The 56,306-nt window shown below is 62.0% G+C and carries 50 protein-coding genes and 1 pseudogene; 24 read left to right on the forward strand and 27 right to left on the reverse strand.

Annotated features, from left to right (window positions below):
• Window positions 1–395: transposase (locus AC1Q6X_RS02580; RefSeq protein ID WP_492494895.1), on the reverse strand; the 395-nt coding region annotated here is incomplete at its 3' end.
• Between the two features lie 133 nt (window positions 396–528).
• On the opposite strand from AC1Q6X_RS02580, the gene AC1Q6X_RS02585 reads away from it, so the two are divergent.
• Together AC1Q6X_RS02585 and fdx are read left to right on the forward strand one after the other, a co-directional pair.
• Entirely contained in the window at window positions 529–927 is a 399-nt protein-coding gene (locus tag AC1Q6X_RS02585; protein ID WP_492494897.1) for a DUF6331 family protein, read from the forward strand.
• A gap of 61 nt (window positions 928–988) precedes the next feature.
• Window positions 989–1,321, forward strand: a complete 333-nt coding sequence (fdx, locus tag AC1Q6X_RS02590) for an ISC system 2Fe-2S type ferredoxin (RefSeq protein ID WP_070218706.1) — start codon at window positions 989–991, stop codon at window positions 1,319–1,321.
• Between the two features lie 33 nt (window positions 1,322–1,354).
• Here the strand turns inward: fdx and AC1Q6X_RS02595 are convergent, their stop codons facing one another.
• Both AC1Q6X_RS02595 and AC1Q6X_RS02600 read right to left on the reverse strand, forming a co-directional pair.
• Window positions 1,355–3,388, reverse strand: coding sequence for a M13 family metallopeptidase (locus AC1Q6X_RS02595; protein ID WP_492494900.1), 2,034 nt, complete (start codon window positions 3,386–3,388; stop codon window positions 1,355–1,357).
• 119 nt (window positions 3,389–3,507) lie between these two features.
• Entirely contained in the window at window positions 3,508–4,233 is a 726-nt protein-coding gene (locus AC1Q6X_RS02600) for a hypothetical protein (RefSeq protein ID WP_492494902.1), read from the reverse strand.
• Window positions 4,234–4,389: 156 nt separating this feature from the next.
• Between AC1Q6X_RS02600 and AC1Q6X_RS02605 the strand changes: the two genes are divergently transcribed.
• Window positions 4,390–4,647: a DUF7661 family protein gene (locus tag AC1Q6X_RS02605; RefSeq protein ID WP_099408367.1), complete on the forward strand. Its 258-nt coding sequence runs from the start codon at window positions 4,390–4,392 to the stop codon at window positions 4,645–4,647.
• Between the two features lie 8 nt (window positions 4,648–4,655).
• Window positions 4,656–5,147, forward strand: coding sequence for a hypothetical protein (locus AC1Q6X_RS02610; protein ID WP_230503416.1), 492 nt, complete (start codon window positions 4,656–4,658; stop codon window positions 5,145–5,147).
• A 20-nt stretch (window positions 5,148–5,167) separates the two neighbouring features.
• On the opposite strand, the gene AC1Q6X_RS02615 is transcribed toward AC1Q6X_RS02610, so the two are convergent.
• From AC1Q6X_RS02615 to AC1Q6X_RS02640, 6 genes are all read right to left on the reverse strand, one after another.
• Complete coding sequence (locus AC1Q6X_RS02615) at window positions 5,168–5,737, reverse strand: DUF1439 domain-containing protein (RefSeq protein ID WP_070218703.1); 570 nt, start codon at window positions 5,735–5,737, stop codon at window positions 5,168–5,170.
• Between the two features lie 216 nt (window positions 5,738–5,953).
• Complete coding sequence (locus AC1Q6X_RS02620) at window positions 5,954–6,892, reverse strand: hypothetical protein (protein WP_230503419.1); 939 nt, start codon at window positions 6,890–6,892, stop codon at window positions 5,954–5,956.
• 35 nt (window positions 6,893–6,927) lie between these two features.
• A complete protein-coding gene (locus AC1Q6X_RS02625) occupies window positions 6,928–7,371 on the reverse strand; it encodes a hemerythrin domain-containing protein (RefSeq protein WP_492494905.1) in 444 nt (147 codons plus the stop codon).
• Between the two features lie 105 nt (window positions 7,372–7,476).
• Entirely contained in the window at window positions 7,477–8,832 is a 1,356-nt protein-coding gene (gene prsR / locus AC1Q6X_RS02630) for a PEP-CTERM-box response regulator transcription factor (protein ID WP_121669356.1), read from the reverse strand.
• Between the two features lie 15 nt (window positions 8,833–8,847).
• Window positions 8,848–10,950 (reverse strand): XrtA/PEP-CTERM system histidine kinase PrsK, encoded by a 2,103-nt coding sequence (gene prsK, locus AC1Q6X_RS02635; RefSeq protein WP_492494907.1) that lies wholly within the window; start codon window positions 10,948–10,950, stop codon window positions 8,848–8,850.
• Entirely contained in the window at window positions 10,947–12,335 is a 1,389-nt protein-coding gene (locus tag AC1Q6X_RS02640; protein WP_492494909.1) for a TIGR03013 family XrtA/PEP-CTERM system glycosyltransferase, read from the reverse strand. The genes prsK and AC1Q6X_RS02640 overlap by 4 nt, the downstream gene beginning before the upstream one ends.
• Window positions 12,336–12,540: 205 nt before the next feature.
• Between AC1Q6X_RS02640 and nadB the strand changes: the two genes are divergently transcribed.
• The 3 genes from nadB to AC1Q6X_RS02655 all read left to right on the forward strand — a co-directional run bounded on the left by nadB (window position 12,541) and on the right by AC1Q6X_RS02655 (window position 15,224).
• The gene (nadB, locus tag AC1Q6X_RS02645; RefSeq protein WP_070218697.1) at window positions 12,541–14,154 is read left to right on the forward strand and encodes an L-aspartate oxidase; all 1,614 of its coding nucleotides are present in this window, start codon (window positions 12,541–12,543) and stop codon (window positions 14,152–14,154) included.
• 139 nt (window positions 14,155–14,293) lie between these two features.
• A complete protein-coding gene (locus tag AC1Q6X_RS02650; protein ID WP_492494911.1) occupies window positions 14,294–14,707 on the forward strand; it encodes a hypothetical protein in 414 nt (137 codons plus the stop codon).
• 151 nt (window positions 14,708–14,858) lie between these two features.
• Entirely contained in the window at window positions 14,859–15,224 is a 366-nt protein-coding gene (locus AC1Q6X_RS02655) for a hypothetical protein (RefSeq protein ID WP_070218695.1), read from the forward strand.
• Between the two features lie 21 nt (window positions 15,225–15,245).
• On the opposite strand, the gene AC1Q6X_RS02660 is transcribed toward AC1Q6X_RS02655, so the two are convergent.
• Genes AC1Q6X_RS02660 through AC1Q6X_RS02680 form a run of 5 tightly spaced genes read right to left on the reverse strand, consistent with a single transcriptional unit; the run spans window position 15,246 to window position 21,722 of the window.
• Window positions 15,246–16,589 carry a toxin-antitoxin system YwqK family antitoxin gene (locus AC1Q6X_RS02660; RefSeq protein ID WP_492494913.1) on the reverse strand — a complete coding sequence of 448 codons (1,344 nt, stop codon included), beginning with the start codon at window positions 16,587–16,589 and terminating at the stop codon, window positions 15,246–15,248.
• Window positions 16,574–17,920, reverse strand: a complete 1,347-nt coding sequence (locus AC1Q6X_RS02665; protein WP_492494915.1) for a toxin-antitoxin system YwqK family antitoxin — start codon at window positions 17,918–17,920, stop codon at window positions 16,574–16,576. The genes AC1Q6X_RS02660 and AC1Q6X_RS02665 overlap by 16 nt, the downstream gene beginning before the upstream one ends.
• 9 nt (window positions 17,921–17,929) lie before the next feature.
• Window positions 17,930–20,269, reverse strand: coding sequence for a hypothetical protein (locus tag AC1Q6X_RS02670; RefSeq protein WP_492494917.1), 2,340 nt, complete (start codon window positions 20,267–20,269; stop codon window positions 17,930–17,932).
• Window positions 20,266–21,024 carry a PP2C family serine/threonine-protein phosphatase gene (locus tag AC1Q6X_RS02675; RefSeq protein ID WP_492494919.1) on the reverse strand — a complete coding sequence of 253 codons (759 nt, stop codon included), beginning with the start codon at window positions 21,022–21,024 and terminating at the stop codon, window positions 20,266–20,268. The genes AC1Q6X_RS02670 and AC1Q6X_RS02675 overlap by 4 nt, the downstream gene beginning before the upstream one ends.
• 14 nt (window positions 21,025–21,038) lie before the next feature.
• Window positions 21,039–21,722: a vWA domain-containing protein gene (locus AC1Q6X_RS02680; RefSeq protein WP_492494921.1), complete on the reverse strand. Its 684-nt coding sequence runs from the start codon at window positions 21,720–21,722 to the stop codon at window positions 21,039–21,041.
• A 207-nt stretch (window positions 21,723–21,929) separates the two neighbouring features.
• Between AC1Q6X_RS02680 and AC1Q6X_RS02685 the strand changes: the two genes are divergently transcribed.
• Window positions 21,930–22,400 carry an RDD family protein gene (locus AC1Q6X_RS02685; RefSeq protein WP_492494923.1) on the forward strand — a complete coding sequence of 157 codons (471 nt, stop codon included), beginning with the start codon at window positions 21,930–21,932 and terminating at the stop codon, window positions 22,398–22,400.
• An 82-nt stretch (window positions 22,401–22,482) separates the two neighbouring features.
• On the opposite strand, the gene AC1Q6X_RS02690 is transcribed toward AC1Q6X_RS02685, so the two are convergent.
• Together AC1Q6X_RS02690 and AC1Q6X_RS02695 are read right to left on the reverse strand one after the other, a co-directional pair.
• A complete protein-coding gene (locus tag AC1Q6X_RS02690) occupies window positions 22,483–22,698 on the reverse strand; it encodes a hypothetical protein (RefSeq protein ID WP_230503447.1) in 216 nt (71 codons plus the stop codon).
• Window positions 22,695–22,961, reverse strand: coding sequence for a hypothetical protein (locus AC1Q6X_RS02695; RefSeq protein ID WP_492494925.1), 267 nt, complete (start codon window positions 22,959–22,961; stop codon window positions 22,695–22,697). Before AC1Q6X_RS02695 ends, AC1Q6X_RS02690 begins: the two co-directional genes overlap by 4 nt.
• Window positions 22,962–23,250: 289 nt before the next feature.
• Between AC1Q6X_RS02695 and AC1Q6X_RS02700 the strand changes: the two genes are divergently transcribed.
• From AC1Q6X_RS02700 to AC1Q6X_RS02715, 4 genes are all read left to right on the forward strand, one after another.
• The gene (locus tag AC1Q6X_RS02700) at window positions 23,251–23,985 is read left to right on the forward strand and encodes a helix-turn-helix transcriptional regulator (RefSeq protein WP_083287099.1); all 735 of its coding nucleotides are present in this window, start codon (window positions 23,251–23,253) and stop codon (window positions 23,983–23,985) included.
• 186 nt (window positions 23,986–24,171) lie between these two features.
• Window positions 24,172–24,621 carry a hypothetical protein gene (locus tag AC1Q6X_RS02705; RefSeq protein ID WP_492494927.1) on the forward strand — a complete coding sequence of 150 codons (450 nt, stop codon included), beginning with the start codon at window positions 24,172–24,174 and terminating at the stop codon, window positions 24,619–24,621.
• A gap of 33 nt (window positions 24,622–24,654) precedes the next feature.
• Window positions 24,655–25,047 (forward strand): hypothetical protein, encoded by a 393-nt coding sequence (locus AC1Q6X_RS02710; protein ID WP_492494929.1) that lies wholly within the window; start codon window positions 24,655–24,657, stop codon window positions 25,045–25,047.
• A gap of 63 nt (window positions 25,048–25,110) precedes the next feature.
• Window positions 25,111–25,638 (forward strand): hypothetical protein, encoded by a 528-nt coding sequence (locus AC1Q6X_RS02715; protein ID WP_492494931.1) that lies wholly within the window; start codon window positions 25,111–25,113, stop codon window positions 25,636–25,638.
• A 26-nt stretch (window positions 25,639–25,664) separates the two neighbouring features.
• Here the strand turns inward: AC1Q6X_RS02715 and AC1Q6X_RS02720 are convergent, their stop codons facing one another.
• Complete coding sequence (locus tag AC1Q6X_RS02720) at window positions 25,665–26,120, reverse strand: tellurite resistance TerB family protein (RefSeq protein ID WP_492494933.1); 456 nt, start codon at window positions 26,118–26,120, stop codon at window positions 25,665–25,667.
• A gap of 319 nt (window positions 26,121–26,439) precedes the next feature.
• Here AC1Q6X_RS02720 and AC1Q6X_RS02725 point away from each other — a divergent pair.
• Window positions 26,440–27,096 (forward strand): annotated as a pseudogene (locus AC1Q6X_RS02725) (lipid II flippase family protein).
• A gap of 159 nt (window positions 27,097–27,255) precedes the next feature.
• Complete coding sequence (locus tag AC1Q6X_RS02730; protein WP_492494935.1) at window positions 27,256–28,320, forward strand: ParA family protein; 1,065 nt, start codon at window positions 27,256–27,258, stop codon at window positions 28,318–28,320.
• A gap of 119 nt (window positions 28,321–28,439) precedes the next feature.
• Here AC1Q6X_RS02730 and purL read toward each other — a convergent pair whose 3' ends face one another.
• Both purL and AC1Q6X_RS02740 read right to left on the reverse strand, forming a co-directional pair.
• Entirely contained in the window at window positions 28,440–32,477 is a 4,038-nt protein-coding gene (gene purL, locus AC1Q6X_RS02735) for a phosphoribosylformylglycinamidine synthase (RefSeq protein WP_492494936.1), read from the reverse strand.
• Between the two features lie 184 nt (window positions 32,478–32,661).
• Window positions 32,662–33,726 (reverse strand): GGDEF domain-containing protein, encoded by a 1,065-nt coding sequence (locus tag AC1Q6X_RS02740; RefSeq protein WP_492494938.1) that lies wholly within the window; start codon window positions 33,724–33,726, stop codon window positions 32,662–32,664.
• 350 nt (window positions 33,727–34,076) lie between these two features.
• Between AC1Q6X_RS02740 and AC1Q6X_RS02745 the strand changes: the two genes are divergently transcribed.
• Window positions 34,077–35,702, forward strand: a complete 1,626-nt coding sequence (locus AC1Q6X_RS02745; protein ID WP_492494940.1) for a response regulator — start codon at window positions 34,077–34,079, stop codon at window positions 35,700–35,702.
• Between the two features lie 159 nt (window positions 35,703–35,861).
• Here the strand turns inward: AC1Q6X_RS02745 and AC1Q6X_RS02750 are convergent, their stop codons facing one another.
• Window positions 35,862–36,614, reverse strand: a complete 753-nt coding sequence (locus tag AC1Q6X_RS02750; protein ID WP_492494942.1) for an SDR family oxidoreductase — start codon at window positions 36,612–36,614, stop codon at window positions 35,862–35,864.
• 111 nt (window positions 36,615–36,725) lie between these two features.
• Between AC1Q6X_RS02750 and AC1Q6X_RS02755 the strand changes: the two genes are divergently transcribed.
• Complete coding sequence (locus AC1Q6X_RS02755) at window positions 36,726–37,649, forward strand: LysR family transcriptional regulator (RefSeq protein ID WP_492494944.1); 924 nt, start codon at window positions 36,726–36,728, stop codon at window positions 37,647–37,649.
• A gap of 79 nt (window positions 37,650–37,728) precedes the next feature.
• Here AC1Q6X_RS02755 and AC1Q6X_RS02760 read toward each other — a convergent pair whose 3' ends face one another.
• Window positions 37,729–38,031, reverse strand: a complete 303-nt coding sequence (locus AC1Q6X_RS02760; RefSeq protein ID WP_070310833.1) for an HNH endonuclease — start codon at window positions 38,029–38,031, stop codon at window positions 37,729–37,731.
• Window positions 38,032–38,484: 453 nt separating this feature from the next.
• On the opposite strand from AC1Q6X_RS02760, the gene AC1Q6X_RS02765 reads away from it, so the two are divergent.
• The 5 genes from AC1Q6X_RS02765 (at window position 38,485) to AC1Q6X_RS02785 (ending at window position 41,278) form a co-directional block, all read left to right on the forward strand.
• Window positions 38,485–38,832 (forward strand): hypothetical protein, encoded by a 348-nt coding sequence (locus tag AC1Q6X_RS02765; RefSeq protein WP_230503471.1) that lies wholly within the window; start codon window positions 38,485–38,487, stop codon window positions 38,830–38,832.
• 728 nt (window positions 38,833–39,560) lie between these two features.
• The gene (locus tag AC1Q6X_RS02770) at window positions 39,561–39,851 is read left to right on the forward strand and encodes a hypothetical protein (protein ID WP_492494947.1); all 291 of its coding nucleotides are present in this window, start codon (window positions 39,561–39,563) and stop codon (window positions 39,849–39,851) included.
• Between the two features lie 185 nt (window positions 39,852–40,036).
• Window positions 40,037–40,459, forward strand: a complete 423-nt coding sequence (locus AC1Q6X_RS02775) for a hypothetical protein (RefSeq protein ID WP_492494949.1) — start codon at window positions 40,037–40,039, stop codon at window positions 40,457–40,459.
• Between the two features lie 140 nt (window positions 40,460–40,599).
• Window positions 40,600–40,794: a hypothetical protein gene (locus AC1Q6X_RS02780; RefSeq protein WP_143450122.1), complete on the forward strand. Its 195-nt coding sequence runs from the start codon at window positions 40,600–40,602 to the stop codon at window positions 40,792–40,794.
• Window positions 40,795–40,921: 127 nt separating this feature from the next.
• On the forward strand, window positions 40,922–41,278 hold the full coding sequence (locus tag AC1Q6X_RS02785; protein WP_492494951.1) for a hypothetical protein: 357 nt from the start codon (window positions 40,922–40,924) through the stop codon (window positions 41,276–41,278).
• 412 nt (window positions 41,279–41,690) lie between these two features.
• On the opposite strand, the gene AC1Q6X_RS02790 is transcribed toward AC1Q6X_RS02785, so the two are convergent.
• From AC1Q6X_RS02790 to AC1Q6X_RS02800, 3 genes are all read right to left on the reverse strand, one after another.
• Window positions 41,691–42,326, reverse strand: a complete 636-nt coding sequence (locus tag AC1Q6X_RS02790) for a TetR/AcrR family transcriptional regulator (RefSeq protein WP_409026406.1) — start codon at window positions 42,324–42,326, stop codon at window positions 41,691–41,693.
• A gap of 11 nt (window positions 42,327–42,337) precedes the next feature.
• Window positions 42,338–44,764, reverse strand: coding sequence for a membrane-bound PQQ-dependent dehydrogenase, glucose/quinate/shikimate family (locus AC1Q6X_RS02795; RefSeq protein ID WP_492494954.1), 2,427 nt, complete (start codon window positions 44,762–44,764; stop codon window positions 42,338–42,340).
• 299 nt (window positions 44,765–45,063) lie between these two features.
• Entirely contained in the window at window positions 45,064–46,110 is a 1,047-nt protein-coding gene (locus tag AC1Q6X_RS02800; RefSeq protein ID WP_492494956.1) for an NAD(P)-dependent alcohol dehydrogenase, read from the reverse strand.
• A gap of 179 nt (window positions 46,111–46,289) precedes the next feature.
• On the opposite strand from AC1Q6X_RS02800, the gene AC1Q6X_RS02805 reads away from it, so the two are divergent.
• Window positions 46,290–47,243 (forward strand): AraC family transcriptional regulator, encoded by a 954-nt coding sequence (locus AC1Q6X_RS02805; RefSeq protein ID WP_492494958.1) that lies wholly within the window; start codon window positions 46,290–46,292, stop codon window positions 47,241–47,243.
• Here the strand turns inward: AC1Q6X_RS02805 and AC1Q6X_RS02810 are convergent.
• Entirely contained in the window at window positions 47,225–50,797 is a 3,573-nt protein-coding gene (locus tag AC1Q6X_RS02810; RefSeq protein WP_492494960.1) for a hydantoinase B/oxoprolinase family protein, read from the reverse strand. The genes AC1Q6X_RS02805 and AC1Q6X_RS02810 overlap by 19 nt on opposite strands.
• A gap of 131 nt (window positions 50,798–50,928) precedes the next feature.
• On the opposite strand from AC1Q6X_RS02810, the gene AC1Q6X_RS02815 reads away from it, so the two are divergent.
• Window positions 50,929–52,482, forward strand: coding sequence for an NAD(P)H-hydrate dehydratase (locus AC1Q6X_RS02815; protein WP_492494962.1), 1,554 nt, complete (start codon window positions 50,929–50,931; stop codon window positions 52,480–52,482).
• A gap of 58 nt (window positions 52,483–52,540) precedes the next feature.
• On the opposite strand, the gene AC1Q6X_RS02820 is transcribed toward AC1Q6X_RS02815, so the two are convergent.
• On the reverse strand, window positions 52,541–53,302 hold the full coding sequence (locus AC1Q6X_RS02820; RefSeq protein WP_409026412.1) for an ABC transporter ATP-binding protein: 762 nt from the start codon (window positions 53,300–53,302) through the stop codon (window positions 52,541–52,543).
• Here AC1Q6X_RS02820 and AC1Q6X_RS02825 point away from each other — a divergent pair.
• Window positions 53,301–53,990, forward strand: a complete 690-nt coding sequence (locus AC1Q6X_RS02825) for an arylesterase (protein ID WP_492494965.1) — start codon at window positions 53,301–53,303, stop codon at window positions 53,988–53,990. The genes AC1Q6X_RS02820 and AC1Q6X_RS02825 overlap by 2 nt on opposite strands.
• A gap of 168 nt (window positions 53,991–54,158) precedes the next feature.
• On the opposite strand, the gene AC1Q6X_RS02830 is transcribed toward AC1Q6X_RS02825, so the two are convergent.
• Window positions 54,159–56,081 (reverse strand): SurA N-terminal domain-containing protein, encoded by a 1,923-nt coding sequence (locus AC1Q6X_RS02830; RefSeq protein WP_492494967.1) that lies wholly within the window; start codon window positions 56,079–56,081, stop codon window positions 54,159–54,161.
• Window positions 56,082–56,306 lie beyond the last annotated feature (225 nt).

Raw genomic sequence — 56,306 nt, forward strand, 5'->3', positions numbered from 1 at the left:
AAAAACCGGTGGCGCCAGCGAAAGGCGGTGTTGCGGTGCACGCCCAGCTGGCTTGCCGCCTTGCGCACGGAAGCCGACTCGAGCAGGCAGTCGGCGTAGTCGAGCCACAAGGTCTTGTGGCGCAAGCGGGCCAGCGGCGTGCCGGTGAGCGCATTGAAGGTGCGCCCGCACGGCACGCAGCGGTAGCGCTGCAGTCCATGCGCATGACCGTGCCGGTGCGCATGGCTGCTGTTGCAGGCGGGACAGTGTAACCGCTGCCGGGCCACGCTTTCGACCAGTGCCACGGCGGCGTTCTGCGATCCTGCCCCGCGCAGCAGAGCAGTGCTCGCCAAACGCTGGCGACGGCTCAGTGCGGCGAACTGGGCGATGAAGGTTTTCCATTCGGCTGGCTGCATGGATGGCTCCCGTTTGTCTGATATGTACAGTCAGACAGCAGGGATACAGGAAGATTCCTGAACTTCCCCTACTTAGCGGGAACAGAGCCTTTTTTTTATAATGCGATGCCACCGACCCGGAGAATGTTGAAAAATGACCGAACGCGACCGCCAGTACGATATCCAGATCGGCGACGACGCCTGGATCGAATTCATCGATCTTGACGGCCGCTATGACCAGGCGATCGACATCGATGCCTTGCTGGGGGAACTGTGGCAGCTGATCTGCCGGCTGGAAACGCATTGCGTGGCCGGCTGCTGCGGCATGGATGCCTACGATTTTACGCGCGCAGCCATCGATACGGTCTTGCTGGAACTGGATCGCGCGCAGCTGCATGCCGCCTGCGCGCAGGCCAGGGCCGCCGTGACGGCGGTGGCCAGCGATGTCTTGACGAGCGCCACGATGAATCACGTTGCGGATAAACGCGTGTTCTTGCAATTGCTCGAGCATCTCGACGCGTGCATCGTCGCGCAGGATCGCGCGGGAGCTTGACCTTGCCAAGGCGGGAAGGCCCAAGGTGATGGTATTGCAAGATAACCGAGGAGAATCCCGCATGCCAAAAATCACCGTCCTGCCCCATCCCGAGCTCGCTCCCGACGGCGCCGTCCTCGACGCGCCCGAGCAAATGAGCATCTGCGACGCCTTGCTGCTTCACAAGATAGACATCGAACATGCCTGCGGCCAGGTGGGCGCCTGCTCCACCTGCCACGTGGTCGTGGTGCAGGGTTTCGACTCGCTCAACGCACTGGGCGACAATGAAGAAGACATGCTCGACCAGGCCTGGGGCTTGCAGCCCCACTCGCGCCTGTCGTGCCAGGCGCGCGTGTCAAACGAAGACCTGACGGTCGAACTGCCCAGGTACACGCTCAACCACGCCAAGGAATAGTCCCTGGCCCGGTTGCGTGACTGCCCTACGGGCTTACCACATGATCACGCGCTGCTCGGGCGGCAGGTACATCGGGTCGCCCGGCTTGATGCCGAACGCCTCATAAAAGCCGGGCTGATTCTTGACCGTGCCCTTGGCGCGGAATTCGCCCGGCGAATGGGGGTCGCTCTTGATCTGGGCGATCGCCGCCTCGGGACGCAGTTTCGCGCGCCATTTCTGCGCAAAGCCGATGTACAGGCGCTGTTCGCCCGTCAAGCCGTCGATGACGGGCGAGGGCTTGCCGCCCAGCGAGCGCTGGTAAGCCTTGTAGGTGATCGACAGGCCGGAATTGTCGCCGATGTTTTCGCCCAGGGTCAGCTCGCCATTGATGTGGTAGCCCGGCACGGGGCTGTAGGCGCCGTACTGCTTGACGAGCCCTGCTGCCAGCGCCTTGAAGGCCGCGCGGTCTTGCGCCGTCCACCAGTTGCGCAGGCGGCCCTTGGCATCGTATTGGCTGCCCGAATCATCGAAGGCATGGCTGATCTCATGGCCGAAGGTGATGCCCAGCAAGCCGTAATTGACGGCGTCTTCCGCTTTCACGTTGAAAAATGGCGGCTGCAAAATGGCGGCCGGGATGGTGATGGCGTTCAGCGCCGGGCTGTAGCTGGCGTTGACGGTTTGCGGCGTCATCGACCATTCGTCGCGGTCGACCGGCTTGCCCAGCTTGGCCAGGTTTTGCTGGCGGCTCCACACGCGCGAGGCGCGCACGTTGGCAATCAGGTCGTTCGGCTGCGTCTGCATGCTGCTGTAGTCGCGCCAGGTATCCGGGTAGGCGATCTTCGGCTTCAGGGCGGCCAGCTTGAGCTGGGCTTCCTTCTTGGTTTCCGGGCCCATCCAGTCGAGCTGCTCGATGCCATCCTTGAACGAGGCGACGAAATTGTCGAACATGGCCATCACGCGGGGCCGGGTTTCCGGCGGCAGATACATGTCCACGTAGCGCTTGCCGACGGCGTCGCTGATGGCGTTATCCGTGAAGCGCAGCGCCAGTTGCCACTGCGGTTCGCTTTGCGGCACGCCGCGCAGCACCGTGCCGTCGAAGGCGAAACGCTCCTTGACGGTGGCGCTGTCCAGGTAGGAAGCATAGCTTTCGATGATGCGCCAGTTCAGGTAGCTCTTCCACGATGCCAGCGGCACGGCGGCCACGGCCTCGGAAAAACCGCTGAGGAAGCTGGGCTGGCGTACCACGGCCGAGCTTTCCTTTTTCGCCAGGCCGGCGGCGGCAAAGTAGGCGTTCCAGTCGAAGGCCGGCGCCAGCGCCGCGAACTTGTCGAAATCGACGCGGTTGTACGACTTGACGGGGTCGCGCATCTGCACGCGTGTCCACTGCACGGCCGCCAGGCGCGTTTCGATGTCGAGGATCTGCGCCGCGTGTTCGGCAGCGGCCTTGTCGCCGCTCATGGCCAGCATGGTCTCGATATGCTTGAGGTACTTGGCGCGCACGGCTTGCAGCTTGGCGTCGTCATCCTTCAGGTAGTAATCGCGGTCGGGCAAGCCCAGGCCGGACTGGCTGATGTTGACCGTGTAGCGCTCGGGGTCTTGCGCATCGGGCGCCACATAGGCGGAAAACGGCGTCTGGATGCCATTGCCTTGCAAATAAGCAAACAGCGCCGGCAAGTCCTTCTTGTCCTTGATGGCGGCGACGCGGGCCAGCTCGGCCTTCAGGGGCTTGAAGCCGGCCGCATCGCGCGCCTTGTCGTTCATGAAACTCGTGTACAGGTCGGCGATCTTGTGCGCCTCGCTGCCGGGCTTGCCCGGGTTCTTGACGGTGGCATCGATCAGGCCGCGCAGCTGGCCTTGCGCGATTTCACGCAATTCGATATACGTGCCCCAGACGGATTTGTCAGCCGGGATCTCCGTATTGCGGGTCCACACGCCGTTGACGTAGCCGTAGAAATCATCCCTGGGACTGACGGCCGGGTCCAGCGTTTTCAGGTCGATGCCGGAGACGGGCGCTTGCTGAGCATACAGCGATGGCGAGGATAAGGCGAACAAAGCGCAGCAGGCGGCGCTGATAAGCGAACGTTTCACGAAGATTCCTTTAATTGTTTTCACTTCATGTTGGAGAACATGCTGTGTCCAGGCATGCGAGGCAGGATTATAGTCGGCCAACCTTCGTGGAAACAATGTCCGTTGAACAATTCCAGTGATCAGCGGCTCAGGAGCTCAAACAGGTCTGCGCCTTGCTTGGCGCCCTCATTGCGCTGCATGTCGGCCAGCGAACCCGGCGTAGGCGCGCCATCGCCGGCCGCGTGATTGAAATAGTTAAAATCGAGCTTGATTTTGTCTTGCAGGCCGCTCGCGTAATTCTCAGGATACTGTGCCTGTTCCAGCTGCGGCAATGCATTGAAATGCGCCAGCGCCGACTTGAAGAAATTGGTCATCTTGCCGGTGGTATTGTATTCCTGCATGGCTTGCGCAACGACCTGGCTGCGCCACGCCTGCTCTTCATCATAGGCCTGCGTATAGGCGGCGCGCCGCTCGTTGACCGTAAATGTCCCGCTGTCGTCGTGCGTGATGGTGGCCAATTGCTCGCGCGACAAGCCCGCAAACGGATTGGGACCCTTGTTATCGATAAACGCGGTCGCGGCCGCGGCCGACCTGGCCGATGCAGCGTCATTCGGTTGCGGCAGCTGCTGTGCGGCGGCCGCCTTGTGTTCGGCGTCCAGCGGATACAGGATGCTGCTGATATTGTCATTGACCCATGCGCCCAGCGATCGATGATCGTGTCCCTCGATAGCGGCGCTGGTCGCCGTCGCGGCCGTCGACAAACGCCCGGCCAGGGTGGAGATCACGACCGCGTCCGCGACGGCGCCGACGCCGGCTGGCGCCTGGGTTGTCTGGGCCTTGTCCGATGCTGCCTTGCCTGATGACACCTTGTTGCCTTCCGAGGCAGACAGTGCCCCGTGTTGGATTCCCGCCGTGCTGATATTGACCATTGTCCGCCCCTGGATCAGTAAATGTTACTATATAAGTAAATATTACTATAGCACAACAAATGTCAAACCTGAGCAAGGGAATGGAGCAGATTGATGCAGGAATACAGATTCAATATTTTCGGCACGCTGATCGCCATCCGGGGCAATCCGGGAGCATGGCGCGCCTTCTACCTGGGTGCGGAAGGCAAGCGCCGCCCTGCCGATTTCATTATTCCGGACGATATTCAAGCAGATGCGCTATGCGAATACCTGGCCGACCTGTTCCATGAAGAAGCGACGCCACGCAATAACACAACGACACAGATATCTTGTATGCCCGCCAGCATCACTCGCACTGAAGGATCGCCGTGAATAGATGGATGGAATACCTGTTCAGGGAACATAGCGAAAAAAAGCTACGCAGATGGGCACAACGGCTGAAGTTTTTCCGTTTTTTCAGGGCACTTGGAGGACATGCCAATGACGGCGACTCATTGGATATCTCCTTTGTCTATAAGGAACTGGCGCAACTCGACACATTTTTGGCGGACCTGGGCGTCGACCTGGTGAAATTTGACGCACTGCCACCGCAGCCCGTGCCGGGCGTCGCTTACCAGGGCGATCTGTTCCTGCAGTTTCCATCACTAATTGATGATACATTGTGGCAACAGCCAGGTCAGTGCACCATCACGGGTATCGAGGTGTTTATCTGGTGCCACGCCGGGGTGGTGAAAATTTCTTTACATGATGGATATGCAGTGTCAGAGCAGAATGTCCGCGACGCGGCAGTCATCGAAAAGCTGCTCGCCCGGGTGGTTCTTGAGCGGATAGATCCGCCTGCCGATAGCCGTCATTACTTTTGCCCGGAATAGCATGCTGATGCAATGCGCCCCTACTTCACCGGCTCGAACGTCACCGTCAAGCCATTGCCCGTGGTCCTGATCTGCGTGGGCACGAATTGCACGCCCGCATAGCGCAATTCGTCGGGCTTGAACGTGTAGATCGGCGTTTCATGCATGAGCTGGTCGGCCACCAGGCTGGCCACCTTGGCGAACTGGCGCTGCTGCGCCTCGTCCATGCCGTCGATGCTCACCTTGTCCACGCTCGCTTCGCTCAGGTAGATGGCGTTGCGCTGCGCGTCGAGCACCAAACGGCCCGACATGGCCAGACTGCCGCGCCAGGTCTGGCGGATGAACGGCGGCATCACGCTGGCGTCCACGCTCAAGGCGACCCGTTCGCGCTCGGGCTGCAAGGAAAGCTGCGGGCGGGTCAGCTTGACGTCCAGCACGGACAGCACCCGTTTATCGATGGGAAAGCGGCGCTCCAGGCCTTGCTGCATCTTGCTGAGCGACACATTCACGTCGCGCGGGCCGATCAGGGTGGAACACGAGGCCAGCACGCTGCACGCAAAGGCGGCGATGGCGGCGGTTTTCAGCAAGGGACGGATGGTGCTCACGTTCATGGATAGTCTCGGTGGAAAGATGGCGTCATCTTACACATGCGCCTGCTTTCACGCAAAAACCGGCGCCCACCTTGCAGCGGGCGCCGGTTTTTCTCATGTTGGCCCGCTTAGCGGACGAACAGGGCGATCAGTATGACGATGGGTAATGGAATACCCAACAACAGCAAGAGGATGGAACGCATGGCAGACTCCTTGATTTATCTAATAGGTAGGGGTTCAGATGGTGACGTGGCGCAGCACGCGCTCATGGTCGCGCTGGCGGCCGCCAAACGTTGCCGCCAGGCTGGCAACGAAAGCGCCGAGCAGCAAGGCGACGAACATCCACAGTGCCGTGTGGGCGCCGGCTTTGCGGGCCGTTTCCGCCGCTTGCTGGGCGGCAGCCTTCGCATCGGCGGCAGCTTTCACGGCACGCGCATAGACGGCGTCGACGCGCGCTTCCGCTTCAGCCTGCGTCACGCCCGTGCGGCTGGCCACGACCTGGCCCAGGTAGGCGCGGTCATCGGCGGCCAGGCTGCCCGTGGACAGGCTTGTGGCGAAGATCTTGCCGATTTCCATGCGCTGGTCGGCGACGGTCGCGCCAGGATTCGCCATCGCTGGCGTGCCGGAGGCGGCTGGCGCTGGGGCCGCGCGCAGCAGCATGTCCGAGAAATAATCGAGCGGATTGGCGCCGCCGCCCTCGCCTTGCCTGGCGCTGGCGGCACCTGCAGCACCTGCGCCCGCCCCTACGGCCGGGCCAACTGCCGCCGCCACGCCGCTGCCCGCATCGATGGCGCCGCTCAGCACGGCGCGCGTGCCGCCGGCCAGCACGGCCACGGTGATCAGGGTGGCCACGGCCCAGGCCAGCAAGCCGTGCGCCGTATCGCGGAAATGCACTTCATCCGTATGAATGGCGCTCCATTTCACGCGCAGACGTCCCGCCATGTAGCCGCCGATGCCGGAGGCGGCCAGTTGCATGAAGGCCAGCCAGGCGATGGTCGACACGCCGATGGCCGTGGCGTTGAACGACCACGGCGATACGGACGACAGGCCCAGGCCCACGCCGAGAATCAGCAGGATGAAGGACAAGGCGGCCGCTGCGGCGGCGCCCGCCAGCACGGCGCCCCAGGACACGCCCGGATTGTTCAGGTCCGATACGGACAATTGTGTAGCTTGCATGAAATACTCCCTTGGTTGTTGATTTTTTATGCCGTTCAGGCGGCGACGCCCGTCAGCTGTTCCTTGCGCGCGGCCATTTCCTTGCCCAGCGCGTCGAGGTCGACGGCCGTATCGCGTACCTTGGGAAACATATCGCCCTCTTCTTCCTGGACGTGGTGCTCGATCTGCTCGGACAGGACCTTGACCTTGGCGTCGTACAGGTCGTCGGCGGGGTCCATCGCGGTAATTTGCGCGATGAGTTCCTTGGCGCTCGCGTGCTCGACGAGGGCTTCATCCATCAGGTCGCCATCGTGGATGGGACGACGCACGGCCGGGTAGAAGATTTCTTCTTCCAGCTGCGTGTGCACGGTCAATTCCTGGCAGATCTGGTCGGCCAGCTTTTTCTTGGTGGCAAATGAGCGGTCGCTCAAGCCTTCATACTGGGCAAACAGGGTTTTCACGGCCTTGTGGTCTTGCATTAATAAACTGATCGCATTCATGACGCCTCCTCGTTGTTGATGAGGCTAGGATGCGCCACGGCGGCGCCTGCGTATGTGCGACGCCTTACACAATCTTGATATTTGATACACATCAGTGCACGGACGCTATTTGATGCCGTGGTGGTTCATCAAGTCGTACAGCGTGGGCCGGCTGACGCCCAGCAGCTCGGCCGCCTTGGCGATATTGCCGTCGGCCCGCGCCAGCGCGCGCACCATGACCTTGTATTCGGCTCCGTCGCGTGCCTGGCGCAGGTTCAGCGATTCGTCCTGGGGCGCCGCCTGGGCGCCGGCGGGCAAACCCAGGTCGTCGGCGGCGATCTGCGGCCCGTCGCTCATGATAACGGCCCGCTTGATGCAGTTTTCCACTTCGCGCACGTTGCCGGGCCAGCCATAGCTTTCGATCAGCTGCAGCGCGCCGGCGCTGAAATGCAGGTTGCCGCGGCCTTCGCTGGCGCAGAATTTGTTCTTGAAATGATGGGCCAGCAAGGCCGCATCGCCAGCCCGCTCGCGCAGCGGCGGAATGCGCAGCACGATTTCGCTAAGGCGGTAAAACAGGTCTTCGCGGAAACGGCCCTGTTCCGCCAGCACCTTTACATCCTGGTGCGTGGCGCAGACGATGCGCACGTCGACGGCGATCTCGGCCCGTCCGCCCACCCGTTCGATGATTCGCTCCTGCAGGAAACGCAACAGTTTCGCCTGCAGCGCCATCGGCATGTCGCCGATTTCATCGAGAAAGAAAGTGCCGCCGTGGGCCAGCTCGATCTTGCCCAGCGTTTGCCGCGCCGCGCCCGTAAACGCCCCCCGCTCATAGCCGAACAGCTCGCTTTCCAGCAGGTTTTCCGGGATGGCCGCGCAATTGATGGCGACAAAACGCTGGGCATGGCGGCTCGACAGCGCGTGCAAGCCCCGCGCGATCAGTTCCTTGCCGCTGCCCGAGTCGCCCAGCAGCATCACGCTGGCCGACGAGGGCGCCACTTTTTCCACGCTGCGGCACAGTTTGAGCATGCCGGGATCGCGGCTGACGATGCCCGCCAGGGGCGAGTCGGCCTGCGTCTGCAGCATGCGGCGGTTTTCCTGCTGCATTGCGTGCAGGTAGAACGCGCGGGCGATGACGAGGCCCAGCATGTCGGCCTCGAACGGTTTCTGGTGGAAATCGTAGGCGCCCAGCGCGATGGCTTTCAAGGCATGCGCGCGCTCCTGGTTGCCCGACAAAATGATGACTTTCGTATCCGGCGCCAGCGCGAGGATTTGCTGCAGCGTAGCCAGGCCTTCCGTGGCGCCGTCCGGGTCGGGCGGCAAGCCCAGGTCCATCGTCACGACGGCCGGCTGGTGGCGCCGCACCAGCGCCAGCGCCGCCTCGCGCTCGCCCGCCAGCAAGACCTCATAACCGTCGAAACTCCAGTGCAGCTGCTTTTGCAGGCCGGGATCGTCTTCGATGACTAGCAACTTTTGCTTGGCCATGCGTATCAGCTCCTGTCAGTGAATAGGGCAACGGAAGTCTGGGGTCAGCGCCGGCGGCTCTGCCCCCAAAGGCGCATGCAGCGGCAGGATCACGCGAAACGTCGTGCCCACCTGCGGTTCGCTGCGCACTTCCAGGCTGCCGCCCACTTCGCGCAGGTATTCGCGGCTTTCGAACACGCCGATGCCCATGCCCGCCGTCTTGGTCGTGTCGAACGGCTTGAACAAGCGTTCGCGGATGAACTGTTCGCTCATGCCCTGCCCCGTATCGTCAAGCTCGACGACTGCCGTATGCTCTTCGCGCCGCAGCCGCACGTCCACCTTGCCATCGCTGGCCGTGGCCTCGATGGCATTCTGGATCAAGTGGCCCAGCACCCGTTCCAGCCGCGCGCGGTTGGCCAGCACCGTCAGTTCGCCATCGACGATTTCCAGCCGGGGCGCCGGCGCCAGGCTCGCCTTGGCGGCCACGGCCTGGCGCAGCAAACCGTCGAGCAGCAGCGGCGCGGGCGCTTCCGGCGCCTCGCCGCGCGCCAGCTTCTGCAGCAGGGTCTTCATTTTCTGCACGGAATGGTCCAAGGTGCCCAGCATGTCTTCCTGGAAAGCGGGATTGGCACGGTGCTTTTCCGCATTGCTCAGTAACAGGGACAGCTGGAACACGAGGTTCTTGAGGTCGTGCACGATGAAAGTCGACATGCGGTTGAACGACTCGAACTGGCGCGCCACCGTCAGCGTATCGAGCGATTCGCGGTGCGCCAGATAGCTGGCGGCCTGGCTGCCGGCAATTTTCAGCACGTCGAGGATTTCCCAGTTCAAGCCGATGTGCGTGCGGGGCCGCGCCAGCGCGACAAAGGCGAACAGCTGGCCATGCAGCATCAGGGGCACCAGCAGCCACACGTCGGGCAGCGCCAGCAGTGCGGGCGGCAACAGCAAGCCGCCGTACTGGCGCGGGTTGTGCTCGCAGTCGGGCACGTCGATCACCCATTGCCGCGCCTCCAGAAACTGACACAGGCTGCCGGACGCCGGCTCGCTCCACGTGCTCGGCGGCCAGTTCCAGCTGGCGGCCGGGGCAAACAGGCCAGGTTCGCGCAGTATCCACAGCGCGCCGGCGCGGCTTTCCACCAGTTTCGCCATGGCCTGTATCGTGCGTTCGCCCAGGGCCGGCCCGTCTTCCGACAAGGCCCGCGTAAACCGCAGCCATTCCTCGCGGTAGTCGAAGATGGCATTGTAAAAATGTTTATTGATAGTCACTTTGAGCTTGGCGCGCAGGCTGCCCGAAAACAGTACGCCCGCCAGCAGCAGGGCCGCGCCGCCCAGGTAAGCCATCTGCATCAAGGAACCCCAGGTGCCGCCGAAATAGCGCAAATAATAGGCGCTGGCCGCCATGGCCAGCAGGTAAATGGCCGAGCCCAGCAAGGCGGCCGAGCGGTACAGCATCTGGCGCGAGACGGACAAGCCCAGCGCCCAGCCCGGATTGCGCGCCGCCGAGACGGCCAGCAGCGGCGCGCACAGGGCGTCGACGATGCCGCGCGCGGCCCAGATGTCATCGTTGACCGCGCGAAACAGCAAGGCGTCGCTGTACAGATAGAAATCGTAGGCAAACAGCCCGCCCACGCCCAGGCACGCAAACTTGATGCCCCAGCGTTTCAAGGGCGGCGTGTTGCGGTACCACTGTTCCACCAGCAACATGCCCAGCACGGCCAGCAGCAAACGACAGACACTGGCGATGATGCGCGCCGGCAAAGGCAGCGCCAGCCAGGAGGAAGCCATGGAGAGCAGCCAGGGCGCCAGCGCCGTGAGAACGATGCCGGCCAGCACGAGGCGCAGGCGGGACCGCGACGGCTCGATCAGCAGCAGCAAAAACACCAGCCAGGCCAGGGTGCGCAGCAATTCGAGCGCGTCGCCGGCCAGCGCGATGCGTTGCCCCAGCAGCACCAGCACCACCGTGCCCGTGGCCCAGACTCCCGTCGCCAGGCACGCGACCAGCAAGGCGCGCACGTTCTGCCGCGCGCGCCAATTGCTGATGAGCAGCAGCGCCAGCACGAAAAAAGCCAGCGATGCCAGACCATGGCTGAGCGCCGCCGCATCGGCCGCCGCCAGCCAGTCCGACTGCGCCCGCATCATCGGCTGCCCTTGCCAAACAGTACTACCTGCACCGTGTCGAGCAGGATCAGCAAGTCGAGGAACAGGCTATTGTTTTTCACATAATACAGATCGTATTGCAGCTTCTTGACGGCATCGTCGACGGAAGCGCCATACTGGTAGCGCACCTGCGCCAGACCCGTGATGCCCGGCTTGATGTTGTGACGAATGTTGTAGTACGGCACCTGCTCCTTCAATTGCTCGACAAAATACGCGCGCTCGGGACGGGGACCCACGAAACTCATTTCGCCGCGAAACACATTGAGCATCTGCGGCAGTTCGTCGATGCGCAGCTTACGGATCAGATTGCCCACGCGCGTGATGCGCGCGTCGTTGGTCAGCGCCCAGATGGGCCTGCCGTCGCGCTCGGCATCGCAGCGCATGCTGCGAAATTTCAGTACCTTGAAAGGCTGGCCATCGCGCCCCACCCGCTCTTGCTGGTAAAACACGGGGCCGCTGTCTTCCAGGCGGATGCACAGGGCCGTCACCAGCATCACGGGAAGCGTGGCCAGGCAGATAACCGCGCTGGCCGCCAGATCGAACAGCCGTTTCGACGCGGCGCGGAAAAAACTCTGGTCGAAACCGCCGCCATAGATCAGATAGCTCGGTTGCAAGGAATCGATGCGGATCTGGCATGCTTCGCGCTCGAAAAACGTGGCCGCGTCGATAACCTTGACGCCGCCCAGCGCGCATTCCAGCAATTGCTTGGCAGGAAACGCGCCATTGCGCCGGTCGCTGACGGACACGACGATTTCATGCGCGGCATGGCGCTGCGCCGTGGCCAGCAGCGACGGTCCGGCCGGCAGCAAGGCCGAGGCCGGCACGCAGCATTGCTCGCCCGCCACATCGATGCAGCCGACCACCGTAAATTGATGGAAGCCAATCTTGCTGGCCGCCAAGTCCATGCATTCGCGCGCCAGCGCCCCGCCGCCCACCAGGATCAGCCGGCCTTCCATCAGCGCCGATTGCGAGGATTTGAATACCACCAGGCGCGCCAGCAGCACGCCAATGGCGCCCAGGCCGAAGATCATCGCACTGCCGCGCCCGAATTGCAGCGCCGGAATGAAGCGTATCAGGACGCTGAGCACGGCAAAACCCAGCGCGAACGAAGGCAGGATGCGCAATAAGGTGTTGCGGATGTCTTCGCGCGAGCGGTGCTGGTACATGCCCAGCGCACTCATGCTCAGGACGATGACCAGCGCAAAGATGGCGGACGACAGGTAAATATCGCCCACGCGCAGCACGCGGCTGCCGTCCGCCAGCCACAGCAAGGACGTCAGGGTGGCCGACAGCAGCAGGAGCAGGATTTCCAGCAACAGCAAGATAAACGCTGTTTTCGAGACATAATGGCTGAAGATGCGGATCATGGTTCCCCCTGCGGCAAAAAGCACCAGGCGGCGCGCAAGGCGGGCCGCTGCTGGTCTTGCCATGATGGCGAACTGTTCCAAGAAGACATTGATGCGCCACAAGCTACGGCCCCAGCGATCTTTCACTGGCAGAATTTATCTCAATACATTACCGAATGAGGGGAAATGGCATATAGTATGCTTCCCCTAAAAGAAGATAAATGTCATGAAATTTGATGTAGCGATTGTCGGCAGTGGCCTGGCGGGTTTATCGGTTGCACTGCATTTAGCTGAGACGCGCACCGTCGCGATCATTTCCAAACGCGCGCTGCTCGATGGCGCCAGCAACTGGGCGCAGGGCGGGATCGCGGCCGTGCTGGACTCCGGCGACAGCCACCAGCAGCACATCGAAGACACCCTGATCGCCGGCGGCGGCTTGTGCGACGAGAGCGCCACGCGCTACATCGTCGAGCACGGCCGCGAAGCGATCGAATGGCTGATCGAGCAAGGCGTGCCATTCACGCGCGACGCCTCGGCCGAGCTGGGTTTCCACCTGACCCGCGAAGGCGGCCACAGCCAGCGCCGCATCATCCACGCGGCCGACGCCACGGGCCACGCCGTGCAAGTGACGCTGGAAGAAAAGGTGCGCGCCCACCCGAACATCAGCCTGTTCGAACACCATTGCGCGATCGACCTGATCACCTCCGACAAGCTGGGCATGAAACCGACCCAGCGCAATGCGCAACCGCATTGCCACGGCCTGTACGTGCAGGATGAGCAAACGGGCAAGGTGCACACGTTTGCCGCCGAGCACACCGTGCTGGCCACGGGCGGCGCCGGCAAGGTGTATTTATATACCACCAATCCGGACACGGCCAGCGGCGACGGCATCGCCATGGCCTGGCGCGCCGGCTGCCGCGTCTCGAACATGGAATTCATCCAGTTCCACCCGACCTGTTTGTACCACCCATATGCGAAGTCGTTCCTGATCACCGAAGCCATCCGCGGCGAAGGCGGCTTGCTGAAACTGCCGCCTGAAGCGGGCGCGGCTGCCGGCCAGCGCTTCATGCTGGCCCACGACGAGCGGGCCGAACTGGCGCCGCGCGACGTGGTGGCGCGCGCCATCGACTTCGAGATCAAGAAGCGGGGCCTCGACTACGTGCACCTCGATATCAGCCACAAACCGGCCGAATTCCTCATCGAACACTTCCCCACCATTTACGCGCGCTGCCTGGAACTGGGCATCGACATCACCAAGCAGCCGATTCCCATCGTGCCCGCCGCCCACTACACGTGCGGCGGAGTCGTGACGGACCTGTCCGGCCGTGCCGACTTGCCGGGCCTGTATGCGGTCGGCGAGACGGCGTGCACGGGCTTGCATGGCGCGAACCGCCTGGCGAGTAATTCCTTGCTGGAATGCATCGTCATCGGCCGCGCCTGCGCGCAGGATATCGAAAGCAAGGAAAAGCTGGGCACGCCCTACCTGCCCGACTGGGATGAAAGCCGCGTCACGGATGCGGATGAAGAGGTGGTGATTTCCCACAACTGGGACGAGCTGCGCCGCTTCATGTGGAATTACGTGGGCATCGTGCGCACGACCAAGCGTTTGGAGCGGGCCCAGCACCGCATTGCGCTCTTGAAGGAAGAAATCGACGAGTACTACCGCAACTTCCGCATCACGCACGATTTATTGGAACTGCGCAACCTCGTCGACGTGGCCTCGATGATCGTCAACAGCGCCCTGTCCCGCCGCGAAAGCCGCGGCCTGCACTTCAGCCGCGATTATCCGGAAACCTTGCCGAAGGCCATCGCCAGCGTGCTGACGCCGCCGCACCGCTAAGCCACCAGGCCCTTCCATCATGGAACCCATGCAAGGTCCGGGGTCGTACCCTGAGGGTACGACCCCAGTCTGTGTCTTGGGGGAGCGCCATTTGCCAGAGGCGGCCCCGCTGCAGGCATCGCGCAATCACCAAAACTGAATGCAAATGTTGAATAAGAGACTTTTTGATGCCATTGCATCCGCGGTGGACCTGGATGACCCCGCAGAACAATCTTCAGCGCAGCGATTCATGATTGAGGCTATTGACAGAGTGACTGCCCAATTGCCAGCGGTTGCCAGGTCAGCGGCAGCGGTGGCGAATCGATACATGACCGGTGCGGCGACGGCTGAGGAAGTCATCGCTGAGCGTGTACGCCTCTGGCGAGCAATTGAAGGACGAGACCAATCGGACGAGCCGGACGTTTTGAAAATAAGAACGGCCATCTGCGTCTTGCATCCTATGGATAGTGGCGCTACTGCCGAAACATTGGAGTACTTTTTTGAATTTTGGCGGCAAGCAGGCTTGGCGCAAGCTGAGCTTGAGGCCGCTGCTCGGAACAGGTATGGAATTTGAGGTGGCTTCAAGTGGCCAGAAGCAGTCGTTCATCTCATGGGACGACAATGTCGCTAGTTGGATGGTGGTGGCGCTATTCATTTCGCGCAACATTGCGGCCTGGCTCCACGCTGTGCCTACCAGTAGCGCCCTTGTGGCAGTGAACTGATCCATGGGTGTTATTGTTATCGGTCTTCTTGACCCCAAACATCCGCCCTCGGCCGAAAACCTGTCCTGGGCCAGTATCGATGATGCACTATGGCGTGTGTTTGGCGCCATTTTCGATGAGGTCTTGAGTTCCAACCATGAAATATTGTCCAGCATAACAAGCGGAGAATTCATCACCCAGGAGGTGTATTCCTTTCAATTGCTAGGCGCCGAAGACTTTCTGATCGCCATCACCAGCCTGCGGGAATTCTTTGCTGATTTTACGCAGGAAGAAACTCCGCGTGATATCGCAGCCTGGGTTTGGAGAGCAGATATTGAACCGTTGCTGATCCCAGATTACCGCTATGCCCGTTTGATCGCAGGCCGATAAAAGACCTGACCGGCCCGCCGCCTAGTCTATGTGTATGCCATCTTCCGTATACGAAAATTTGGCCGACTCGCCCATACACTCCCCCTGCGGCTCGTCCGCCACATAGCGGCATTCGCTTTCCAGGCTGCCATCTTCGTTCCAATGCCGCGTCCAGCCCTGGCGCTCGCCATCCACGTACTCGATCAGCTGGCGCGGCTTGCCATCGGCATACCAGGAACGCAATGCGCCCTCCTCGCGGCCGCCCTCGTTCCACTGTTTCTGCACGAGCAACACGCCTTGGGGGCTGAAGCGCTGTTCGCTGCGCAGCACGTAATGGCCGCTGTGCGTGCGCTTGCTGGCGACCTTGCCGTCCGGATAATATTCGACGCTGTCGCCGGCGGGCTTGCCGTCCACATAGCTTGCCGTGCTGCGTACCTTGCCATCCGGGAAATAGCCGGTGCTGGGACCCGTCATGATGCCACTCACATACTGGCTGCGGCTTTCCACGGTGCCGTCGGGATAGAACAGCAGCAGCTCGCCGTCCGTCTCGCCCTTGACCCGCGTCATGCGCGTGCGAAGCTTGCCGTTTTCATCGAACGTTTCCACCACACCATCGGCGCGGGCGCCGTTGCGGTAGGTGCGCGACTCGATCAGCTTGCCACTCTGGTGATAAGTCTGCTCTTCGCCTTCCTGCACGCCATTGCGCCAGCTGCCGCGCAGGGAAACCTGGCCGTCCGGGTAATAGCGGGTCTGCATGCCCTCTTGCACGCCGCGTCCGTCCTGCTCCACCTGCATTTCCAGCTGACCATGCGGGTAATACATGCTGTAATTGCCCACCAGCTTGCCGCGCAGGTAATCGGGGCCGTCGACTTGGCCCGACAGCCGCGTCGGCTCGCCTTCGCGCACGTGATAGATCTCGACTTGCCAGGTGCCCGGCGTCTTGCCGGGCGGCAGCGGAACGACGAGCGCATAGCGCGCATGTTCCTTCACTTCGCCGCGCGACAGATGGTGATTCAAATACAGGCGCGCCTTGCCGTCCGCACACGCTTGCGGCTCGCAGCCGCCCAGTTTGCTAACTTCGGGCATGGCCGCCGCTGCGCCCGGCGCCGGACACGACAGGATGCGCATCAGCAAGGGCGTCGCGTCACGTATCAGCGGCGCCAGCTGCTGCTTCATGGCCGCGTATTGCGCCGCATCCAGCCCGACCGAGCGGGCATCCATGCGCACCTGGCGCCCGCCGCAACCGCTGTCGCTGGCCAGGGTCAGCACGTCGCCGCCGGGTGCCGCCGCGATGGCGCTGACGACCTGCCGCTGCTCGATCTCGGCGCTGGCCAGCGCCGGCCACAGCAGCATGGCGCCAAGCACGTGCTTCACAATGCGCGCCATGCCTGCTCCTTGCGTTCGATTTCCGGTGATGGCAGTGCCTCTTCGCAATCGCCCTGCGCCTTGCCGGCCACATACTGGCATTCGCTGTGCAAGCTGCCGTCCTGGCGCCAGCGGCGGCTCCAGCCGTCGCGCCGGTCGTTCGCATACTCGATCGATTGCTCGGGCTTGCCGCTTTCGTACCACGAACGCGATGTGCCCTGCTCGCGCAATTGCTTGTCCCAGCGTCGTTCCAGCACCAGCACGCCCTGCGGACTGTAGCGCTGCAGGCTCAGCAGCCCGCCCTTGTCGCCGTACCGCTGGCGGCTTTGCACCTTGCCGTCGGGATAGAACTCCAGCGCTTCCCCGACCGGCAAATCGTCGACCTGCGTCATCCTGGCGTGCACGGCGCCATCGGGGTAGTAATGCGTCGTCACGCCATTGGACTTGCCGTCCTTCATTTCTGAACGGCTGGAGATTTTTCCATCCGGGAAATACGTGAGCATCTCGCCTTCCATCTTGCCGCCACGCAAAGTGTAGCTGGTGCCGGGCTTGCCATTTTCATCGAAGGTTTGCACGGGCCCGTCCAGGCGCTGGCCGTCGCGGTAGCGGCTCGTCTCGCTCAGCTTGCCCGTCGCGTGATAGCGCTGGTGCTCGCCCTCGGGCATGCCATGGCGCCAGTTGCCGCGCAGCTCCAGCGTGCCATCGGGATAGTACTTGCTGCCGATGCCGTGTTGCCGGCCTTGCCCATCCTGCGCCACCTGTTTCTCGATCTTGCCATTCGGGTAATACGTGACATAGCCGCCCACCAGCTCGCCGGAGGCATAGTCGGCGCGGTTGACCTGGCCGGACAGGCGCAGCTTGTGGTCGGCGACGCTATAAATATCGACCTTCCACGTCCCTGGCAGCTTGCCTTTCGGCAAGGGCAACAGCAGCACGTTGGGCGCTTTTTCCTGCTCGATGGGGTAGAAACCTTCGTGCAGGTACAGCCGCGCCCGGCCATCGGCACAGGCGGCTGGCGTGCAGGCGGCGATCTGGCGCACGATGGGCACGCTTGCATCCTCGGGGCATTTTTTCAGGGTGACGAGCATGGGCGTCTTGCTGCGGATGTGCCGGGCCAGATCGGCTTTCAGCGCGTCGTACGGCGCCTCGTCCAGATTGACCGAGCGGGCATCCATGCGGATCTGCTTGCCGCCGCAGGCCGTCGTGCCGGCAATCGTGAACACGTCGCCGCCTTCGCTGTCGGGTTCGACGGCCATGCTTGTCAGCAGTTGACGCTGCACGATGTCCGCCTGCGCCAGACCCGGGGTCAGCAGGCAAGCGCCAAGCAGCGCACATAAGGTCTTGATTTTCATGCTATTCCTTTAATTTTCCGTCGTGGCGGCCACGCCGGCCGGCACGAAGCTGACCCGGCCGTTACGATAGCGCACCAGCACCACCACCTTGGCCTCCCGCAATTGACCGTGCTGCACGGCCGGCAAGTAGGTCCAGCGCTTCACGCTGTCGAGCAGCACCTTGTTGAGCATCGGCTCCATCGGCAACTCGGCCGCCGCATAGCTGAGCGTGCCGTCGGCCGCAATGGTCAGGGTCAGGCGGTTTTCACCCGTTGCATGCTGTTCGTCCAGCACGCCGTAAGTCACGGTCGTCATCGTCTCGCGCTGCACGCCGCCGGCCTGGTCGCGCAAGGGCGGCATGGCCTTGAGCCTGGCCGCCAGCAGCGCGCCATCGGCCAGCGCCTTGTCCCAGCGCTTCTGGTAATCCCACCCCTGAACCAGGCGCAGCATCTTGGCGTTCAGGTCCATGCGCTGCATCGTGCGGACGACGCCATTGTCGGCCGGTTCGCCCGGTTCCGCCGGTACGGCGTTCTGCACGGCATAACGGTAGGCCGTCAGCTGCGCCAGCGCCACCATGTTGACGGCATCGCGCTCGTCGCCGCCACGCAGCAGCGCCGTCGCCGCGATGCCCAGCCAGGCCGTGCCATCGGTCGGGCGTGCCCACAAGGCTTGCTCGAAGTACTGGCGCGCCGCCTGCGGTTCGTTCAGGCTCAGGTGCATGCGCCCCATGGCCGCCGCCACCAGATGGTCGCGCGGGTTCGCTTGCAGCAAGTCAAGGTAGTTAGCCACCAGCGCCGGCTCATAGCCAGGCACCCAGCCCAGGCCTTCCAGCAAGGACGCACGCAGCTGCGCCTGGACGGGGTCGCCGCCGTAGACAGACGATTTTTGCTCTCCGGCACGGTACAACAGTTGCAAGCCCCGCGTGACGGCGTCATCGTCGCCCTTGCTGACCGCTTGCGACAGGCTGCGCACGGCCTTGCGCGCATCGGACGGCTGGAAACCGGCCGCCTTGCGGGGGCGCCAGCTGAATACTTCCAGGCTAGCCGCCTGCTCGGCTTGGGCCTGCATCGCGGCCTTGTCCTTCGCCTCGTCGGGCGACGAGGTCCAGGCCGTAAAGCCGATCAGGAACAGCACGATCAGCAGCACCACAACGGCCCAGCCCTTGCCCGTGATGCCGCCCCCCGTGTTGCCCGCCACGGGGATGAAGACGGGCGCCTGGCCCGGCGCCGTATGGTGCGCGCCGCGCTGCTGCGGCAACGATGGCTGTTGCAGTTGCATCTGCTGCGCCTGCACCGAGGCTTGCGCGGCCGAGGCTATGACCTTGTCGCGCGCGCAGGCCGCGCAGCCCTGGCCCGCAAAATGCTGATGTTCGGGATTCACGGCGCACACTGTCAACTTGCCGCCGCTGCGCTGCGCATAGCCTCGCAGCAATTGCGCCCAGTCGGCCGCCGATGGCCGCTGGGAGTTTGGCGACTGGGAAAACGCGCGGTCGAACATGGCGCGCAATTCGGGCGGCATCAGCGCGTGGCCGCTGGTGGCGTTGGGCGCCATGTTCTTGTGGCGCTTGGCGCCATACGCGTAATAACCATCGCGGATGCGCCCGGGAATGTCGGTGGGTGCCTGCGCATTGCCGGGCCGCCCGCTGTACGGGTGGATGCCGAAGTTGAGCAACTGAAAGATGACGACGGCCAGGGCGAAACGGTCTTGCGCCAGCTCCGTGCCCGCAGGCATGCCCTTGCGCTGGAATTCCGGCGCCAGGTAGTCGGCCGTGAATTGCTCGGCAGGAAAACGCTCCGCATGGCCCTGGATGCTGAAACCGTCGCAATCGAGCATGGCGATGTACAGCGAATCGCGGTAAAAGCGCAGGTTCACGGGTTTTAAGTCGACCACGTAATGCTGCTGCTGGTGCAGCGCGTCGAGGACGGCGGCCAGATTGGCGGCCAGGGTCAGCTTGGGACCGAGTCCCGTGGGCAAGCCCGCCGCGCGCGCTTGCCGCTCCTGCATGATCTGTTCCAGCTCGGCCGTCTGCGCCATGTCCAGCAGGGGCATGACGAAACCGGCGAAGCCGTCCTGGCCGTCGAACACGGCCGCTTGCGGCCACGCGATCTGCACATAGCGCTTGCCGTTTTCCACTTGATCGGGCAATTCGGGCGACAGTTCCAGCATCGCTTCGAGCTTGCGCCGGTTGGCGGCCCGGTCCAGGTGCGGGTGGTACAGCTTGGCCACCTGCGCGGGCGCGCCGGGCAGCAGGTACACGCTGCCCGCCCCGCCGCTTTTAATCAGTTTGCCCAGTACCAGGCTGCGGACTTTATCGAGCCATATCTTGCCGCCCGGACTCAGACCGGGCGTGACTCCCTGCTTCCGGCTCATGCGCGCAAGGCCAGCAGCAGGGTCTTGTCGTCGCCGGTGATCTGGTGCGTGCGCGGGTCGGCCAGGGTGGACGCCAGCGCCGTATTGCCCAGCTCGCTGCTCTCGACCGTGCGCAGATAGCCTTGCACGGCATCCATGAACGGCGCGTACAGCGCTGCATTGTTCTTGCTCATGGCAAAGGGCATGCAGCCATCCGACATCAGCACGACGCCGCGCACGGCTTGCGGAATCGCCAGCAGGCGCAGCTGTTCGCGCCAGCGCTCGCCACTGATGAAATATGTTTCGTTGGCGTATTCGCCGTTCGCAGGCAGCGAGATCAGTTCGCCGCCGTCCATCAGTTGCGCCACGCCCAGGCCGTCGCCCAGGTGGAAGAAGAAGCCGGCCTCTTGCCCCATGACCACGCCCACCACCGTGCTGGCGTAGTCGTCGAGGGTGGCGTTGGCGGCGCGGGCGATGTCGTCGAGCGCAGCGCGGATCTGCGTCAGGGTGCCCGCCAGCGCGCCGTCATGCAGATCCTGCACGGTGGCGCCCTGCTCCAGCCGTCCGGCCAGCGCTTGCACGGTTTGCGCGGCAACAAACTGCGCGCCCTGCTCGCTGAGCCTGGCAGAACCGGCGCCGTCGCAGACGACGGCCACCAAAACGTCGTTCACGACGGCGTGCGCGTGCGCGTCCTGGCAAGGGATGTCTTTATCCAGGTGCGCCTTGCCCGTGACGGAGGCGCCGAACACGCGCCACTGCTGCTTTGCTATTGCCATGGATCAACGGGCTTTCACGTACTCACGACAGACCAGCCGTCCGTCGACGCCAGCTGCGCCTGCGCGCCGGGGCGCGACTGCGACACCACCTGCATGCTGGCGCTCAGCCACAGGAACAGCTCGCGGAACTGCAAGCCTTTCAGCTGCTTGACGCCCCGTTCGCCACGGCTGGAAAACTGCCCCAGCGTATCGATGTTCGCATGGTCGCCTACGGCGATGGGGAAGATCGCCACTTTATTCGCCTGTTCAGCCGCGCGCGCCTGCTCGGCGCCACGCTGCCAGCGGTCCGTCGGCTCGCCGTCCGACATCAAAAACAGCCACGGCCGCGTGTACGCCACGCCCGCCGCGCGGAAGCGCTGCTTTTCCTGCTCGATCTCGGCCAGGGCCAGCTCCACGGCCGCGCCAGTCGGCGTGGTGCCGTTCGCTTCAAGCCGGGGCGCCGTGAAATCCATGGCGTCGCACCAGGTGCTGGCCACCACGGCTTCATCGTGGGCGCCGTATTGAATCACGAGGATGCGCACGCGCTTGGCGGCGATCACATCGGACTTGAGTTCCTGTTCCAGCAAGGCCAGGCCATCGTTGAGCAGCGCGACGGGTTCGCCCGCCATGCTGCCGGAGCAGTCGAGCACGAGCACCAGCGGCGTGCGTTGTTCGGTGTTGTCGACCAGGGCGACGTCAGGGATCATTATGGATGTCATGTACTTTTGATAGAGTTGCAAAATAGCCTAGGCCCGAAGCTTACCCTATGGATATGTTTTCCATGCGTCCGATTGCTGCGGATGACACCCTGCGCTATCAAATACCTGACAAAAGCTCTAGCTTGCAATGAAAGCAACAAGGTCGTACACTGCGCCATTCTGCCCCGACGCTGGCGGCCACCCATTTACTGACGTTTTGGAAAAATAATGCAACAGAATCCTGAAATGGACTATGTCGGCTTTTGGCCACGCGTTGGCGCGACGTTGATCGACAGCTTGCTCTTGCTGATTATCATCATGCCGATGCTGATAGCCATATATGGCCGAAGCTACTTTTCGACCGATTCCTTGTTTCGTGGCCCGGCCCACTTCATGATTTCATGTGTCATGCCGCCACTGATTCAATTGGCGTTTTGGATTACCTTGTCTACAACACCTGGCAAGATGGCCATCGGCGCGATCATTGTCGATGCGAAGACGGGCAACAAGCCTTCTGCCTGCCAGTGTGTCAAACGCTGTCTCAGTTCTTACCTGTCCGCGCTACCGCTTTACCTGGGGTTCTTTTGGATTGGCAAGGACTCGCGCAAGCAGGGGTGGCATGACAAGATCGCTGATACGGTGGTGATACGGCGCAAGACCGCTGCAGTGCCGGCCTCTCCTGGCCTGCCATTGCAATAAGCAAACTTGATGATGATACCTCTCGCCAACTTGGACGAACATGCCCTTCGGGAAACGCATCAAGAGCTGTTTCGCCAGGTCGTTAAGGGAAAGTGTCAAGCTCCTGTCCGAAATGCAACGGCGTGCTTTGACAGCGAAAACCGTTGCGTTGCTGGAACTTAAATTCTGTCCGCGAGAAACAGAAGATTACGACGAACCGGCCAGCATCGGCGGGAGCATACGGGGGAACCTCCACGTTTTGCTCGACGCGGACATCCTTGCCGTCTTTTACCGTATGAATGACGATATTCGCCGTCATTCCCGCTTGCCACACGCGGGGAATGGCAAGGCACAGGTATAGCCGCCGCCGCCCTGGCCAGCGTCCAGATAGCCCGCTTCCGCAGTGGTGCCATTCTGCAAGGTCACCTCATAACTGCCTATCCCGTGATCGGTATGGTTGTAGCCGCTTAAATTCACCGTCAACTCATGGCTTTCCTTGCCCATTGCCGCCTGTGAAACCGCCATGCAAAGACACAGGAAACCGATCAAAAGCGGTCTCATCGACAAAATACTGCTGGTCATATGACTTCCTCGATCAGCATGGCATGCGACTCCCGTCCCATGCCCTGAGTTTATATTTATGACAATATTTTATTGTATCGGGGAATGTTAATCCGGGAGCACGATTACATCGGCGGCGGCGCATTGCGGTGGGGCAGCGTTTGTACTATCTTGATAGTTGCCCAGGACAGAAGGCAGCGAACAGACCTTCCTCACAAAGGTGGGACGAATCGCTGCGCAACACCGCCCTTACCCAGTTCCGCACCTGCGCGCCTGCGGCACATTGATGTAGTCAGGATTGGGGGCAAGCATGGACACAGGTACAGCAACGGCGGATGTGGGGAAACTGATCGCCGCCATGTACGACTCGGCCTGCGGCGCGGGCGACTGGCCGCAGCTCGACAGCTTTGACCTGAGCGGCCAGCAATGGCAGGAACTCTTGCCGCATCTGCAACGCGCCCTGTGCCTGCAGCAGCGCCTGCGCGAAGCCCAACTGGCCAGCCACTGCGCGCTGGCGGCGCTCGACGCCATGGGCGCCATCGTGCTGGTGCTCGACGCCAACCTCGGACTGCGTTTCGCCACGCCCGCCGGCCACGCCTTGCATGCGGCGCAACTGGCGCACGCCGCGCCGCCCGACCTGGCGCGCGCCGTGCGCATGGTCATCGCCAGCACCGGCGGCGCAGCGCAATGCCAGTCGCTGCGCCTGGCGCGCAAGCAGCAAGGTCCCCTGGCCCTGACAGTCACCCCGCTTGCCGATTGCCAGCCCCCATGCGCGCTGCTGATCGCGCGCGATCCCACCCAAGCGAGCACGTCTGTCACTGCCTTGCGGCAGCTGTTCGACTTGACGCAAGCCGAAGCGCAAGTGGGCAAGGCACTGGCGCAAGGGGCCACCATCGAGGAAATCGCCGCGCGCGGCGGCATCAGCGTCAATACCGTCAAGACGCATCTGCACCACACCTATTTGAAGACCGACACACGCCGCCAGGGCGAGCTGATCGCGCTGATCCACGGCGCCACGGCGCACCTGACCGTGTTGGATGCCTGAGGCCGTGTCATCCGATCGGATGATGTGCGCGGCATCTTGCCTGCCTACACTGGCAAGACCGGGCGCCCCCGCCTTGCCAAGGTCACCACGGCGCATGCGGGCCACCCGGCGCGATTTCCCTGGCATCGACAACAATATCGCCGCGCCGGCAGCGGACGGCATCAAAGTTCAAGGATGGGTAGAAAAATGAAAACATGGATCTTGGCCGGCACCCTGGGCATCTGCGCCCTGCTGGCAAATGCACAAACGCTTCCCGACAGCCAGACCGTCGTCATTCCAGGCGGACGCATGCAGACGATCGAACTGCCCGCCCACAGGCACTTCATGAGCGCGCAAGAATTTTCTCCGTTCCGCGGCGGCTATGAGTTGTCGAACGGCCAGGTGCTCCACCTGCGCAATATAGGCAGCATCGGCGCCATGATGTATGCGCGCATCGATGATCAGGAAGAACACCGCATCGTCGCCAGCGGCAGCAACAGCTTCGTGGCACTCGACCGGCAACTGGCCATGCGCATCGACTTGCGCGACGATGGCAGCGTGGGCGGCGAAGTGCTGATGGTGGTGCCGGCCGAAAAACTGGCCAGCGGCGACATCGTGCCCCCCCATGTGCAAAGCATGAGCCTGGCATCGCGCTGATGCAGCAAGCCGCCTTCCGCATGGGTGACAGCCATGAGCAAGCAATATTCTGTGCAACAGCAAAATGCGCTGACCCAGGCCGCCATCAGGCAGACGGCGGCCTGGTGGCGCGCCCGCCCCTTGCCGGACGCCTTGCGCCAGTGCGCGGCCAGCCATGGCGTGGCGCTCGAGGCGGCCCTCATGCTCGACCTGCAACTGGCCTGGCCCGGCATGCCCGCCGTCTACGGCAAGCTGCTGAGCGCCGACGGCCACTTCATCCATTTCGAGATGGATCTGGACGACAAGCTGCGCCCCCTGCCCGGCAGCGTGGCGTGGGACGACATCAGCGCCGGCTACGACCTGGCCGCACACAAGCGCGGCACGGGCGTGGGCTATGGGGTGTTGTGCAAGAAAGTGCTGCAGGAATTGAATCGCGGCGCGCCCTAGCCGAACCGCTGCCGGCACATGCTATGATCGGCGCCCCGATCATGAGACAGATGGCAACGGCACATGCAACACTCACCCGGCAACAATCCGCTCTCGACGCTGCTGCGCGGTGGCCTGCGCCTGCTGGCCTGGCCCCTGCTGGCTCTGGTCAGCGCCGCCTGCACCAGCACCACGCGCCATCCGGCCAGCGAGCCCACGCAAGTCATCCTGCGCTTTACCTATGACGACGGCAAGCCGATGCGGCATGACGATTACCTGGCCCAGGCGCGCCAGCAAACATACATCAAGCGCTGCAGCAAGATAGGCAGCACCACTGTCTGCGACGTCGGCTCGGATCCACTGTTCATGGGCGGCGACGCCCCGCTGGACGCCAACGGCGAAGTGCGCGTTACCCTGCACTCTACCGGTCCCATCGGCAACAATCCGACCACGCATTGCATCAAGGGCAAAGGCTACGTCTTTGATTCCGGCGACTGGAAGCGCGGTCCCTTCAGCCCCGGCCAGGTGATCGAGATCCGCTACAGGATACGCGAAGTGGACATGGCGTGCCCCTGGTCGTCGGGCACGCCGCCGTGGTGGGACAAGAGTTAAGCCAGCCGGGGCCGGCTGGCCTGGCTTTACTGCAACTCGAACTCCGCTGGAGTCAAGCCCAGCTCGCGCGCGATCTTGCTGGCAACGCGCTGCTCATTGGCGTCGAAATTGCCGTCCGACGAAGCGACGGCGATAATCATGCGCACCAGCAGGCGCGACGCCTCCACATTCGACTTCATCTTGCCCAGCGCCTGATACGCCTTGGCTTCGCCGATATCTTTGTCGAACTCCAGCTGGCCGACATAGTCCTGGAAAGCCTTGATCACGTCCGCGGTGGTAAACACCGATAGCGCGTCATTGCTTTCAATAAACTTCACCATCTTCTGCTTCTCTTCCGCACTGACGCTGCCGTCGGCCATGGCGATCAGGGCCGAGCCCGCCATCGCGGCGTTGAGGAAATCCTTGTTCTTGTACTTCAGTGCCTCGGTTTTCAGTTCGCTTGCCTTGGACTTCAGCTTGCTCAGAAAGGAATCGAAACTCATGGCGTACCTCCGGGTTGGTGTGGGTGCGGCAGCGCTCTCCGTTGCCACTCCCACCCAACTGAGGGCGCATGCCTGAATTGCAAGCGGCGGGAACAAGCCTTGCCTCCGATGAAAGCATGGCAAAACCCAGAACAAGGGCCGGGGTCAGACCCGTCGGGTCTGACCCCAGTTTCTGCCTTGGGGTGAAAAACTGCCGACAGCATACAAACACACAAATCACGACGAAAACGAGTTAACTTGAAAATTGCCATATTTGCAGTTGAAAAATAAATAATTTCATGGCAGCATGGAATTACATTTTCCATACTGCAAGGTTGTGATGGACAAGCAATTGCTGTTGATTTGCGCGCTGACGTTCATCATCCACATCATCGCCACCCTCGCCTACTCCGTGCGCATCGCCGGCATCCGCGCGCGGCGGCTGACCCTGTTCAGCATCCTGATGCTGGTATCGCGCCCCTTGAATTCCTTCCAGCGCGCCTTCTTCCGCGCCTTCGAGCACTTCCAGGTGCACAGGTCGGTACCGAAACTGCTGCTGCACGCCGTCTTCAAGGGCGGCTTGTCCTGCCTCAAGACCTCCGCCAGCCTGCCCAAGCCCGCCAACGTCACAGGCCTGCACCAAAAATCCGGCGTCTCCGTCTCCAGCGTCCTCGCCACGGCCCTGTGGACGGTGGGCGCATCGTTGTCCATCTTACACCGCCGCCCTGTATGCGGGCATGCTCGACCCCAGCGTGCGCGTCACCTCCAGCACCCTGTCATCGATCATCAACGGCGGCGCCACCATCATGATGGCCGTCTTCATCGGCACGTGGTGTCGGGCATGACGGATGACGTCATCGAGGGCAAGATCGAAGAATCGCAATTCCGGCGCGCGGTGGTGTGGCTGGTGGGGAGCAGATTGGCGGGGACGCTGATTGCGCAGTTTTTGCTGGTACCGTCGGCGGTGGTGATTGTGGGGGTGGCGAAGGCTGTGTAATCAATTAAGAGCACTCACACACTTGCTTTCAACATTCAACCTTCAACCTTTACTAATCGCGCTTCCGACTTCAATTAACAAGAAATAATACAAAAGGAAATTTCAAATCGAAAATAATATTAAAATTTAAGAAGGCCAAATTAAAACAATCAATACCGCATGGAAAAACACAAACAAAATAAGAGGAAATTCGTGAAAATAATTTCATTATTTAATCACAAAGGCGGCGTCAGCAAGACAACGACAACTTTCAATCTTGGGTGGATGCTTGCAAGAAAAGGCTATAAAACACTGATAGTTGATGCAGACCCTCAATGCAATCTTACATCCCTTGTGATGGGCTATAGCTCAATTGATGATGCGGAATCTTTCTATGAAACAAATCCAAACTGCGATATCTATTCATGTCTCTTACCAGTAATTGATGGATCACTAGGGAAAGTTTTAACTGCAACCCCATTAAAAACAAAAAATAAAAATTTAAGTTTACTATGTGGAAATATTTCTTTATCTGAAATTGAGACTCAAATTAGTGTTGCACTAACTGCTAGCTCAGCGATTCCAGCAATTAGAAATATACCGGGATGTGTAGGCGCATTTATTAGGCAAACTGCTGAAGAATATGATTTTGATTACGTCTTAATAGATATGAGTCCAAGCGTAGGGGCATTAAATGAATGCTTATTGATGGCAAGCGATTATTTTATTGTACCAACCGCACCAGATTTTTTCTGTGCTCAAGCGATAAAATCACTAACAAAAGTCCTCCCACGCTGGAATGCTGAAGTTGAAAGATTTAGAGATGAAAAAATAATATATCCAATTCCAAAATCACCTCCAAGATTTCTAGGATTTATATCTCAAAAATATCGCCCACGAAGCGGCCTCCCAGCAAAATCATTCCAACGCTGGATTGACGTCATAAATTCTGAGGTAGCCAATTCTCTAGTGCCTGCGCTCACTCCTCTAAATATGAGCATTGATAGAACAATATTCTCCAACACAGTTGAGACAGACGAACCGTTCAATCTCGCAAACATTTCCGACTTCAACTCACTAATTGCACAATCTCAACAGCACAATGTACCTGTATTCGCATTAACAGATGCACAGATAGAGCAAAGCGGAAGAATATTAAACAACATGAAAGTAAGTCGCAGAAGGTTCAAGAAAGCATTTGAAAAATTAGCAAATGAAGTACACGAACTAGTCGTGAATTCATAAGTTGTATTTATGCTTCTTTATATATAAAAAAGCCGCTGTCTCCCGACAGCGGCTTTCTCATTCCTACCCCAGCAGCAGCGCCTTGAACCAAGACGCCGCGCCGCAAGTAACGTCACTAATTACCCCACAAACTTCCGCGCATTCCTGAACATGCGCATCCAGGGCGAATCCTCGCCCCATGCTTCAGGGTGATACGACTGTTGGACTGACCGGAACACGCGCTCCGCGTGCGGCATCAGCACGGTGAAGCGGCCGTCTGGCGTGGTGACGGAGGTGATGCCTTCCGGCGAGCCGTTCGGGTTGTACGGATACGCTTCGGTGGCGGCGCCCTTGTTGTCCACAAAACGCATGGCTTTGGTGACCTGGGTGATGTCGCCCGTTTGCGAGAAGTCGGCGTAGCCTTCGCCGTGGGCGATGGCGATGCCGGCCTGGGTGCCGGCCATGCCGTTGAAGAAGATCGATGGGGAATCCATGACTTCGACCATGGCAAAGCGGCCTTCGAATTTCTCCGACTTGTTGCGCGTGAACTTGGGCCAGGCGTGGGCGCCGGGGATGATGGATTTCAGGTTGCTCATCATCTGGCAGCCGTTGCAGATACCCAAGCCGAAGCTGTCCGTGCGGTTGAAGAAGCGGGCGAACTGTTCCGCCAGGCTGGCGTTGAACAGAATCGTTTTCGCCCAGCCCTCGCCCGCGCCCAGCACGTCGCCGTACGAGAAGCCGCCCACGGCGATGACGCCCTGGAAATCGTCCAGTTTCACGCGGCCCGCAATCAGGTCGCTCATGTGCACGTCGACGGCCGTGAAGCCTGCCTGGTGCATCACGTAGGCCGTCTCGATGTGCGAGTTGACGCCCTGCTCGCGCAGGATGGCGACACGCGGACGCACGCCGGTGGCGATGAATGGCGCGGCGATGTTGTCGTTCTGGTCGAACGTGACGATCGGCGACATGCCCGGGTCTTGCACGTCCAGCAGGCGGTCGTATTCGGCGTCCGCGCAGGCCGGATTGTCGCGCAGACGGGCGATGCGCCAGCTCGTTTCGCTCCACAGGCGGTGCAGGTCCGCGCGCGGCTGGGTGTAAATCAGCTTGGCGTCGCGCGTGAATTCGATCACGTCGCGGTCGTTCAATTTGCCGATGATATGGCTGCAGGCGCCCAAGTTAAACGTGCGCAGCACGTCCATGACGAGCGACTTTTCTTCCGCGCGCACCTGGATGACGGCGCCCAGCTCTTCGCTGAACAAGGCACGCAGGGTCAGTTCGTTGCGGCGTTCCGCCACCTGGCCGGCCCAGTTCTTGGCGTCGCCCCAGTCGCTCGAATGCTCGCCTTCCATGGTCAGCATGTCCAGGTTGACGGACATGCCCGTGTGGCCGGCGAAGGCCATTTCCGTCAGGGTGGCGTACAGGCCGCCGTCCGAACGGTCATGGTAGGCCAGCAGCTTGTCGTCGCTGTTGAGCTTCTGGATGGCGGCGAAGAAGCCTTTCAGGTCTTCCGCGCTGTCTACGTCCGGCGTTTCATTGCCCAGCTGCTGCAACACTTGCGCCAGGGCCGAGGCGCCGAGGCGGTTCTTGCCGCGACCGAGGTCGATCAAGATCAAGGACGTATCGCCTTGGTCCGTTTTCAGCTGCGGCGTGAGCGACTTGCGCACGTCCGTCACTGGCGCGAACGAGGAAACGATCAGGGACACCGGCGACGTGACGGATTTCGCCGCGCCCGTGCTCTCGTCTTTCCACGTCGTGCGCATCGACAGCGAATCCTTGCCGACGGGGATGCTGATGCCCAGCGCCGGGCACAGGTCCATGCCGACGGCTTTCACCGTGTCGTACAGGGCCGCGTCCTGGCCAGGCTGGCCGCAGGCGGCCATCCAGTTGGCGGACAGCTTGATGTCGGAAATGTCGGCAATCGCGGCGGCGGCGATGTTGGTGACGGCTTCGCCCACGGCCATGCGGCCGGAAGCTGCTGCGTCGATGACGGCCAGCGGCGTGCGTTCGCCCATGGCCATCGCTTCGCCCAGGTAGCCCTCGAAGCTCATGGTGGTGACGGCGCAATCGGCCACCGGCACTTGCCATGGTCCCACCATCTGGTCGCGCACGGTCATGCCGCCCACGCTGCGGTCGCCGATGGTGATCAGGAACGATTTGTCGGCCACGGTCGGCAGCAGCAGCACTTTTTGCGCTACGTCCACCAGGTCCATGCCCGTCAGATCGATGGCCGGGAAATCGTTGGCCACGTGGACCACGTCGCGCTGCATCTTTGGCGGCTTGCCCAGCAAGACGTCCATCGGCATGTCGACCGGCTCGTTGCCCAGTTCCGGATCGATCAATTTGAGTTGACGCTCTTCGGTGGCCACGCCCACGGCGGCGAACAGGCAGCGTTCGCGTTCGCACATGGCTTTGAACAGTGGCAGGCTTTCCGGCGCGATGGCGAGAACATAGCGTTCCTGCGATTCATTGCTCCAGATTTCCTTCGGCGCCATGCCCGACTCTTCCAGCGGAATCTTGCGCAGGTCGAAAATCGCGCCGCGCTTGGCGTCGTTGGTGATTTCCGGGAACGCGTTCGACAAGCCGCCCGCACCCACGTCGTGGATCGAGATGATCGGATTGTCCGCGCCCATTTGCCAGCAGGCGTTGATGACTTCCTGGGCGCGGCGTTCCATTTCAGGATTGCCGCGCTGGACGGAATCGAAGTCCAGGTCGGCCGTGTTGCTGCCGGTGGTCATCGACGAGGCGGCGCTGCCGCCCATGCCGATGCGCATGCCCGGGCCGCCCAGCTGCACCAGCAGGCTGCCGACGGGGATGTCGTTCTTGTGCGTGTGCTGCGCCGAGATATTGCCGATGCCGCCCGCGATCATGATGGGCTTGTGGTAGCCGAACACGGAATCTTTATCCGCACCGACGTTCTGCTCATACGTGCGGAAGTAACCGCCCAGGACCGGGCGGCCGAATTCGTTCGAGAACGCGGCGCCGCCCAGCGGGCCTTCGATCATGATCTGCAGGGGCGACGCGATGCGTTCCGGCTTGCCGTATTGCTCCGCGTCCGCACGGCCAGCCAGCGGCGCCGTCACGGAAGCGGCCGTTTCCCAGCTGCGCACGGCGTCCGGCAGCGACAAATTCGACACGGTGAAACCCGTCAGGCCGGCCTTCGGCTTGGCGCCGCGGCCCGTTGCGCCTTCGTCGCGGATCTCGCCGCCCGCGCCCGTGGAGGCGCCAGGGAATGGGGAGATGGCCGTCGGGTGGTTATGCGTTTCCACCTTCATCAGCGTGTGCGTCAGTTCCGTCGATGCCGCGTATTCGTGGTTCGCACCGCGCGGGTAGAAGCGCGAGACTGTGGCGCCTTCCATGATGGACGAGTTGTCGCTGTAGGCGACGACGGTGCCCTTCGGCTGCAGTTCGTGCGTGTTCTTGATCATGCCGAACAGCGACTTGGGCTGCGCCACGCCGTCGATGGTCCAGTCGGCGTTGAAGATCTTGTGGCGGCAATGCTCGCTGTTCGCCTGCGCGAACATCATCAGTTCCACATCCGTCGGGTTGCGGCCGGCCTTGGTGAAGGCGGCATCCAGGTAGTCGATTTCGTCTTCCGACATCGCCAGGCCCAGTTCCGTGTTCGCCGTTTCCAGCGCGCGCTTGCCCTGCCCCAGCAAGTCGATCGACTCCAACGGACGCGCTTCCAGCGTGCGGAACAAGTCCTTGGCGTCGTCGGCGCTGCGCAGCACGGATTCCGTCATGCGGTCGTGCAGCAGGTCGGCCACGGCCTGTACTTGCTCGTCCGTCAGTTTGCCGGCGCCGATGGCGCTGCCCAGGATGCCCGATTTCAGGTTGATGCGGAAAGCGATGCCGCGTTCGACGCGCTTGATGTGCGCCATGCCGCAGTTGTGCGCGATGTCGGTGGCTTTCGAAGCCCACGGCGAAATCGTGCCGAAACGGGGGATGACGAAGAATTCTTCGGCAGCGCCTTCCGTATTGTCAGCCTGGGCCGGCTCGCCGTACGTCAGCAAGGCGCCAAGGCGCGTGCTGTCGTCGGCCGTGAGGGGCGCGCTGGCATCGATGAAATGGACATAGCGTGCTTGCACGGCAACGATCGCAGGCGAGACGGCTTGCAGTTGGCTTAACAGACGGTGGCTACGGAAATGGGACAGGGCATTGGAACCCGGCAGTATCAACATGATTGGAAGGTGGTTGATGCAGCGTGGCTGCGGGTTAAAGGTAGGTATGACAATATCTTTCGTACGGCAAATTTCCTTTGCGCGCATTATACCCGTTTTACCCCTGCTTTATTACCGGAACTTATGGCTTTGCGGCCATTTTGCCCCTGAAAGCGGCAGTTTTTGCCAACTTGCAACAACAGGATCAGGCAATCACATAGCGGTTCTTGCCCTGGCGCTTGGCCAGGTACAGCGCCTCGTCGGCCAGTCGGTAACTGTGGCTCAGCTCCTTGCCCCGGTCCAGCTCGGCCACGCCCACGCTGATCGACACGAACTGTGCCGCATGGAAAGCCTGGCTGACGGCGGCGACCAGGGCGCCGGCGAAGGCGCGCACGGCCTCGCGGTCACCCGCGTAGACGATGCCGAATTCCTCGCCGCCCAGGCGTCCGCACAGATGGCTTTGCGCCTTGTCCGCGATGATGGCGGCCGTGCGCATGAGCACCGCGTCGCCCGCATCGTGGCCCTGCTGGTCGTTGATGATCTTGAAATCGTCGATGTCGATCATCAGGAAATGCAGCATGCCGCCGTGGCTTGCGCCATGCATCTGCTGGGCGCGCTGCGTGAACATGCGGCGGTTGTTCAAGCCCGTCAGGCTATCTTGGAAGGCCAGCCGCGTCAATTCCACCTTGGCGTGATAGTTACGCAGGCGCAATAAGCTGAAGCTGACGTTCAGCGCCAGCCCGAACAGCACGCTGACGGCGATCATCAACGGCACCCAGGGCTGGTCGGGCAAGCCAGCGTTGACGGGATACAGGCCGTGGCCCACGTTCCACCACACGCCGGCCACCACGGCCAGGTAGCTGAGACCGCCATTGAAGATGGAAGCGATGGCCAGGGTCATGAAGACACCCACGGGCAAGACCCAGAAGCTGGCGTGGTGGACAGCATCGGCCATGGTGCGCAAGCCGAAGGTCAGCGCCAGCACGGCGCAGGCCCCCGTCATGGTCAGCACGGGCAAGGTGGTGCAGCGGGCGCGCACGGCCAGGCTCGCCAACATGCCCAGCAAGGCCAGCACGGCGTGCGTCAGGTTCGGATGGTAGGCCGGCGGCATCAGCAGCCAGGCCAGGCTGAAGGCGATGATGCCCATCACTTGCGTGATCAGGCCGACCCGGTGCAATTCCGCAAAATACGTATGCTGCTGTTCGCTGTTGCCGCCAAAGGCAAGGGGAACGGCAATGCGCCGCAAGGTAGACAGTTCAGGAACGCGCATGACGGGTATCGACACCAGAGAGGGATAAAGCGCCCGTTAAAGCCTTGCGCATGCCTTGCCGCGACGTGGTGCGGCATGCAACAGGTGTTGCATTTTAGAATACTATCACGGTAGTCAGGGAATGGCCGGAAAAACAGGCGCCCGCACCGTCGCAAGGGGCGCTCATGTCATGAAATACAACGCCGGACGGCGCTGGACGCGCCTGCCCTTGCGCACGGCACCCGATTGCATGCATTTTGCTGGCAGTGTCGGGCGGCTTTGCAGTATGCTGATAAAAAACAATACTGCCAGGCAGCTACATATAAGAAGAGTTCCCGCAAATGACCGAACAGATGAACGAGAGCTGAACCATGCCAGAAACTAGCGACTTATCTGTCCTGATCGTCGACCCGAACCCCAGCATGCGGGGCAATCTGCACAATATGCTGAACCAGGCCGCCATCACCAAGGTGGAATATGCCGTCAATGCCGGCACGGCCATCCGCTTGCTGATGAAGAAACCGTTCGACATCATCCTGTGCGAATACGACCTTGGCAGCGGCACGGATGGCCAGGATGGCCAGCAATTGCTGGAAGACTTGCGCCACCATAAGCTGATCGGCCTGTGGACGATCTTCATCATGCTGACCTCGGAAGCCATCCACAGCAAGGTGATCAGCGCAGCGGAGCTGACCCCGTCCGACTACATATTAAAACCGTTCACCGTCGACGTGCTGAGCGGCCGCATCGCGCGCGCCATCGAGCGGCGCGCCGTTTTTCTGCCCACGTATCAGCTGATCGACAAGGGCGACCTGCGCGAAGCCGTGAAAAGCTGCCGCGCGGCCGAACTGCAGCACCCGCGCCTGGCGGCCGATTTCGCCCGCCTGCGCGCCGAACTGCACATCAACCTGGACGAATGGAAGGAAGCGGAACAGCTCTACGCCGACATGCTGGCCACGCGGCCCATGGCTTGGGCGCACCTGGGCCTGGCGCGCACCCTGTTCGAACAGCAGCGCCACGAGGATGCGCAGGAAGCGCTGCTGGAACTGGTGGAGACCTATCCCCGCTTCATGGCCGCCTACGACTTGCTGGCGCAAAACCATGAAGCCATGGGCCAGCAACTGCAGGCCAAGAAAATCCTCGAGGACGCGGTGGCCATCTCGCCGCACATGGTGCGCCGCTTGCGCCACCTGGGCGGCATCGCCTTCGACACGGGCGACATCGGCGCGGCCGAACGAGCGTATAAACAGGTCGTGACGAAGGCGAAGTACTCCGAATTCCGCGACCCGGAAGACCACGTCAACCTGGTCAGAACGCTGGTGAAAAAGGGCGACGCGCCGCAAGCGAGCGGCGTGCTGCGCGACATGGAGCGCTCCCTGCGGGGCAGCGCCAACGTGGAAGCATGCCGCGCCATCTCGGCCGCCATGCTGCATGAACTGTCGGGCAACGACATCGCCGCCGCCACCGAACTGCAACTGGCCGCCGCCGCCCTGGACGACGCGCGGGGCCTGTCGACGCAGCTGAAGGTGGGCCTCGTGCAAAGCTGCCTGAAGAACAACCTGGAACAGGCCGCGTCCGACGTCATGATGAAACTCGTCAACGAAGCCGACAGCGACGTGACGATGGAAGCGGCCGTCGATGTCTTTGAAAAAGCGGGCCGCCACGACCTGGCGCAAGGCATGGGCCAGCAGATCACGAACCAGGTGCAGGAATTGATGCAGGATGCGGCCAGCAAGGCGGAAAGCGGAGAACTCAAGGGCGCCGTCTTCGTGCTGCGCCAGGCCCTGCGCAAGACGCCGGGCAACCTGCCCGTGCTGTTCGCCTCCGTCGAGGCCATCCTGCGCCAGCTCAACATGCTGGGCTGGGAAGCCCCGCTCGCTGAACAGGCGCAGCACCAGATGCAGGTGATCCGCAAGATCGACCCCAGGCATCCGCAGCTGGAGTCGCTCAAGCAGCAGTATGCGGCTACGCAGCACAAGTATGGTATTGCGACCTGACTCTTGCCTGCGCCCTGCCTGTCAATCGACAACAAGCCGTTCGACAAGGTGGGCCGTCCCATCGCCGCCGTTTGCGCAATTTGAATACTCTGTTTCAAAATGAAGCCCGCTCACGCATTCGGAGCGGGCGCATCCGTATAGTTCGGCAGTTGTGTGACGTCAGCCGTTAAGCGCACGGCCGCCGTCAACGATGATTTCGGAGCCGACGGTCCAGCGGGACTCGTCGGAAGCGAGGTACAACACCGCCTTGGCCACTTCCTTCGGCGTGCCGAAGCGGCCGAACGGAATCGTTGCGACAATGTCCTTGTTGAGTTGATCGCGGTAGGCATCCGGGATGCCGAGCTTGTCGTACAGCGGCGTTTCGACCGGGCCGGGACTGACGGCGTTGACGCGAATGCCGCGTGCCAGCAATTCGCCCGACAGCGTTTTCGACAAGTTCAGGAATGCGGCCTTGGTTGCGGCATATACCGATGAATGCGCCGAGCCCACGTGCGCGCTGACCGATGTGTTGAGCACCACCGATGCGGGGTTCGCTAACACTGGCAGCAGCGCCTGGATCAGGAAATAGGGACCCTTGACGTTGATGTCGAACGATCGGTTGAACATTTCCTCCGTCCACGCTTCGATCGGCTTCCAGACGGATACGCCAGCGTTGAGAAAGGCGATATCGAGCTGACCGTAGTGCGCCTGGACGGCTTGCGCCAACTCCTGTTGGGCGGCGACATTGGCGGAATCGGCGCGCAGCACGAGAACCTCGGCGCCGAGTTCTTTCCTCGCCTTCTCGATGGATTCCGGATTGACGCCGGTGACGATGACGCGTGCGCCTTCGGCGAGGAACTGCCTGGCTGTTTCAAGGCCGATGCCGCTGGTGCCGCCGGTGATAAGAGTACGTTTTCCTTGCAAGCGGGACATAAAATTCTCCTGTAGGTGATTCAGGGTCAACCAGCATTGGCTGACCTGCCGTGGGAAGAACTATGCGCTCATGCTTGAAATTCGATAAGATCGTATCTTTGCATATAATTCATGCTCAAATTGCATGAATCGGGGAGAGTAAGTTTGGACCGGTTTCTTTTGATGACATGCTTTGCGCGCGCTGTGGAGACGGGGAGCTTCTCCGCTGCCGGCCGCGACCTGGGCTTGGGGCAGCCCAACGTCAGCCGTCATGTGGCGGCATTGGAAGAGCATCTGCAGACGCGGCTGCTGCACCGCTCAACGCGCAAGCTTGCCCTCACGCCCGAAGGGGAACGCTACTATGCGGAAGTGCGGCGCATCCTTGACGCCGTCGACGAGTCCGAATCGTCCTTCAGGGAGAACGTCGATCCGTCCGGATTGCTGCGCGTCGCGTGCCCGACCGCTCTGGCGCATGCATTTGTTTTGCCGCATGTCCCCGCCTTCCTGGAGCGCTATCCCGGCCTGGCGCTCGATCTCCAGATCAATGATCGCTATGCGGGTCTCGTCGATGAAGGAGCGGAACTGGCAATTCGGATCGGCCATCTGGAAGACAGCGCCCTGCGCGCGCGGCGCATCGGCCTGTTCGAGCGCGTGTTTGTCGCCAGCAAGGGCTATCTCGCCAAACGCGGCGTGCCGGTCACGCCCGACGATCTGCGCGGGCACGATTGCGTGATCTACACCCTGCTGTCGTCGGGTGCCACATGGCGCTTCCGCGATACGGAAGTAGCAGTATCGGGAAAGGTACGGGTAAACTCACCCGAGGCCGTGCGCGAACTGGTCAATGCGGGACTCGGTATCGGACATGGGCCGCAGTGGCTGTTCGAGGAAGGACTCAGGAATGGCAATTTGCAGCTGCTCCTGACGGCGCACACTGCCCTGCCCGTCCCGGTTCAAATCGTCTATGTCGCAAACAGGCTGCTGCCAACGCGGGCCGTCGTGTTCATGGACTTCATCGCGGAAGCGTTTTCAAAGGTACCGGCACTGAACATCCGCTGAGCGGCCTCTGTCCGCCGCTTGCCGCCGCAAGCCAGAGCGGTGCCGTGAACACCCGTTCACGGCACAGGGCAAGGTTCGATCAGCGCGGGAGTTTATACCGTACCAGCAGCGTCGGTCCCTTGCCGCCGGATGGCGTCAGCAGAATCTCGTCACCGGGCTGCATCTCTTCATACATCACCGTGCAACAGGTCGGCATCGAGTGGCCGCGCGCCGGATACACGCCAACGTCCGTGTGCAGGGTCGCAGCGCGTACGTCCACGCTGGACTTGCCGGCCTTTCCTTCTTCTTGCAGCTGCTTGCGCAGTGCGGTGACGAAGTCCCCTTTGCTGAGCCTGGCAGGTGCCTGGCTGGCTGGCGGGCGAGTGCTTGCATCGTTTTTCATGGTAGTTTCTTTCAGTGTATACATTTCCGCCACTATATCATTCGCCCCTAGTGCAACGCGACCCGGGGGCGGAACGAGTCCATCGCCCCGGCCGGGGCAGCCGCGGCAGAGCGCCTGCTTCTGCGCGTGATAACGTCACAGTTGGCGACAACAGCCTGGCCCATCTTCTGCCGGGAGCGCTCGATGGGACCGGCGATTTTGCATGCTGATGATGCAGTTGCCATCAGAATCGGCGCGACATGGCGTCTGGCGTCTGGCCCAAGCAGAAGCTTGCGCTGGCCGCTTGACTTTAGCGTACTCCAAGGTGCTGCGACCACCGATAGAATCCGCCGCCACAAACGGCCATTCACGTTGAGGTGACAATGCGTGACTTTTCTCGCTTGATAATTCGTTATGCTCGTGGGCCGCTGGCGGCCAGCAGCGGACGCCCAACTCGCGACTTAAAGGAACTAAGTGGCCTATCATCTGATGATATTTAAACAGTCTACAGCGATTGAGCCAACCATCAATCTGTACTTGGGTTCCGCTCAGACCGTGTATCTCTATTGGGAAGCCGCTAGCTTCGATATCGGGCTGCCAACGATTAGTACAATTACAGAACGAGCTGATTCTGAGGCGGGATTCTGCCTTTCGGGTGCCACGCTTACTGCTTTTAAGGTGGAGTTGGAGATGCTATACAAACACTGGAATACATCACACAAAGGCCACGAATTGCCGCCTACGCATTGTGAACTGATGCGTGCAGTGATTTTAGCATTGGACGATGAGTCGTTTGACAACGCAACGCTGATGATTGCATAGCTCGCTGGTAGGATTTGAGAGTCCACTTTGGGGCGTAACCTGCCAACGACGGCAACCGGCCAAAAGCCGAAGCTCGCCGTGGCCGCAAACAACGTGTAGTCGTATAGAGGTTTGAAGATGCGAGATACATGCAGTATATGCAGTCGAAAACTGGACCAGAAAGATGACCCTCTATCAGTTGACTGTGGTGGCGACTGTTGGGGCTGCATCGGTGAAATTGAAGCAGACATGGGCGACGAGTATTCGTTAACCAAGGTAAGGGAGGAGTTTGCGAAAGGACTCCGCCCACGATGGGTTGATACGAGCTCCAATTTATCATCAGAGGTTAAGATATAACAAGACGGCAACCGGCCAGAAGCGGACGACTGACGTTACCCTTCATTACTCAATTTAAGTATGCCAAGTTACGTAAAAAGACACTGGGACGAGACTAGAGGTGACAGGTACGATGCATGGGGTACGTCCTGGTGGTACTTTGAAGTCGATGGTGCAGGCTGGGTTACCCGACAAATAGAACAGTATGATTCTGGTCCGCTGCTTTGCTATAGTGCCGAGCATGAGAGCGACGAATTTGGCGGGATCTCAGAAAAGCCTCTCGATTTATCGGAGTCAGGGTACAGTGCGATTTCCCATCAAGAGTTCGAATCAATTTGGAGAGCCGCATAGTGCTTCCGTTATCGGCCAGGAGCAGACTGTCATTTTTATAGCCGGAAAACAGGATAGTATTGATGGTTAGCATCGAGATAGAGAAGAGAAAGGCTGTTCGACTACAGTATCGTGAGCTCTTCGATGCGCTATCAAAGCTACTTTTCGAGGCTGACCCAATTGGTATTAATTTTGAAACGAACACAGACGAATACGAACCAGAGGTCGGGACAATTATTCCCCGACTGAGGCATGCCAAATCTGAAGCCGATGCGCAACTTTTAGTTCACGAGGAATTTTGTAGATGGTTCGACAGCGAGACTGCCGGGCCGATAACCGATTATCGTGACCTCGCTTCTCAAATTTTGGGATGAATGGCTACGATGCAAATAATTGCAGTGGGGCTGACGGCGGCCTTCGGCCAAGAGCAGCCATTCGCGTTGACGTGACAATGCGTGACTTTTCTCGCTTGACATTTCGCTATGCTCATGGGCCGCTAGCGGCCAAAAGCGATTCACGCGACTTTATTAATTGCCATCTGTCCGGTTTGAGGCCATTCATGATTCAAGTAGAAGTTCTCGACGAAAGCGTTTCATGGCCATTCACAATTCCTCCCGGCCGGAGCAATCACGATGGGGCTCCACCGCGTGTGGCCGAACTCTGCGTAGATGCCAAGTATTGGCATTTAATTGGGTGGAAGGACTGTAGTTCGAACTCCATTGGAATAGCCAGAAAAAACCAAGTAATTTCAATTGACGTTGAAAACATAGAGGCCTTATCAGTCTGCTTCATGCGCAGAGCGAAGGGTCCTGGCTTTGTTTCATTTGAGGTAAGGATGTTGGAAAATCGACGCTCTGTGGTCTTCTTCGCGGCGGACCATTTTAATGAAGATGCATTACTCTGGCTTCAGAGCAATGCCAACAGACTGGCGGCCTTATTTAGTATGCCAATAACAATCAACGACTATGGCTCGGACTACTAGCTATCAGTCCAATCGCGAAGGTCCGAATTGGGGTGGAACTTGCCAACGACGGCAACCGGCCAGGAGCAGACGGACGAAAGATAGTGAAACCGCGTCGAGCAGAGATAGGTATGGTAAAAATTAACACAACAGGAACTATCATGAATTCTGAACATCCAACTCATCAGGTTCGAGTTGAGTATGACCCGGAAAAAACAGGAGGCTATTTCATCGTTGAATGGTGGGACGGTAGTGGAGGTCCAAATCCAAATCGTGCTTTTGATTCATGGGTGGAGACTTTGAGCGGCGTGTCTCAGTTCATTGCCGAGTCTGGATGGAAAATCCGTTGGCAATAAAATATAAGGCTTAAACCGGCCAGAAGCAGACGGACTACTGGACGTCGATATCATCTCAACTGTAGTGGAGGCGAGAATTCAAAGCTATCTATTCGCATCGTCAAACGAACCAAGTGCAACAGCGTCTTTGTCGATTGAAGCCTTAATGGCGGCGGCCTGTGCCGAGTTTTTCTCGGTTACGCTCGCCAGTGACGACGAATTGGAGTTGCTGATGGGTTTGCTCGGCATTGAACCATTGCGCTCAATATCGTTGCGGCCTAACACTGAGTTCCTTGCCCTCTTTGATTATACCGATAAGTTTTTACCTCAAATGACTCAGGAAGACTTTGACGTATTTTATGAAAAATGGCTACGCTTAACTCACCGAGATTCAAATATGGATGAGTATGGACAGCTGTTATTTCTTCAAGGGCGGGCTGCTAGCTGGAACCAGATGGCGAGCAGGTTCATACTCCGTGAAGCCCCAATGACATCAGCAGAGTGACTCCAACCGGCCAGGAGCGGCCATTCGATAATTTCCAAGGAACGCGATGACCGAAGATCTGTGTCTCAGGATTGCTGAGAAATATTTGTCGTCAAATGCCATTGAGTACATCCTTCCTGGCCGGATTGGCAGCAAAGAGCCGAGCAGGTGGGAGGCGATTTACGTCGTTCCAGCAGTAACGGACCCCACGGTGGCAGTTGTCGATCCTCCAGATGTACGAGTTTGGGTCACACTTCTTGACGGTCAAGTGGAATGGATACACCAAATGTGAACGGCTGCTTTGGGGCGACAGCGGACGTACACGGCAGTCAGCGACACGACAGTCAGCGACAGGATGACCGGCGGGTTCTTGGCAGGAGTGATGCTATGGCTAAAGCATGCTGCCCGATGGGCTCAAGTCTCTTTTCGCCGCTTACCTGCGCTCCACCCGCGCCACCACCAGCTCGATCAGCTCCGCGATCAAGGGCCGAAACGTGGCGGCATCGCCGCCCTGCCCCAGCATCACGGTGCGCGTGGTCAGGTGCGAGAAGACGGCGTCGAACAGGATCTGCGGCAGATTGGAAAACGAGGTGGCGGGCGCGATGCGACCCTGCGTGCGCTGCTGCTCCAGCAGGCGCAATATCAATGCGTGCCACACTTGCGGGCCGTGCTCGTACCAGGTCTGGCCCACGGCCGGCACGGCGGCCGCGCCCGTGACGACAAGGCGGTAGAAATCCACGTGGCGGGGGCTGGTGACGACGGCCACCAATTCATCGAGGATCAGCTGCAAACCCTGCTCCAGGCCCGCCTGCGACGTATCGAGCTGGCGCAGCGCGATGATGAAGTCGGCGCACAGGTACTCGACCACGGCCACCAGCAGTTCCTGCTTGCTGCCGAAGTAGCGGTAGGCGGTGGCTTTCGAGCCGCCCGCCTCGGCCACGATGGCGTCCATGCTGACGCCGTCGTAGCCGGAGGCGAGGAAGAGGTCCGCCGCCGCCACCAGCAGCTTGCGCCGCCGCTCCTCGCTTCGGGTACTCGGGGAAGCGGGAACGGTGCGCAACTGGGGCATGGAGCAAACTCTTACTGTGTCTTGGAAAGCGCGTATGCTATCACGTAATCCCCCCGGTCCGGGCTCTGGCGGGCACCGCCCGCGACCACCACGACGTACTGGCGGCCCGACGTGGGCGACACATACGTCATCGGCGTGCCTTGCGAACCGACAGGCATGCGCGCCTTCCACACTTCGCGGCCCGTGGCGATATCCATGGCGCGCAAATAGTAATCCTGCGTGCCCGCATAAAACACCAGGCCGGACGCCGTACTGACGCCGCCGCCCAGGGTCGGCATGCCCAGCGGGATGGGCAGGCTTGCGCGCACGCCGTGGATGACGGCATCGCGCACCGTGCCGGCCGGGCGCTCCCATACCTTGGTGCGGGTTTTCAGGTCGATGGCGGCAAACACGCCCCAGGGCGGGCTTTGGCACGGTATGCCCAGCGGCGAATTGAAGGCCTTGTGGTCGATGACGAACGGCGTGCCATCCATCGGATAGGTGCTGCCCACGCCGTGGCCCGACGTCAGCTTGGCCACGTCCACCGTTTCGCGCGGCACCAGCCTGACCACCTGCGGCATGCGGATATCATTGACGAACATATAGCCGTTGCTTTCATCGACGGCCGCGCCACCCCAGTTGAAGCCGCCGTAGTAGCCTGGATAAATCAAGGTCTCTTGCGTGCTTGGCGCCGTGAACTCCCCTTTGTAATTGAGCTTGCGGAAGCTGATGCGGCAAGCCAGCTGGTCGAAGAAGGTGGCACCCCACATGTCGCGCTCCGTCAGCGTTTCCGCGCCGAGGGCCGGCATGCCGGTCGAATATGGCTGCGTTTTGGAGACCCAGTCGCCGGCCGCATGCTCCTGCGGCACGGGTTTTTCCACCACGTCCGCAATCGGCTTGCCCGTGCGGCGGTCCAGCATGAAGATCTGGCCCCGTTTGGTCAGCTGCACCAGCGCGGGAATTTTTCCACCCTTGCCGTCCGGGACGTCGTACAGGGCGGGCTGCGCGGCCACGTCGTAATCCCAGATATCGTGGTGAACGGTTTGATACGTCCAGCGCTCGCGGCCCGTGGCCATGTCGAGGGCGACGATGGCCGACGAATACTTCTCCGTCAGCGGCGGACGCTTGCCGCCCCAGAAGTCCGGCTGCTCGTTCCCCGTCGGCAGGTAGACCAGGCCCAGCGCATCGTCGAACGCGGGCGCCGACCACATATTCGGCGTGCTGCGCGTGTAGGTCTGCCCTTCCGGCGGCAGCTTCGTGATGGCCGGATTACCGAGGTCCCACGCCCACACCAGCTCCCCCGTGTCGGCGCTGTAGGCGCGCACGACGCCCGACGGTTCATCGGTCGAGCGGCCATCGAAGACCCAGCCGCCGAGGATGATCAGGTTGCGCGCCACGGTGGGCGCGGACGTGTAGGCGTAATACGGCACGTTCATCTTGACCTTGCCCAGGCCGACCGTCAGGTCGACGGAGCCCTTGTCGCCAAAACCCTCGCACTGCTTGCCCGTCTGCGCGTCGATCTCGATCAGGCGCGCATCCATGGTCACCTGCACGATGCGCTTGGCGCACGCGCCCGCCACCGGCGCGCTGACCGCCTGCATGCCCTCGAACTGGAACGGCTTTGTCACCTTGGCCGGCTCGTAGTAGCCGACGCCGCGGCAGCGGTTCCACGTCTTCGTGTTGGCCGGCTTCGGATCGAAGGTCCAGCGTTCCTTGCCCGTGTCCGCGTCGAGCGCGATGACCTTGCTCGTCGGCGTGCACGTATAAATGGTGTCGCCGATCTGCAGCGGCGTGTTTTGCGATTCGGACGCCCCTTCGGCCAGTTCGCCCGAGCGGTAGGTCCACGCCACTTGCAGCTGCTCGACGTTGGCCTTGCCGATCTGCGTGTACGGCGCGAAGCGCGTGCCCGACGGTCCATAGCCGTAATGCGCCCAGTTGGCGCTGCCGTCATTGATGGCCGCCACCGCATCCTGCTGCGGCTGCGCCGTGGCCTCCGTCACGCCATGCGGCTTGAACATCGTGGCGAAACCGGCCGCCAGCACGACGGCAAACAGGGCCGCGAAACCGCGTGACTGGCCACTGTGTGAACGCCCGGCCAGCCACGGATGCAGCAAGGCAGCCACCAGGCCGATGACGAGGAACGGCACCAGGCGCGGCACCATGGGCCAGAAGGCAAAGCCGATTTCCCACACGGCCCAGATCAGTGTCGCGACGAGCAGCGCGGCGACGACGGCACTGGCCAGCGGTTTGCGGCGCAGATACAGCACACCGGCGAGGATGAGGCCCAGGCCGGCCGGCAGGTAATACCAGGAACCGCCAAGGGTGATGAGTTCGATGCCGCCCGCCGCCAGGGCCAGGCCGGAAAAACCAAGAAAGATACCGAAAGCCGTCAGGGCAAGCCGCTTGCCCCTGAAGACCGCCGGGATCGCCGGCGCGTCTTTATTTACTGAAGTGTCCATTTTTTATCCATGACGCCTCCCCTGCCCAGGCAAGCACGCCGGGGATGGCTGGTTTTTTAAATCTACGTAGTGAAACTGTACTGTACGGTTTCATTTTATGCCGATTTTTGACGCAAGGAAAGAAAAATTGACATGGGTTCTTGATTTTGGGCGGGGATGGGGAGCTGGCAGGGTTGTCGGATTACGCGCCTAGGCGCTAATCCGACCTACCGCACTAATCAGACGAACCGGACCGCTGGACAGGCGTAGGTTGGATTAGCGCAAAGCGCGTAATCCAACAAACACAGGCGCGCCGGGTGTTACAGCGACGCCATATCGATGACGAAACGATACCTGACGTCGCTCTTGACCACGCGCTCAAACGCCTCATTGATATCCTGGATGCGGATGATCTCGATGTCGGACACGATATTGTGCTTGCCGCAGAAATCGAGCATTTCCTGGGTTTCCTTGATCGAACCGATCATGGAGCCGGACAGGCTGCGGCGCGCGCCCACCAGGCCGAAGGCGTTCACGGGCGGCACGGCGCCGTCCGGGATGCCGACGATGACCATGTTGCCATCGACTTTCAGCAGGTTGATGTACTGGTTCCAGTCGATGGCCGCGCCCACCGTGCAGATGATCAGATCAAACGTGCCGGCCAGCTTGCTGAACGTTTCCGCGTCGTTGGTGGCGTAGTAATGGTCGGCGCCCAGGCGCAGGCCGTCTTCGCGCTTCGACAGGGTCTGGCTCAGCACCGTCACTTCGGCGCCCATGGCGTGGGCGATCTTGACGCCCATGTGGCCCAGGCCGCCCATGCCCAGGATGGCGACCTGCTTGCCGGGGCCGGCCTTCCAGTGGTTCAGCGGCGAATACAGCGTGATGCCGGCGCACAGCAGCGGCGCGGCAGCGTCCAGCGGCAGGTTGTCGGGAATCGACAGCACATAGCCTTCCTTGACGACGATGCTGTCCGAGTAGCCGCCCTGCGTGGCCGTCTTGCCGTCCGCTTCCAGGCCGTTGTAGGTCTGGATCAGGCCCGGCATGTACTGTTCCAGGTCCACGTTGCGCGTCTTGCAGGTGGTGCAGGAATCGACGAAGCAGCCCACGCCCACGTGGTCGCCCACCTTGAACTTGCTCACATTGGCGCCGACGGCCGTGACGATGCCCGCGATTTCATGGCCGGGCACCATGGGGAAGGCAGCGCCGCCCCATTCGTCGCGCGCCTGGTGGATGTCGGAATGGCACACGCCGCAGTATTTGATCGAGATGGCCACGTCGTCTTCGCGCGGGGCGCGGCGCTCGAACGTGAACGGTTGCAGTGCGGAGGTCGGGCCCAGTGCGGCGTAGCCTTTGGCGATGGTGGTCATGAAAACTCCTGTATCTATAGGTGTGTTACGAGGGGAGACGCGTGCCGTGCATGCGATTGCACAAGTGTGCCCCAGATGCCGCGCCGCCGTTACCGCGATCCTGCAAGACCTTTGCACGATCCTCCAAATCTGCGTAAGATCAGCCCCTGCCCTCCCTCGCCTCACGCATACTGACCTCCATGCCCACGCCACTTACTCCGCAAGATGAAATCGCCGCCCTGATCGTCCGCCACGCGCCGCGCACGGGCGACTTCACGACGGCCATCGGCAACCTCACCTTCCACCGCCAGTCGTCCGTCACGGAATCGCTGTTCCATGCGGCGCGCCCCAGCGTGGCCATCATCGCGCAAGGGGCGAAGGACGTGACCCTGGGCAGCGAAACCTTCCACTACAGCCGCATGCAGTATCTGCTGACGTCCGTCGACCTGCCGGTGCAGGTGCGCGTGGTGGAGGCGAGCGTGGAGCAGCCGCACCTGTGCGTGGTGCTGGGCATCGACATCGCCGACGTGGCCGCGCTGCTCGACAGCGAAAGCGCCAGCGGCGCAGCCGGCGCGGCGCAGCAGAAAATCCTGCCCGCCACGCGCGGCATTTCCGTCAGCGACGTGTCGGCCGAACTGCTCGACGCCATGCTGCGCCTCGTGCGCCTGCTCGACAAGCCGGAGGAAATCGCCACCTTGGCGCCCTTGATCCGCCGCGAACTGACCTACCGCCTGCTCAACGGTCCCGTCGGCGCGCGCCTGCGCCACATGGCGCTGGCCAGCAGCCAGTCGCACCAGGTGGCGCAAGCCATCGACTGGATCAAGCACCATTACGCGCAGCCGCTGCGCATCGAGCACCTGGCCGGCATGGCGAACATGAGCATGTCCTCGCTGCACCACCACTTCAAGGCGATTACGGCCATGACGCCGATGCAGTACCAGAAGCTGCTGCGCCTGCAGGAAGCGCGGCGCCTCATGCTGGTCGAACAGATCGATGCGGGCACGGCCGGCTACCGCGTCGGCTACGCCAGCGAGTCGCAGTTCAGCCGAGAATACAGCCGCCAGTTCGGCCGCGCACCCATGCGCGACGTGGGCCAAGTGAGGGCGCAGCTGAGCGGCGCCAGCGCTGACCTGGCCTATTCCGTCTTGCCGTAACCGCCGCCGCCCGGCGTCTCGATGACGAACACGTCGCCAGGAAGCATGGCAGTCTTGCCGATATGCGCGAGCGGCTCCACCGTGCCGTCCGCGCGCTCGACGTAATTGCGCCCCAGCGCGCCCGCCTCGCCGCCGTCCATGCCGAACGGCGGAATAATGCGGTTGTTCGACAAAATCGCCGCCGTCATCGGTTCCAGAAAGCGCACCCGGCGCACGCCGCCATTGCCGCCGTGCCAGCGCCCCGCGCCGCCGGAACCGGCGCGGATGCCGTAGCTGTCGAGGCGCACGGGGAAGCGCCACTCGAGGATTTCCGGGTCCGTCAGGCGCGAATTGGTCATGTTCGTCTGCACCACGTCCGTGCCGTCGAAGCCGGGACCGGCGCCCGAGCCGCCCGATATCGTCTCGTAATACTGATATTGCTCGCTGCCGAACGTGAAATTGTTCATCGTGCCTTGCGAGGCGGCCATCGCCCCCAGCGCGCCGTACAGGGCGTTGGTGATGCAGGTCGAGGTTTCCACGTTGCCCGAGACGACGGAGGCCGGGTACTGCGGATTGAGCATGGAGCCGGGCGGGATGATCACGGTCAAGGGCTTCAGGCAGCCCGCATTGAGCGGTATCTCGTCGTCGACGAGGGTACGGAACACGTACAGCACGGCCGCCATGCAGACGGCGGACGGCGCATTGAAATTGTTCGGCAGCTGGACGGACGTCCCCGTGAAGTCGATGACGGCGCTGCGCTGCGCCACGTCCACCTTGATCGCCACCTGGACGCGCGCGCCGTTATCCAGGTCCAGCGCGTAGCTGCCATCCTTCAAAGTGGTGATGACCCGGCGCACGGCTTCCTCGGCGTTGTCCTGCACGTGGCCCATGTAGGCTTGCACGACAGGCAAGCCAAAATGCGCGACCATGTTATGCAGTTCCTCGGCCCCCTTCTGGTTGGCCGCCACCTGGGCGCGCAGGTCCGCCAGGTTTTGCCGGGGATTGCGGGCGGGCCAGCTGGCGCCCGCCAGCAGGGCCAGGGTTTCCGCTTCGCGCAGCAAACCGGTGGCGCCGTCGACCAGCTTGAAATTGTCGATCAGGACACCCTCTTCCTCGATGCGCGTGGAATCGGGCGGCATGGAGCCGGGCGTGGTGCCGCCGATATCGGCATGGTGGCCGCGCGAACCGACATAGAACAGGATGGCGTCGCCCGCTTCGTCAAACACGGGGGAAATGACCGTCACGTCGGGCAAATGCGTGCCGCCGTGATACGGGTCGTTCAGCATGAAGACGTCGCCGGGCCGCATGGCGCCCGCATTGCGCGTCATGACGGTGCGGATGCTCTCGCCCATGGAACCGAGGTGCACGGGCATGTGCGGCGCATTGGCGATCAGGTGGCCCTGGGCGTCGAAGATGGCGCAGCTGAAATCGAGCCGCTCCTTGATGTTGACGGAATGGGCCGTGTTCTGCAGGCGCAGGCCCATCTGCTCGGCGATCGACATGAACAGGTTGTTGAAAATTTCCAGCATCACGGGGTCGGCATTGGTCCCGATGGCGACACGCTCCGGCACCGCGACGACTCTGCGCAAGATCAAATGGCCGTGCGCCGTCACTTCGGCGCGCCAGCCCGGCTCGATCACGGTGGTGGCATTGGCGTCGCTGACGATGGCCGGGCCGTCGATAGTATCGCCGGGCCGCAGGCTGTCCGCCCCATACAGGCTGCTGTCGCGCCACGCGCCGGCGCAGTACATGGCCACCGTCTGCACGGGCGCCAGCGCGCCTTCACGGGGCGCATACGCGGGCGCGGCCGGTTCCGGCGCATCGGACGCGCCGATGGCTTCCACGGAAATGGCTTCGACGATCAGGGCGCGCGCCGGCATCAAAAAGGAAAAGCGTTTTTTGTATGCAGTTTCGAATTGCGCCTGCATGCCGGCGGCCGTATCGAACAGCACGACGAGGGCCGTATCCGTGCCTTCGTAGCGCAGGTGCACGCGATGCACGAGCACGATGCGCTCCCCTTCCACGCCCTGGCGCAGCAAGTCGTCGCGCGCCTGCGCGCCCAAGGTCTCGAAATGGCGCGCCAGGTCCACGCCCAGGGCCGCCTCGATGGCCCGTTCGCGCATGGCGCTCTGGTCGGCCAGGCCCATGCCGTAGGCCGACATCACGCCCGCCAGGCTGTGGATGAAGACCGTGCGCATGCCCAGCGCGTCGGCCACGAGGCAGGCATGCTGGCCGCCCGCGCCGCCAAAGCTGGTGAGCGTATAGTCGGTGACGTCGTGGCCCCGCTGCACGGAAATCTGCTTGATGGCGTTGGCCATATTGCCTACGGCGATGGCAATATAACCTTCGGCCACCTGTTCCGGCGTCGAGTCCACCGTGCGCGCCAGCGCTTCAAACTGGGCGCGCACCGTGGCCGCATCCAGCGCTTCATCGGCGTCGGGGCCGAAGACGCGGGGGAAGAAGGCGGGCTGCAGCTTGCCCAGCATGACGTTACAGTCGGTGACGGCCAGCGGGCCGCCGCGCCGGTAGCTGGCGGGGCCGGGATTGGCGCCCGCGCTGTCCGGCCCCACCTTGTAGCGGGCGCCGTCGAAATGCAGGATGGAGCCGCCGCCCGCCGCCACCGTGTGGATGCTCATCATGGGGGCGCGCATGCGCACGCCGGCGATCTGCGTCTCGAACACGCGCTCGAACTCGCCCGCGTAATGCGACACGTCGGTGGACGTGCCGCCCATGTCGAAGCCGATGACCTTGTCGAAGCCGGCCAGCGCGCTGGCGCGCACCATGCCGACGATGCCGCCGGCGGGACCGGACAAAATGCTGTCCTTGCCCTGGAAGGCGCGCGCATCCGTCAAGCCGCCGTTCGACTGCATGAATTGCAGGTGCACGCCGGGCAGCTCCATCGCCAGCTGGTCGACGTAGCGGCGCAGGATCGGCGACAGGTAGGCGTCGACGACGGTGGTGTCGCCGCGCGCCACCAGTTTCATCATGGGGCTGACCTCGTGCGACACGGACACCTGCGTAAAGCCCGTTTCGCGCGCCAGCTGCGCCAGCCGCGCCTCGTGCGCGTGGTAGCGGTAGCCGTGCATCAGCACAATGGCGATGGCGCGCACGCCGCGCGCATGCGCGTGTGCCAGCGCGGCGCGGGCAGCCGCCTCGTCGAGCGGCGCGACCACTTCACCATGGGCGCCCACACGTTCATCGATCTCGATCACGTCGCCGTACAGCAGTTCCGGCAAGATGATCTGGCGCGCGAACAGCTGCGGGCGGTTCTGGTAGGCGATGCGCAAGGCGTCGCGAAAACCGCGCGTGATGGCCAGCACGGTGGGCTCGCCCTTGCGTTCGAGCAGTGCATTGGTCGCCACCGTCGTGCCCATCTTGATGGCGCCCACCTGTTCCACCGGCAGAGGCGCGCCGGGCGAAAGACCCATCAGCTGGCGCATGCCGGCCAGCGCCGCGTCGCGGTACTGGCCCGGATTCTCCGACAGCAGCTTGTGCGTGGCCAGGCTGCCGTCAGGACGGCGCGCCACGATGTCGGTAAAAGTGCCGCCCCGGTCGATCCAGAATTGCCAGTCCATCGCCCTGCCCCCCGCGCTTATGTGAGATGGCTATTGTAGCCGCCAAACAGGGGCGCGTTTCAGGCGTGCGCGCCTTGCCTTTCGCCCGCTTCGGCCTTATGTTGAAGACATGCTGACTAACGGAACACCCCATGACCCTGATCGACTCTGCCGGTAACACCCTCGCGCTGTACTCCATCGCCGAACTGCGCGCCATCGAACAAGCGGCCCTGCGCGACCTGCCGCAAGGGCTGCTGATGCAGCGCGCGGGCCAGGCCGCCGCCAGCGCCGCCCTGAAGCTGCTGCACGCCCAGGAGGATGGCGACGAGGCGGGCCACCGGCGCGTGCTGGTGCTGGCCGGCCCCGGCGACAATGGCGGCGATGCGCTGGAAGCGGCCGCGCACCTGGCCGCCAGCGGCCTCGAAGTGCTCGTCTGGCTGGCGCCCGAAGCACCGGCCACGTCGCCCGAACGCGAACAGGCCCTGAGCCGCGCCCGCAACAGCGCCGTGCGCTTCATGGATGCGGCAACGTCCATGGCCTCGGCCGCCGTGGGCGCCGCGCCGTGGCACCTGGTCATCGATGGCCTGTTCGGCATCGGCGCGTCGCGCCCCCTGGAAGGCGAATGCCGCGACATGGCGCAGCTCGTCAACAATCTCGATTGCCCCGTGCTGGCCCTCGACGTGCCCAGCGGCCTGCACGCGGACACGGGCGCCGTCGACGGCGTCGCCATCCGCGCCACGCACACGCTCACCTTCATCGGCGACAAGCCGGGCCTGCACACGGCGAATGGCCGCGACTACGCGGGCGAAGTGGAAGTGGCGGCGCTGGCCATCGATCCGTCCCTGCTGCCGGAAGCCAGGGCCCAGCTGGGCGGCCTGCACCTGTTCGCGCGCCAGTTGCAGCCGCGCCGGCAAAATACGCACAAGGGCAGCTACGGCAGCGTGGCCGTCATCGGCGGCGCGCAAGGCATGGCCGGCGCGCCCATCCTGGCGGCCCGCACAGCCCTGCATGCGGGCGCGGGAAGAGTGTATATCGCGTTTCCCGATGCACCGCCCGCCTTCGACAGCGGCCAGCCGGAACTGATGTGCCGCCGCGCCCAGGACGTGGATTTCTCGGGCCTGCACTTTGCCGCGCTGGTGGCGGGTCCGGGCCTGGGCGACGATGCCGATACGGTGGAACTGCTGCAGCGCGCCATTGACAGCGACAGCCCGCTGCTGCTCGATGCCGATGCGCTGAACCTGATGGCGGCCGAGCCGGAGCTGCAATCGGCGCTGGCCGTGCGCACGGGCGCGGGCGCGACGATATTGACGCCGCATCCGCTGGAAGCGGCCCGGCTGCTCGACATGACGGTAGCCGAGGTGCAGGCCGACCGCCTGGGCGCGGCGCGCCAGCTGGCGGCGCAGCTGGGCGTGATCGTCGTATTGAAAGGGTCGGGCACGGTGATCGCCGCGCCCGATGGCCAGGTGGTCGTCAACAACACGGGCGGCCCCGCGCTGGCCACGGCCGGCACGGGCGACGTGCTGTCCGGCCTGTGCGGCAGCCTGCTGGCGCAAGGCTGGCCGGAATGGGAAGCGGCGCTCGGCGCCGTCTGGCTGCACGGGGCGGCGGCCGATGCGCTGGTGGCGGCAGGCAGCGGCCCCATCGGCTTGACGGCGGGGGAATTGATCCCGGCGATACGCAGCTTGATCAATGCCTTGTCGGCATAGGCATGCGGTGTGGTGGCGTTAGATTACGCTGCGCTAATCCGACAATCACCACCAGCAATCACACCAACCTGCCCGCCGCAATCGTGATGGTGCGGCCGCAACGGGCCGCAATTGAACTGTCGTGCGTGACGAGCACCAGGGTCGAACCCCGTTCGCGGTTCAGCTCGAACATCAGCCGGATCACGGCCTCGCCCGTGGCGGCGTCCAGGCTGCCCGTCGGTTCATCGGCAAACAGCAGCGGCGGCTCCGTCACGAACGCGCGGGCCAGGGCCACGCGCTGCTGCTCGCCGCCGGACAGGTATTTCGGATAGTGTTTCAGGCGGCTGCCCAGGTTGACTCTGCCCAGCATGGCTTGCGCCTTTTCCTTCGCATCGGGGTCGCCCCGCAATTCCAGCGGCAGCATGACGTTTTCCAGCGCCGTCAGGTGGGCCAGCAGCTGAAACGACTGGAACACGAAACCGAGCTTTTCCTTGCGGAAACCGGCGCGGCCGTCTTCGTCCAGCGCGAAGATATCGGTACCGTCGAGCACCACCTTGCCGTCGCTGGGCGTGTCCAGGCCGGCCAGCAAACCGAGCAACGTCGACTTGCCGGAACCGGAGGCGCCGACGATGGCCAGCGTCTCCGCCGTTTGCACGGTAAAATCGACTTGATGCAGGATGGTCAGCTCACCATCGGCATCGGGTACGCGCTTGGCCAGCTGGACCACTTCGATGGCCGGCCGGGCATTTTGGCTGTTTTGACTGTTGAGTGCGGCGGGCCGCTGGGCCGCCGCGTCGGACGGGAGAAAACTGGTGGAAGTCGCTTTAGGGAATTCGGGCATGCTGATCTATCTTAAAAAATTTCGTGAACAAATAAGTGTCAAGGGCGGCAACCGCCTGCGGCGGCGCACGCTGTCCCTGCTTCCTGCGGCAGCCCTGCTGCTGGTATCGAGCATGACGAACGCCTATTCTGCACCAAAAACGCTGCTGGTGCTCGGCGATAGTCTCTCGGCCGAGTATGGGCTGGCACGCGGTACTGGCTGGGTGGCGCTGCTGGAACAGCGGCTGCAAGCGCAAAAGAACGACACGCGCATCGTCAACGCCAGCATCAGCGGCGAGACCACCAGCGGCGGCCGCGCCCGCCTGCCCGCGCTGCTGGCCAAGCACCAGCCCGACGTCGTGCTGATCGAACTGGGCGCCAACGACGGCTTGCGCGGCTTGCCCGTAGCGGCCGCCGAAGCGAACCTGCGCGCCATGGGCGACGCCGTGAAAAAGACGGGGGCGCAGGTGGTGCTGGTGGGTATGCGCATGCCGCCCAACTATGGCCGCGCCTACGGTGAACAATTTTATGGCGTGTACGGCAAGCTGGCCAAGGAATGGAAGGCGCCGCTCGTGCCCTTCATGTTCGAAGGCATCGCCGACCAGCCGCAGCTGTTCCAGGCCGACCGCATGCACCCGAATGCGCAGGCGCACCCGACCATTTTGAAAAATATCTGGCCGCGGCTGGCGCCGTTGCTGGGGGCGAAGTAAGCCGGTTCATAAGCTCACTCAATTTTCACCCCTAAGGCCGAACTGCCGGGGTCGGACCCTGAGGGTCCGACCCCAGTCTTACGCCGGTGGGTTAAATAAAGTTCCCGACTCACAGACAAAAAAAATAGCCGCTCAAGAGCGGCTATTTTTATGCGTGGAAACTAAATCTTACGGCGCTGGCGCTGGGGCCGCTGGCGCGGTGACCGGTTTGACGATCTTCACCTTGGCCTTGGCCTTCAGGTATTCGACGTAATCGAACATTTCCTGTTGTGCCAGGATGCCGCTGATCTGGTCTTTCTCTTGCTGGCGGCGCGCCGCATCCACTTGCGCCGGCTGCTGCACCTTGGCGATGCGGTAGATGCCGTAACCCAGGGCTGGCAAGTCCACGCCCACGTACGCTGGCAGTTTGCTCGTGTCCGCCTTCATGACTTGCGCGATGGCGGCGCGGTTGATGCCGTCCAGCTTGCTGCGCGACACCCATTGCGCTGCGCCGAAACCGGTGGCGTCGCCCGAGGCTTTCAAGGCGGCCAGCTTGGTCTCGCCCGCTTTCTTGGCCAACTTTTCCGCTTCTTCCATGGTCACGCGCTGACGGATCATCGCTTCGACTTCGGCCAGCGGACGCTTCGAAGCGGGCTTGAATTCCACCACGCGGCCGGCGATCAGCACGTTCGGCGCGACGGTGACGGCTTCCGTGTTGCGCTTGTCTTTCAGCGAGTCGTTCGAGAAGATGGCGGTGAGGAACTTGGCGTTGTTGAACGGCGCCTTGCCCAGTGCCGGCGACGGCGTACGCGACAGGTTGGCGGCGGTTTCCACTTTCAGCTTCAGCTTGTCGGCCACCGGTTTCAGGCTGTCCGATTGCTCGTAGACCGTGTTGGTGAACGTTTCCGCCATTTCCGAGTATTTCTTGGCAGCAAATTGCTTGCGCAGGTCGGCCGTGATTTCGCCGCGTACTTCGTCCAGCGCACGCACGTGCTGCGGCTTGAGCGAGGTGACGGTCAGGATGTGGTAGCCGAAATCGGAAGCGACGACGTCGCTGATTTCGCCTTGCTTGAGCTTGCTTACAGCGCTCAGCAACGGTGCCGGCAAGCCATCCTTGCCGATCACGCCCAGATCGCCGCCCTGTTCGGCGGATGCCGGATCTTCCGACTTGGCTTTCGCCACGGCGGCGAAGCTGGCAGGCGCCTTGCGTACTTCCGCCAGGATCGCTTCGGCCTTGGCCTTGGCGGCGGCCTTGTCGGCGGCCGATGCATCTTTCTTGACGGCGACCAGGATGTGGCTGGCCTGGCGCGCCTCTGGCGTCGTGTAGGCTTTCTGGTTCTTCGCGTAGTAGGCAGTCACGTCGGCGTCGCTGACGTCGACTTGCTCGCCCGCAGCGCTGTCGTCGAGCACGACGTATTCGATCTTGGCTTGTTCCGGGATTTCGAAGAACTTGCTGTTCTTGTCATAGAAGGCCTTGATCATGGCGTCCGTCACTTTGACTTCCGGCACGTACTGGGCGATCGGCAACAGCAGTTCCTGCACTTCACGCTCTTCCGAGGTGATGTCGGACAGGCGCTTGGACACGGTGTTCGGGGCGAAGGCCGTACCTTGCACGGCGCCCGCCAGTTGCTGCAGGGCCAGGTCGCTGCGGCGGCGCGCATCGTACTGCTGTGGGGACATGCCTTGGGCGGCCAGCATGGCCTTGTAGCGTTCCAGGTCGAATTTACCGTCCGGCAAGGTCAAGCCTGGGATTTCCAGCACTTCCTTTTGCAGCACGGCATCGCTGATGACCAGGCGGCTACGGCCCACTTCGGCGGCCACGGCGCGCTCGGCGATCAGGTTGTCGAGGATGCTCTTGCGGGCTTCCGGCGTGTCAAACATTTTCTGGTCGAACTGCTCGCCCATCATCTGGCGGTAGCGGTCGATCTGCTGGCGTTGCGCTTCTTCATATTGCTGCTGCGTAACGACCTGGTCGCCGACCTTGGCGATGGTGTTCGCGCCATCGCCGAAGCTTTGGTAGCCGCTGATACCGACCAGTGCAAAAGACGGGACGATGACCAGCATCAGAAGAAACTGCATCAAGCGTCGATGGGTACGAATAAATTCAAACATGGTCAGCCAATTCGGGATGAGTGGATCACTATAAAAAAAGGCGAACATGCGTTCGCCTTGATTTCTTCGGCGGAATGGACGGGACAGATGTCCACTTCCCCTTTAGATTCAACAACTTGGCGCTGGAACTAAAGCAGGATTCTGACGCCCAAGCCATTATCTCCTGATTCTACAATGCCCATAGCGCTATAGCAAGGGTAAATCAGGGCGCGCGCCCTGCCCTGG

The organism is Janthinobacterium sp. GW823-FHT06H09 (assembly GCF_058794735.1).

Bases quoted from the DNA above. Each gene is read 5' to 3' on its own strand.
- AC1Q6X_RS02585 (WP_492494897.1), top strand. From the start codon at position 529: ATGACCGAACGCGACCGCCAGTACGATATCCAGATCGGCGACGACGCC.
- fdx (WP_070218706.1), top strand. From the start codon at position 989: ATGCCAAAAATCACCGTCCTGCCCCATCCCGAGCTCGCTCCCGACGGC.
- AC1Q6X_RS02605 (WP_099408367.1), top strand. From the start codon at position 4,390: ATGCAGGAATACAGATTCAATATTTTCGGCACGCTGATCGCCATCCGG.
- AC1Q6X_RS02610 (WP_230503416.1), top strand. From the start codon at position 4,656: ATGGAATACCTGTTCAGGGAACATAGCGAAAAAAAGCTACGCAGATGG.
- AC1Q6X_RS02615 (WP_070218703.1), bottom strand. From the start codon at position 5,737: ATGAACGTGAGCACCATCCGTCCCTTGCTGAAAACCGCCGCCATCGCC.
- AC1Q6X_RS02620 (WP_230503419.1), bottom strand. From the start codon at position 6,892: ATGCAAGCTACACAATTGTCCGTATCGGACCTGAACAATCCGGGCGTG.
- AC1Q6X_RS02625 (WP_492494905.1), bottom strand. From the start codon at position 7,371: ATGAATGCGATCAGTTTATTAATGCAAGACCACAAGGCCGTGAAAACC.
- prsR (WP_121669356.1), bottom strand. From the start codon at position 8,832: ATGGCCAAGCAAAAGTTGCTAGTCATCGAAGACGATCCCGGCCTGCAA.
- prsK (WP_492494907.1), bottom strand. From the start codon at position 10,950: ATGATGCGGGCGCAGTCGGACTGGCTGGCGGCGGCCGATGCGGCGGCG.
- AC1Q6X_RS02640 (WP_492494909.1), bottom strand. From the start codon at position 12,335: ATGATCCGCATCTTCAGCCATTATGTCTCGAAAACAGCGTTTATCTTG.
- nadB (WP_070218697.1), top strand. From the start codon at position 12,541: ATGAAATTTGATGTAGCGATTGTCGGCAGTGGCCTGGCGGGTTTATCG.
- AC1Q6X_RS02650 (WP_492494911.1), top strand. From the start codon at position 14,294: ATGCAAATGTTGAATAAGAGACTTTTTGATGCCATTGCATCCGCGGTG.
- AC1Q6X_RS02655 (WP_070218695.1), top strand. From the start codon at position 14,859: ATGGGTGTTATTGTTATCGGTCTTCTTGACCCCAAACATCCGCCCTCG.
- AC1Q6X_RS02660 (WP_492494913.1), bottom strand. From the start codon at position 16,589: ATGGCGCGCATTGTGAAGCACGTGCTTGGCGCCATGCTGCTGTGGCCG.
- AC1Q6X_RS02665 (WP_492494915.1), bottom strand. From the start codon at position 17,920: ATGAAAATCAAGACCTTATGTGCGCTGCTTGGCGCTTGCCTGCTGACC.
- AC1Q6X_RS02670 (WP_492494917.1), bottom strand. From the start codon at position 20,269: ATGAGCCGGAAGCAGGGAGTCACGCCCGGTCTGAGTCCGGGCGGCAAG.
- AC1Q6X_RS02675 (WP_492494919.1), bottom strand. From the start codon at position 21,024: ATGGCAATAGCAAAGCAGCAGTGGCGCGTGTTCGGCGCCTCCGTCACG.
- AC1Q6X_RS02680 (WP_492494921.1), bottom strand. From the start codon at position 21,722: ATGACATCCATAATGATCCCTGACGTCGCCCTGGTCGACAACACCGAA.
- AC1Q6X_RS02685 (WP_492494923.1), top strand. From the start codon at position 21,930: ATGCAACAGAATCCTGAAATGGACTATGTCGGCTTTTGGCCACGCGTT.
- AC1Q6X_RS02690 (WP_230503447.1), bottom strand. From the start codon at position 22,698: ATGACGGCGAATATCGTCATTCATACGGTAAAAGACGGCAAGGATGTC.
- AC1Q6X_RS02695 (WP_492494925.1), bottom strand. From the start codon at position 22,961: ATGACCAGCAGTATTTTGTCGATGAGACCGCTTTTGATCGGTTTCCTG.
- AC1Q6X_RS02700 (WP_083287099.1), top strand. From the start codon at position 23,251: ATGGACACAGGTACAGCAACGGCGGATGTGGGGAAACTGATCGCCGCC.
- AC1Q6X_RS02705 (WP_492494927.1), top strand. From the start codon at position 24,172: ATGAAAACATGGATCTTGGCCGGCACCCTGGGCATCTGCGCCCTGCTG.
- AC1Q6X_RS02710 (WP_492494929.1), top strand. From the start codon at position 24,655: ATGAGCAAGCAATATTCTGTGCAACAGCAAAATGCGCTGACCCAGGCC.
- AC1Q6X_RS02715 (WP_492494931.1), top strand. From the start codon at position 25,111: ATGCAACACTCACCCGGCAACAATCCGCTCTCGACGCTGCTGCGCGGT.
- AC1Q6X_RS02720 (WP_492494933.1), bottom strand. From the start codon at position 26,120: ATGAGTTTCGATTCCTTTCTGAGCAAGCTGAAGTCCAAGGCAAGCGAA.
- AC1Q6X_RS02730 (WP_492494935.1), top strand. From the start codon at position 27,256: ATGGAAAAACACAAACAAAATAAGAGGAAATTCGTGAAAATAATTTCA.
- purL (WP_492494936.1), bottom strand. From the start codon at position 32,477: ATGTTGATACTGCCGGGTTCCAATGCCCTGTCCCATTTCCGTAGCCAC.
- AC1Q6X_RS02740 (WP_492494938.1), bottom strand. From the start codon at position 33,726: ATGCGCGTTCCTGAACTGTCTACCTTGCGGCGCATTGCCGTTCCCCTT.
- AC1Q6X_RS02745 (WP_492494940.1), top strand. From the start codon at position 34,077: ATGCCAGAAACTAGCGACTTATCTGTCCTGATCGTCGACCCGAACCCC.
- AC1Q6X_RS02750 (WP_492494942.1), bottom strand. From the start codon at position 36,614: ATGTCCCGCTTGCAAGGAAAACGTACTCTTATCACCGGCGGCACCAGC.
- AC1Q6X_RS02755 (WP_492494944.1), top strand. From the start codon at position 36,726: ATGCTCAAATTGCATGAATCGGGGAGAGTAAGTTTGGACCGGTTTCTT.
- AC1Q6X_RS02760 (WP_070310833.1), bottom strand. From the start codon at position 38,031: ATGAAAAACGATGCAAGCACTCGCCCGCCAGCCAGCCAGGCACCTGCC.
- AC1Q6X_RS02770 (WP_492494947.1), top strand. From the start codon at position 39,561: ATGGTTAGCATCGAGATAGAGAAGAGAAAGGCTGTTCGACTACAGTAT.
- AC1Q6X_RS02775 (WP_492494949.1), top strand. From the start codon at position 40,037: ATGATTCAAGTAGAAGTTCTCGACGAAAGCGTTTCATGGCCATTCACA.
- AC1Q6X_RS02780 (WP_143450122.1), top strand. From the start codon at position 40,600: ATGAATTCTGAACATCCAACTCATCAGGTTCGAGTTGAGTATGACCCG.
- AC1Q6X_RS02790 (WP_409026406.1), bottom strand. From the start codon at position 42,326: ATGCCCCAGTTGCGCACCGTTCCCGCTTCCCCGAGTACCCGAAGCGAG.
- AC1Q6X_RS02795 (WP_492494954.1), bottom strand. From the start codon at position 44,764: ATGGACACTTCAGTAAATAAAGACGCGCCGGCGATCCCGGCGGTCTTC.
- AC1Q6X_RS02800 (WP_492494956.1), bottom strand. From the start codon at position 46,110: ATGACCACCATCGCCAAAGGCTACGCCGCACTGGGCCCGACCTCCGCA.
- AC1Q6X_RS02805 (WP_492494958.1), top strand. From the start codon at position 46,290: ATGCCCACGCCACTTACTCCGCAAGATGAAATCGCCGCCCTGATCGTC.
- AC1Q6X_RS02810 (WP_492494960.1), bottom strand. From the start codon at position 50,797: ATGGACTGGCAATTCTGGATCGACCGGGGCGGCACTTTTACCGACATC.
- AC1Q6X_RS02815 (WP_492494962.1), top strand. From the start codon at position 50,929: ATGACCCTGATCGACTCTGCCGGTAACACCCTCGCGCTGTACTCCATC.
- AC1Q6X_RS02825 (WP_492494965.1), top strand. From the start codon at position 53,301: ATGCTGATCTATCTTAAAAAATTTCGTGAACAAATAAGTGTCAAGGGC.
- AC1Q6X_RS02820 (WP_409026412.1), bottom strand. From the start codon at position 53,302: ATGCCCGAATTCCCTAAAGCGACTTCCACCAGTTTTCTCCCGTCCGAC.
- AC1Q6X_RS02830 (WP_492494967.1), bottom strand. From the start codon at position 56,081: ATGTTTGAATTTATTCGTACCCATCGACGCTTGATGCAGTTTCTTCTG.